The sequence below is a fragment of the Enterobacter sp. V89_11 genome (assembly GCF_029967775.1).
In the GTDB taxonomy this organism is placed as follows: domain Bacteria; phylum Pseudomonadota; class Gammaproteobacteria; order Enterobacterales; family Enterobacteriaceae; genus Enterobacter; species Enterobacter ludwigii.
On sequence record NZ_JASCAN010000015.1, the window covers coordinates 56501 to 114171 of the forward strand.

45 protein-coding genes (2 of these 45 running past the window's edge) are annotated in these 57671 nt (G+C 57.1%); 28 read left to right on the forward strand and 17 right to left on the reverse strand.

Annotated elements, in window-relative coordinates:
* The 4 genes from QLG09_RS13070 to QLG09_RS13085 all read right to left on the reverse strand — a co-directional run.
* A protein-coding gene (locus QLG09_RS13070; RefSeq protein ID WP_014171175.1) for a MurR/RpiR family transcriptional regulator crosses the window boundary here: on the reverse strand, window positions 1-70 show its 5' portion. It extends 701 nt beyond the left edge of the window; the window shows 70 of its 771 coding nt (coding positions 1-70); it begins with the start codon at window positions 68-70; its stop codon lies off the left edge, out of view.
* Complete coding sequence (sseA, locus tag QLG09_RS13075; RefSeq protein WP_282488972.1) at window positions 70-918, reverse strand: 3-mercaptopyruvate sulfurtransferase; 849 nt, start codon at window positions 916-918, stop codon at window positions 70-72. The genes QLG09_RS13070 and sseA overlap by 1 nt, the downstream gene beginning before the upstream one ends.
* Before the next feature lie 90 nt (window positions 919-1008).
* The gene (locus QLG09_RS13080; protein ID WP_014171173.1) at window positions 1009-2376 is read right to left on the reverse strand and encodes a 6-phospho-alpha-glucosidase; all 1368 of its coding nucleotides are present in this window, start codon (window positions 2374-2376) and stop codon (window positions 1009-1011) included.
* 12 nt (window positions 2377-2388) lie between these two features.
* Complete coding sequence (locus QLG09_RS13085; RefSeq protein WP_063924705.1) at window positions 2389-3933, reverse strand: PTS transporter subunit EIIC; 1545 nt, start codon at window positions 3931-3933, stop codon at window positions 2389-2391.
* A 285-nt stretch (window positions 3934-4218) separates the two neighbouring features.
* Here QLG09_RS13085 and QLG09_RS13090 point away from each other — a divergent pair, with 285 nt between their 5' ends.
* The 13 genes from QLG09_RS13090 to QLG09_RS13150 all read left to right on the forward strand — a co-directional run bounded on the left by QLG09_RS13090 (window position 4219) and on the right by QLG09_RS13150 (window position 23856).
* The gene (locus QLG09_RS13090) at window positions 4219-9171 is read left to right on the forward strand and encodes an alpha-2-macroglobulin (protein ID WP_282488973.1); all 4953 of its coding nucleotides are present in this window, start codon (window positions 4219-4221) and stop codon (window positions 9169-9171) included.
* A gap of 1 nt (window position 9172) precedes the next feature.
* Window positions 9173-11497 (forward strand): peptidoglycan glycosyltransferase PbpC, encoded by a 2325-nt coding sequence (gene pbpC, locus QLG09_RS13095; RefSeq protein ID WP_282488975.1) that lies wholly within the window; start codon window positions 9173-9175, stop codon window positions 11495-11497.
* A 156-nt stretch (window positions 11498-11653) separates the two neighbouring features.
* A complete protein-coding gene (gene ndk / locus QLG09_RS13100; RefSeq protein WP_003860625.1) occupies window positions 11654-12085 on the forward strand; it encodes a nucleoside-diphosphate kinase in 432 nt (143 codons plus the stop codon).
* Between the two features lie 169 nt (window positions 12086-12254).
* Window positions 12255-13421 (forward strand): bifunctional tRNA (adenosine(37)-C2)-methyltransferase TrmG/ribosomal RNA large subunit methyltransferase RlmN, encoded by a 1167-nt coding sequence (locus QLG09_RS13105; protein ID WP_014171168.1) that lies wholly within the window; start codon window positions 12255-12257, stop codon window positions 13419-13421.
* Between the two features lie 293 nt (window positions 13422-13714).
* Window positions 13715-14731, forward strand: coding sequence for a cytoskeleton protein RodZ (gene rodZ / locus QLG09_RS13110; protein ID WP_049022480.1), 1017 nt, complete (start codon window positions 13715-13717; stop codon window positions 14729-14731).
* Between the two features lie 26 nt (window positions 14732-14757).
* Entirely contained in the window at window positions 14758-15876 is a 1119-nt protein-coding gene (ispG, locus tag QLG09_RS13115; protein WP_014171166.1) for a flavodoxin-dependent (E)-4-hydroxy-3-methylbut-2-enyl-diphosphate synthase, read from the forward strand.
* An 81-nt stretch (window positions 15877-15957) separates the two neighbouring features.
* Window positions 15958-17232: a histidine--tRNA ligase gene (gene hisS, locus QLG09_RS13120; RefSeq protein WP_020883031.1), complete on the forward strand. Its 1275-nt coding sequence runs from the start codon at window positions 15958-15960 to the stop codon at window positions 17230-17232.
* Between the two features lie 13 nt (window positions 17233-17245).
* The gene (locus QLG09_RS13125; RefSeq protein WP_020883032.1) at window positions 17246-17866 is read left to right on the forward strand and encodes a YfgM family protein; all 621 of its coding nucleotides are present in this window, start codon (window positions 17246-17248) and stop codon (window positions 17864-17866) included.
* A gap of 10 nt (window positions 17867-17876) precedes the next feature.
* Window positions 17877-19055, forward strand: coding sequence for an outer membrane protein assembly factor BamB (gene bamB, locus QLG09_RS13130; protein WP_014171163.1), 1179 nt, complete (start codon window positions 17877-17879; stop codon window positions 19053-19055).
* A gap of 112 nt (window positions 19056-19167) precedes the next feature.
* Entirely contained in the window at window positions 19168-20640 is a 1473-nt protein-coding gene (gene der / locus QLG09_RS13135) for a ribosome biogenesis GTPase Der (protein ID WP_020883033.1), read from the forward strand.
* A gap of 300 nt (window positions 20641-20940) precedes the next feature.
* The gene (locus tag QLG09_RS13140; RefSeq protein WP_025203468.1) at window positions 20941-22482 is read left to right on the forward strand and encodes a peptide MFS transporter; all 1542 of its coding nucleotides are present in this window, start codon (window positions 20941-20943) and stop codon (window positions 22480-22482) included.
* A 65-nt stretch (window positions 22483-22547) separates the two neighbouring features.
* The gene (locus tag QLG09_RS13145) at window positions 22548-23582 is read left to right on the forward strand and encodes a Gfo/Idh/MocA family oxidoreductase (RefSeq protein WP_047743072.1); all 1035 of its coding nucleotides are present in this window, start codon (window positions 22548-22550) and stop codon (window positions 23580-23582) included.
* 52 nt (window positions 23583-23634) lie between these two features.
* Window positions 23635-23856 carry a zinc ribbon domain-containing protein gene (locus QLG09_RS13150; RefSeq protein WP_025203470.1) on the forward strand — a complete coding sequence of 74 codons (222 nt, stop codon included), beginning with the start codon at window positions 23635-23637 and terminating at the stop codon, window positions 23854-23856.
* On the opposite strand, the gene QLG09_RS13155 is transcribed toward QLG09_RS13150, so the two are convergent.
* From QLG09_RS13155 to xseA, 3 genes are all read right to left on the reverse strand, one after another.
* Window positions 23853-24203 carry a protealysin inhibitor emfourin gene (locus QLG09_RS13155; RefSeq protein WP_020883037.1) on the reverse strand — a complete coding sequence of 117 codons (351 nt, stop codon included), beginning with the start codon at window positions 24201-24203 and terminating at the stop codon, window positions 23853-23855. The genes QLG09_RS13150 and QLG09_RS13155 overlap by 4 nt on opposite strands.
* Window positions 24204-25223, reverse strand: a complete 1020-nt coding sequence (locus QLG09_RS13160) for a M4 family metallopeptidase (RefSeq protein WP_014171157.1) — start codon at window positions 25221-25223, stop codon at window positions 24204-24206.
* A gap of 72 nt (window positions 25224-25295) precedes the next feature.
* Window positions 25296-26669: an exodeoxyribonuclease VII large subunit gene (gene xseA, locus QLG09_RS13165; RefSeq protein WP_049022414.1), complete on the reverse strand. Its 1374-nt coding sequence runs from the start codon at window positions 26667-26669 to the stop codon at window positions 25296-25298.
* A gap of 162 nt (window positions 26670-26831) precedes the next feature.
* Here xseA and guaB point away from each other — a divergent pair, with 162 nt between their 5' ends.
* On the forward strand, window positions 26832-28298 hold the full coding sequence (gene guaB, locus QLG09_RS13170; protein ID WP_020883040.1) for an IMP dehydrogenase: 1467 nt from the start codon (window positions 26832-26834) through the stop codon (window positions 28296-28298).
* Between the two features lie 67 nt (window positions 28299-28365).
* On the forward strand, window positions 28366-29943 hold the full coding sequence (gene guaA, locus QLG09_RS13175) for a glutamine-hydrolyzing GMP synthase (protein ID WP_014171154.1): 1578 nt from the start codon (window positions 28366-28368) through the stop codon (window positions 29941-29943).
* 57 nt (window positions 29944-30000) lie between these two features.
* Here the strand turns inward: guaA and QLG09_RS13180 are convergent, their stop codons facing one another.
* Window positions 30001-30831 (reverse strand): MurR/RpiR family transcriptional regulator, encoded by an 831-nt coding sequence (locus QLG09_RS13180; RefSeq protein WP_032680493.1) that lies wholly within the window; start codon window positions 30829-30831, stop codon window positions 30001-30003.
* A gap of 278 nt (window positions 30832-31109) precedes the next feature.
* On the opposite strand from QLG09_RS13180, the gene QLG09_RS13185 reads away from it, so the two are divergent.
* The 10 genes from QLG09_RS13185 to iolB all read left to right on the forward strand — a co-directional run bounded on the left by QLG09_RS13185 (window position 31110) and on the right by iolB (window position 44228).
* The gene (locus QLG09_RS13185; protein ID WP_047955952.1) at window positions 31110-32615 is read left to right on the forward strand and encodes a CoA-acylating methylmalonate-semialdehyde dehydrogenase; all 1506 of its coding nucleotides are present in this window, start codon (window positions 31110-31112) and stop codon (window positions 32613-32615) included.
* 11 nt (window positions 32616-32626) lie between these two features.
* Window positions 32627-34552, forward strand: coding sequence for a 3D-(3,5/4)-trihydroxycyclohexane-1,2-dione acylhydrolase (decyclizing) (gene iolD / locus QLG09_RS13190; RefSeq protein ID WP_049022412.1), 1926 nt, complete (start codon window positions 32627-32629; stop codon window positions 34550-34552).
* Window positions 34553-34852: 300 nt separating this feature from the next.
* Window positions 34853-35839, forward strand: coding sequence for an inositol 2-dehydrogenase (iolG, locus tag QLG09_RS13195; RefSeq protein WP_025203474.1), 987 nt, complete (start codon window positions 34853-34855; stop codon window positions 35837-35839).
* A 31-nt stretch (window positions 35840-35870) separates the two neighbouring features.
* Window positions 35871-36800 carry a sugar ABC transporter substrate-binding protein gene (locus QLG09_RS13200; protein ID WP_020883045.1) on the forward strand — a complete coding sequence of 310 codons (930 nt, stop codon included), beginning with the start codon at window positions 35871-35873 and terminating at the stop codon, window positions 36798-36800.
* A 54-nt stretch (window positions 36801-36854) separates the two neighbouring features.
* Window positions 36855-38402 carry a sugar ABC transporter ATP-binding protein gene (locus tag QLG09_RS13205; RefSeq protein WP_014171148.1) on the forward strand — a complete coding sequence of 516 codons (1548 nt, stop codon included), beginning with the start codon at window positions 36855-36857 and terminating at the stop codon, window positions 38400-38402.
* An 11-nt stretch (window positions 38403-38413) separates the two neighbouring features.
* Complete coding sequence (locus QLG09_RS13210) at window positions 38414-39442, forward strand: ABC transporter permease (protein ID WP_014171147.1); 1029 nt, start codon at window positions 38414-38416, stop codon at window positions 39440-39442.
* Window positions 39443-39450: 8 nt separating this feature from the next.
* On the forward strand, window positions 39451-40584 hold the full coding sequence (locus QLG09_RS13215; RefSeq protein WP_063435367.1) for a Gfo/Idh/MocA family oxidoreductase: 1134 nt from the start codon (window positions 39451-39453) through the stop codon (window positions 40582-40584).
* 12 nt (window positions 40585-40596) lie between these two features.
* Entirely contained in the window at window positions 40597-42501 is a 1905-nt protein-coding gene (gene iolC, locus QLG09_RS13220; protein WP_020883048.1) for a 5-dehydro-2-deoxygluconokinase, read from the forward strand.
* Window positions 42502-42515: 14 nt separating this feature from the next.
* The gene (gene iolE / locus QLG09_RS13225; RefSeq protein WP_032680496.1) at window positions 42516-43406 is read left to right on the forward strand and encodes a myo-inosose-2 dehydratase; all 891 of its coding nucleotides are present in this window, start codon (window positions 42516-42518) and stop codon (window positions 43404-43406) included.
* A gap of 9 nt (window positions 43407-43415) precedes the next feature.
* Window positions 43416-44228 (forward strand): 5-deoxy-glucuronate isomerase, encoded by an 813-nt coding sequence (gene iolB, locus QLG09_RS13230; RefSeq protein ID WP_044867668.1) that lies wholly within the window; start codon window positions 43416-43418, stop codon window positions 44226-44228.
* 41 nt (window positions 44229-44269) lie between these two features.
* On the opposite strand, the gene QLG09_RS13235 is transcribed toward iolB, so the two are convergent.
* The gene (locus QLG09_RS13235; protein ID WP_049022744.1) at window positions 44270-45487 is read right to left on the reverse strand and encodes an MFS transporter; all 1218 of its coding nucleotides are present in this window, start codon (window positions 45485-45487) and stop codon (window positions 44270-44272) included.
* 113 nt (window positions 45488-45600) lie between these two features.
* Between QLG09_RS13235 and QLG09_RS13240 the strand changes: the two genes are divergently transcribed.
* A complete protein-coding gene (locus tag QLG09_RS13240; RefSeq protein WP_049022745.1) occupies window positions 45601-46047 on the forward strand; it encodes a helix-turn-helix domain-containing protein in 447 nt (148 codons plus the stop codon).
* A gap of 44 nt (window positions 46048-46091) precedes the next feature.
* On the opposite strand, the gene QLG09_RS13245 is transcribed toward QLG09_RS13240, so the two are convergent.
* The 3 genes from QLG09_RS13245 to QLG09_RS13255 all read right to left on the reverse strand — a co-directional run bounded on the left by QLG09_RS13245 (window position 46092) and on the right by QLG09_RS13255 (window position 48619).
* On the reverse strand, window positions 46092-46835 hold the full coding sequence (locus QLG09_RS13245) for an alpha/beta hydrolase (protein ID WP_049022746.1): 744 nt from the start codon (window positions 46833-46835) through the stop codon (window positions 46092-46094).
* An 11-nt stretch (window positions 46836-46846) separates the two neighbouring features.
* A complete protein-coding gene (locus QLG09_RS13250; protein WP_020883054.1) occupies window positions 46847-47314 on the reverse strand; it encodes a DUF6130 family protein in 468 nt (155 codons plus the stop codon).
* 111 nt (window positions 47315-47425) lie between these two features.
* Window positions 47426-48619, reverse strand: a complete 1194-nt coding sequence (locus tag QLG09_RS13255) for an MFS transporter (protein WP_049022747.1) — start codon at window positions 48617-48619, stop codon at window positions 47426-47428.
* Between the two features lie 97 nt (window positions 48620-48716).
* On the opposite strand from QLG09_RS13255, the gene QLG09_RS13260 reads away from it, so the two are divergent.
* Complete coding sequence (locus QLG09_RS13260) at window positions 48717-49607, forward strand: LysR family transcriptional regulator (RefSeq protein WP_014171137.1); 891 nt, start codon at window positions 48717-48719, stop codon at window positions 49605-49607.
* Here the strand turns inward: QLG09_RS13260 and QLG09_RS13265 are convergent.
* Window positions 49604-49774 (reverse strand): YfgG family protein, encoded by a 171-nt coding sequence (locus QLG09_RS13265; RefSeq protein ID WP_020883056.1) that lies wholly within the window; start codon window positions 49772-49774, stop codon window positions 49604-49606. The genes QLG09_RS13260 and QLG09_RS13265 overlap by 4 nt on opposite strands.
* A 370-nt stretch (window positions 49775-50144) precedes the next feature.
* Between QLG09_RS13265 and QLG09_RS13270 the strand changes: the two genes are divergently transcribed.
* Window positions 50145-52385 carry an EAL domain-containing protein gene (locus tag QLG09_RS13270; protein ID WP_282488980.1) on the forward strand — a complete coding sequence of 747 codons (2241 nt, stop codon included), beginning with the start codon at window positions 50145-50147 and terminating at the stop codon, window positions 52383-52385.
* Window positions 52386-52389: 4 nt separating this feature from the next.
* On the opposite strand, the gene ppx is transcribed toward QLG09_RS13270, so the two are convergent.
* The 4 genes from ppx to purM all read right to left on the reverse strand — a co-directional run.
* The gene (gene ppx / locus QLG09_RS13275) at window positions 52390-53928 is read right to left on the reverse strand and encodes an exopolyphosphatase (RefSeq protein WP_020883058.1); all 1539 of its coding nucleotides are present in this window, start codon (window positions 53926-53928) and stop codon (window positions 52390-52392) included.
* A gap of 3 nt (window positions 53929-53931) precedes the next feature.
* A complete protein-coding gene (gene ppk1, locus QLG09_RS13280; protein WP_014171133.1) occupies window positions 53932-55992 on the reverse strand; it encodes a polyphosphate kinase 1 in 2061 nt (686 codons plus the stop codon).
* A gap of 229 nt (window positions 55993-56221) precedes the next feature.
* A complete protein-coding gene (gene purN / locus QLG09_RS13285) occupies window positions 56222-56863 on the reverse strand; it encodes a phosphoribosylglycinamide formyltransferase (protein WP_059305764.1) in 642 nt (213 codons plus the stop codon).
* Window positions 56860-57671, reverse strand: partial view of a phosphoribosylformylglycinamidine cyclo-ligase gene (gene purM / locus QLG09_RS13290; RefSeq protein ID WP_020883059.1) — the 3' portion only. 226 nt of this gene lie beyond the right edge of the window; the window shows 812 of its 1038 coding nt (coding positions 227-1038); its start codon lies beyond the right edge, outside the window — the gene reads right to left on this strand; it ends in the stop codon at window positions 56860-56862. The genes purN and purM overlap by 4 nt, the downstream gene beginning before the upstream one ends.

Sequence of the window (57671 nt, forward strand, 5' to 3'; positions counted from 1 at the left end):
CCAGCACGCGATATTCCGCGCGGGTCAGTGACGCCCCGCGCGTTAACAGCGTGGCCAGACGGTTATCCATTATTTGGCAGGTTCAACGGGCAAATCGTCTCGTGCACCCCATTCACTCCAGGCGCCATCATAGAGCGTCACGTCGTTTACACCGAGTGTGGCGAGCGCCAGAATCACCACGCAGGCCGTGACGCCGGACCCGCAACTGGCAATAACGGGACGATGCAAATCCACGCCCTGACGATCAAAAATGGCGCGCAGCTCATCGGTCGTTTTTAATTCACCTTCAAACACCAGATCGCCCCACGGCACATTCAACGCGCCGGGAATATGGCCGCACTTCAGCCCCGGACGCGGTTCATCCGCCTGGGCGTTAAAGCGCGCTGCAGGGCGGGCATCGACAATTTGCGCCGTTTTTTCATGACTGACCACCAGCACGTCGGTCAGACGTTTTACCTGATGCGCATCAAACGTCGCGTCGAACTCGCCTTCCGGCAGCGTCACGTCGCCCTGCTGCAATGGCAGTTCATCACGCTTCCAGCCTGCGAGGCCGCCTGCCAGAATTGAGACTCTCTCCACGCCAAAGTTTTTCAGCATCCACCAGGCGCGCGGTGCGGAGAAGAGGTTACCTTCATCGTAAACCACGAGGTGTTTGTCACGATTAACGCCAAGTTCGCGCATCGCCACGGAGAACGCTTCCGGGCGCGGCAGCATGTGCGGGAGAGGGGAGTTATGGTCGGACAGGGCTTCAATATCAAAAAATACCGCGCCCGGCAAATGCCCTGCGCGGTATTCTGCGACCATATCGCGAAGGTGTTCCTGCCCGGCAGGTGCCATACGCGCGTCAATAATCTGTACTTCCGGATCGTCACCGTGCTCAATCAGCCAGTCGGCGGCGACAAAATATGAGGTGGACATGGGTTGCCTCCATTCTTTTCCGTAAAAAAGGATTGTCGGTGTTTTTTCTGACACCGACAAGCAAACCACGTTCAACTCGCGAGCACGACCCTATTTTTTCACCGCTTCACCGTTCTGCCAGGCTTTTTGCAGCGCAGGCCAGTAGTCACGGTTGGCGTCAATCATGTCATCGAGAATCGCTTTTGCGTGCTCCATGGTGGGCACGGTGCGGTTCAGGGTGAACGCCTGCAGTGCTTTTTCGTAGCTGCCTTCAATGGTCGCTTCCACCAGCAACTGTTCAGAGGCGAGCTGCTGCTGTAGCAGCGTCTGATGGAACAGCGGGACCCGACCCACGCGGATAGGCTCTGGCCCTTCAGAGGTGATGTAGGCCGGGACTTCCACCACCGCGTCGTACGGCAGATTGGTTATCGCCCCGCGGTTTTCCACCATTACCAGATGGCGCTGACGCAGGTTAAATGCCAGCGAGCAGGCGACATCGACAATAAACTCGCCGTGGACGCCCACGTGGAAGGCATCCGGTAAAATCCCGGTACGCTTATACTCTTCTGCGGCGGCAAACAGCTTTTTCTCACGCCCGTTCATCACTTCGTTCGCGCGGGTATAGTCCGGGTTCTGATGCTCCACAATCTGGTTTGGCATCAGGTAGTACTGCAGATAGGGGTTTGGCAGATATTCCGGGAAGTTATCCATGATGGGCTTGATGTTGCGCCAGGTTTTCACCCACGACGGATCCGAGTGCTGCGGATCGGTTTTGGCCGCATCTTCCGTCAGCAGGCCGAACCTCGCGATATGCCGACGCAGTTCCGGCAGCTTGTCCTCGCCGTCCACCCGCACGCGGGTAAACCAGCCGAAGTGGTTCAGACCAAAGTAGTCCACCTCCAGCTTGTGGCGGTCCACACCCAAAATGGCCCCCATGTTACGCATCGCCGCCACTGGCATATCGCAGATATTAAGCACGCGGGCGTCCGGTCGCAGGCGGCGCACCCCTTCCGCAACGATCGCTGCCGGGTTGGAATAGTTCACGATCCAGGCTTTTTCATGCGCGTAGCGATCCACCAGATCGATCAGCTCGACCATCGGCAGGATCGTGCGCAGGCCGTATGCCAGCCCGCCAGGACCGCAGGTTTCCTGGCCCACCACGCCGTGGCGTAGCGGGATCTTCTCATCCTGCTCACGCATTCTGTACTGGCCGACACGCATCTGGGCGAAGACAAAGTGCGCCCCGCTGAACGCGACTTCCGGGTCTGTGGTCACGGTGAAGGTAATGCTCTGGCTATGGTCGCGAATGACCTTCTCCACCACCGGTGCAATGGTGTTCTGGCGTGCTTCGTCGATATCGTAGAGGCGAATCTCGGCCAGCGGGAAGTCCTGCAGGCGTACCATCAGGCTTTTCACGATACCTGGCGTATAGGTGCTGCCGCCACCGGCAATCGACAGAATAAAAGGGGGTGTAAACATCTTTAGCTCCTCTCAGAGAAACGTCTCAACGGCTTCTCGCATTTTTTTGACATGCAGCCCGTAGACCACCTGAACGTTGTTACCTTGTTTGATAATCCCTTTCGCGCCGGTCGCTTTCAGACGCGGCTCGTCGATGATGGAGACATCCTTCACCGTGACGCGTAAGCGGGTGTAGCAGTTATCCACTACCTCAATGTTTTCCCGGCCTCCCAGCCCCACCACGATGGATTCACCCAGCCCGTCATTGTTCCCCTTCGCCTGATACTCCTGTTTGCTGTACAGGCGCGTCTCCTGATCGTCATCCTCGCGTCCTGGCGTCTTCATGTTGAAGCGCAGGATCAGGAAGCGGAACACCACAAAATAGAGCGCGAACATGATGAGCCCGACCACGATGTACATCGGCCAGTTGGACTTCTCCGTGCCGAGCGGCAGGTTATAAAGAATAAAATCGATAATTCCGTTAGCGCCGATGGCATGAACACCGAACAGGGAGAAAAGCATCATGCCGATGCCGGTCAGCACCGCATGTACCACAAACAGCAGCGGAGCGACGAACAGGAATGAAAACTCAATCGGCTCGGTAACGCCCACCAGCAAAGAGGTTAACGCTGCCGGGATCAGGATGGCTTTGGCTGCCGCTTTGCGCTCCGGCCTGGCGGTCATGTACATCGCCAGCGCCGCCGCGGGCAGGCCAAACATTTTGCTGATGCCGCGCGCGTCCCACACTACCGTGCTACTCAACTGCTTCACTTCCGGACAAGCCATTTCGGCGAAATAGATATTGCGTGCGCCCTGATAAACCGTGCCGCATACCTCTTGCGTCCCCCCAAGTTCGGTATACAGGAAGGGGGTATAGACCAGATGATGCAGGCCGGTCGGCACCAGAATGCGTTCCAGGAAGCCGTAAATGGCCACCCCAAAAGGCCCGGAACCTTTGATCGCCAGCGCCAGTGCGCTGATGCCATGCTGGGCAAATGGCCACAGTTCGCTCATCACGACGCCGAGCAGCATTGAAACAGGAAGCATGACGATGGCGACGAAACAGTGGCCGGAATAGATGGCCATCGCGCCGTTAAACTGTACGCCGGAGTACTTGTTGTACAAGTATCCGGACAGCGCCCCGGTCAGGATCCCGGCGAAAACGCCCATCTCCAGCACCTGCACGCCCAGCACCATACTTTGCCCGGCGGCTTTCATCTGGTCAGCGGGGGCCAGTTCGCCCTGGAGCTGCAGCGTAACGTTCATCGCGTTAATGAAAACAACAAAGGTCACCAGGCCAATCAGGGCCGCATAGCCTTTATCACGCGTAGCCAGGCCAATCGGTATCCCGACGGCAAACACCAGCGCCAGGTTAACCAGTACTGACACGGCCGATTTCGCGATAAGCTGACCAATATGCTGAATCAGCGGATGGCCGAGAAACGGCACATACTCTGCGAGGTTACCGTTCCCCAGGACGTTACCGAACGCGATAAACAGACCGACGATCGGTAAGATAAGTACCGGTCCGTACAACGATTTTCCGAAATTTTGTAGGGCGTTCACGGCTCGTTTCATGACTGTCTCTCTTAGTGAACCGCGCACTCGGGGTGCGTCTTGAGCTTAAAGCTAGCAGGCTAAAGGCGAGGTAATCCAGCTATCTTCTTGTTTTAAAAACAAATGACGTAAAAGGTAACATGTGACGTTTGCGACTGTGATCGGCATAGCAGTGCCTGAGTAAAGGCGTCGTCGCTCTGCGAGGTGCTTTCCAGATTCTAAAATTAGACTTTTTGTATTAATGAAACTTGCGGATAATACTTATCCGGAAGACGACCAACAGGCTCCATGGGCCAGGGACAAAGGATGACACCGTTTCGCTTAGCCGCGATTTCTCTCGCGCTGCTTACCACATTTTCGCTTGTCGGCTGTGATAACAGCGACGATAACTCTCAGGCTGCGGCTCCCGCAGCATCCACAGCAACGACACCGAAAGCACCGGAAAAGCCGGACGCTGAAAAGCTGGCAACGCTGGCGGCACAGAGTCAGGGCAAAGCGCTCACCCTGCTGGATACTTCAGAGGTGCAGCTTGATGGCGCGGCCACGCTGGTGCTGACCTTCTCTGTTCCGCTTAATCCCGATCAGGATTTCGCCAAAACAGTGCATGTGGTGGATAAAAAAAGCGGCAAGGTTGACGGGGCGTGGGAACTCGCACCTAACCTGAAAGAGCTACGCCTGCGCCATCTGGAGCCCAACCGCAATCTGGTTGTCACCGTTGAACGTGATTTGCAGGCGCTGAACAAAGCGACATTTGGTATCGATTACGAAAAAGCCCTGACTACCCGGGATGTTGAACCGACGGTCGGTTTTGCCAGCCGTGGCTCGCTGCTGCCGGGCAAGGTGGTGGAAGGTCTGCCGGTAATGGCGCTCAACGTCAACAATGTTGACGTGAATTTCTACCGCGTGAAGCCTGAATCCCTGGCCTCCTTTGTCAGCCAGTGGGAGTACCGTAACTCCCTGACCAATTGGGAGTCCGATAATCTGCTCAAAATGGCGGACCTGGTGTATACCGGCCGGTTTGACCTCAATCCGGCACGCAACACCCGTGAAAAACTGCTGTTGCCGCTGCGGGATATTAAGCCGCTCCAGCAGTCAGGCGTGTACATTGCGGTCATGAATCAGGCCGGGCACTATAACTACAGCAATGCCGCGACGCTCTTTACCTTAAGTGATATTGGGTTGTCCGCTCACCGTTATCATAACCGTCTGGATATTTTCACCCAGAGCCTGGAAGATGGCGCGGCGCAATCCGGCGTTACCGTCACCCTGTTGAATGATAAAGGGCAGACGCTTGCCGAAGCGAACAGCGATGCTGACGGCCACGCAAAACTTGAGACTGACAAAGAAGCCGCGCTGATTCTGGCCAGCAAAGACGGACAGACCACGCTGCTTGACCTCAAGCTTCCGGCCCTCGATCTGGCGGAGTTTGATATCGCAGGTAACCCAGGCTACAGCAAGCAATTCTTTATGTTTGGCCCGCGCGATCTCTATCGCCCTGGCGAAACGGTGATCCTCAATGGTTTGCTGCGCGACAGCGACGGTAAACCGCTTCCTGCCCAGCCGGTTAAACTAGACGTACTGCGCCCGGACGGACAGGTGGCGCGCACGGTTGTCGTCCAGCCTGAGAACGGCCTCTATCGCTTCAATTATTCCCTGGACGGCGGGGCGCAGACCGGTATGTGGCATATCCGCGCCAATACCGGCGATAACCAACAGCGCCTGTGGGATTTCCACGTTGAAGATTTTATGCCGGAGCGTATGGCGCTTAATCTGACGGGACAAAAAGCGCCGGTTTCCACCGAGGATAACGTCGACTTTAACATTGCGGGTTATTACCTGTATGGCGCACCTGCCAACGGAAATTCCCTGCAAGGCCAGCTTTTCCTGCGACCGCTGCGCGAAGCCGTCGCTGCACTGCCGGGCTTCCAGTTCGGTGATATCGCCGAAGAGAACCTGAGCCGCAGCCTGGATGAAGTTCAGCTAACCCTTGATGAACAGGGGCGCGGACAGGTCTCGACCGAAAGCCAGTGGAAAGAGGCGCATTCACCGCTGCAACTGATCCTGCAGGCCAGCCTTCTGGAATCGGGCGGTCGCCCGGTGACGCGCCGTGCTGAGCAGGCCATCTGGCCGGCGGCCGATCTGCCGGGTATCCGTCCTCAGTTTGCCAGTAAGGCCGTTTATGACTACCGCACTGACACCACCGTCAACCAGCCGATCGTGGATGAAAACGGCAATGCCAGCTTTGATATCGTCTATGCCGATGCCAGCGGGGCAAAAAAGGCGGTTTCCGGGTTACAGGTTCGCCTGATCCGTGAGCGCCGTGACTACTACTGGAACTGGTCAGAGAGCGATGGCTGGCAGTCACAGTTTGATCAGAAAGACCTGGTTGAGGGCGAGCAGGAGCTGACCCTCAAGGCCGATGAAACCGGTAAAGTGACCTTCCCGGTGGAGTGGGGCTCGTACCGTCTGGAGGTCAAAGCGCCGGACGACATGATCAGCAGCGTGCGCTTCTGGGCCGGCTATAGCTGGCAGGATAATAGCGACGGCACCGGTGCCGCTCGCCCTGACCGTGTGACCATGAAACTGGACAAGCCTTCCTATCAGCCGGGAGATACCATCCAGCTGCATATCGCTGCCCCGGCGGCGGGTAAAGGCTATGCGATGATCGAGTCCAGCGAAGGGCCGCTGTGGTGGAAAGAGATCGACGTACCGGCCAACGGGCTCGATCTCTCAATCCCGGTGGATAAGGCCTGGAAACGTCACGATCTCTATCTCAGCACGCTGGTGGTACGCCCTGGCGATAAATCCAAATCAGCGACGCCGAAACGTGCCGTCGGGTTACTGCATCTGCCGATGGGCGATGAGAATCGCCGCCTGAATGTCACGCTGGAAAATCCGCAGAAAATGCGGCCAAACCAGACGCTGTCCGTGAAGGTAAAGGCCAGCGTCAAAGAAGGCGCCGTTCCGCAGAAAGTGAATGTGCTGATCTCGGCAGTGGACAGCGGCGTGTTGAACATCACCGATTACGTTACCCCGGATCCGTGGGAAGCGTTCTTCGGTCAGAAGCGCTACGGCGCGGATATCTACGATATTTACGGTCAGGTCATTGAAGGGCAGGGCCGCATGGCTGCACTGCGCTTTGGTGGTGACGGCGATGAGCTTAAGCGCGGTGGTAAACCACCGGTGAACCACGTGACTATCATTGCCCAGCAGGCGCAGCCGGTCGAGCTCGATGCTAACGGTGAAGGGACCGTGACGCTGCCCATTGGAGACTTCAACGGCGAGCTGCGTCTGATGGCGCAGGCCTGGACGGAAGATGATTTCGGCAGCAGCGAAGGTAAAGTGATTGTCGCCGCCCCAATCATTACCGAACTGAACACGCCGCGCTTCCTGGCAAGTGGCGATACCTCACGCCTGACGCTGGATGTGACCAACCTGACGGACCAGCCGCAAACGCTGAACGTTGCTTTTACCGCTACCGGCAAGCTGTCGCTTGAGGGCGCACAGCCGCAGCCCGTGAAGTTACCGCCGGGCGCGCGCAGCACCCTGTTTATCCCGGTACGTGCACTGGATGGTTACGGTGACGGTGAAGTGACCGCTCAGGTGACCGGCCTGCAGCTGCCGGGCGAGACTTTCGCTGCACAACAGAAGAGCTGGAAAATCGGCGTTCGTCCGGCATTCCCGGCGCAGACCGTTAACACCGGTGCCATGCTGAATCCCGGTGAGTCGTGGAGTGCACCGGCGCAGCACCTTAATGGCTTCTCTCCTGCCACGCTACAGGGACAATTGCTGCTAAGCGGGAAACCGCCTCTGAATCTGGCGCGCTATATTCGTGAGCTGCAGGCATACCCGTATGGCTGTCTGGAGCAAACCACCAGTGGTCTGTTCCCGTCGCTCTACACCAACGCGGCGCAGTTGACCGCGCTTGGCATCAAAGGGGATACGGATGACAAGCGCCGTGCGGCCATTGATATCGGGATCTCCCGTCTGCTGCAGATGCAGCGTGATGACGGAGGTTTCGCGCTTTGGGATAAAAACGGTCCGGAGGAGTACTGGCTCACCGCCTATGTCACTGACTTCCTGGTTCGTGCAGGCGAGCAGGGCTACAGCGTGCCTGCTGAGGCGGTTAACAACGCCAACAGCCGCTTGCTGCGTTACCTGCAGGACCCGGGTATGATGTCCATCCGCTACAGCGATGATACCCAGGCCAGTAAATTTGCGGTGCAGGCCTATGCCGCGCTGGTGCTGGCTCGCCAGCAAAAGGCCCCGCTTGGTGCGTTGCGTGAAATCTGGGAACGTCACGGACAGGCCGCTTCCGGGCTGCCGCTGATGCAGCTGGGGATGGCGCTAAAATTGATGGGCGACGCACCGCGCAGCCAGCAGGCACTGGGTCTGGCCATCAAAACGCCGCGTAACGACAGCAAAAACTGGATGGCCGATTATGGCAGTGCGCTTCGTGATAATGCGCTGATGCTCTCTCTGCTTGAGGAGTACAAGCTTCTGCCGGATGCGCAAAATACGCTGCTGAACGCCTTGTCGGAACAAGCTTTCAGCCAGCGCTGGCTCTCGACCCAGGAGAGTAACGCCCTGTTCCTGGCCGGACGCTCGCTGCAAACTTTATCCGGCGCATGGCAGGCGCAAACGTCTCTGGCGGATACTGCATCAGGCGGTGATAAAGCCCTGGTACAGAACGTGAACGGCGACCAGCTTGGCGCGCTGCAGGTGACAAATACCGGTAGCACACCGCTGTGGGTACGCCTTGATAGCACCGGTTATCCGGCATCTGCACCTCAGCCATCGTCTAACGTGCTGCAGATTGAGCGCCATATTCTGGCAACCGACGGCAGCACAAAGTCGCTCACGTCACTGAAGAGCGGCGAGCTGGTGCTGGTATGGCTTGAAGTGAAGGCCAGCCAGAACGTGCCGGATGCGCTGGTTGTCGATCTCCTCCCGGCGGGACTGGAACTGGAAAACCAGAACCTGGCGAGCAGCAGCGCCAGCCTGCAGGACAGCGGCAGCGAAGTGCAGAACCTGCTCAGTCAGATGCAGCAGGCGGATATTCAGCATATGGAATTCCGCGACGATCGCTTTGTGGCGGCGGTGCCGGTTAACGAAGGGCAGCCGGTCACGCTGGTTTATCTGGCGCGCGCCGTGACGCCGGGAACCTATGAGGTGCCGGTCCCGATGGTGGAGTCTATGTATGTTCCGCAGTGGCGGGCAACAGGTGCGGCCAGTGGCCCGCTGATTGTTGTACCGTAATATGCGGCTTGTACGTCTGATACGCTCCCGCTGGCTGTGGCTGGCGGGAGCGCTTCTCGTTTTATGGGGGCTGATCCTGGCCGCTGATCGCCTGTGGCCGTTGCCTCTGAAAGAGGTCAACCCCGCACGGGTGGTGGTGGACGAAAAGGGCACGCCGCTCTGGCGTTTTGCCGACAGCGAAGGGATCTGGCGCTATCCGGTCACTCTCGAAGAGGTTTCTCCCCGCTATCTTGAAGCCTTGATCCAGTATGAAGATCGCTGGTTCTGGGACCATCCAGGCGTGAATCCGTTCTCTGTGCTGCGCGCCGCCTGGCAGGATCTTACCTCCGGGAGGGTTGTCTCAGGCGGCAGCACGCTCACTATGCAGGTGGCGCGCCTGCTGGATCCGCATTCGCGCACTTTTGGTGGCAAAATTCGTCAGCTCTGGCGAGCCATGCAGCTTGAGTGGCACCTCTCTAAGCGCGACATCCTCACGCTTTATCTTAACCGCGCCCCATTTGGCGGTACGCTGCAGGGGATTGGTGCGGCAAGCTGGACCTATCTCGGCAAACCGCCTTCGCAGCTCAGCTATTCCGAAGCGGCGCTGCTCGCCGTATTGCCGCAGGCGCCAAGCCGGTTGCGTCCTGACCGCTGGCCGGAACGTGCAGAAGCGGCACGCAACAAAGTGCTCGACCGGATGGTGACGCAGGGCGTCTGGCCGGCAAGCCAGGTTAAGGAGTCTCGTGAAGAAGCGGTATGGCTGGCGCCCCGGCAAATGCCGCAGCTGGCACCGCTCTTTTCGCGCATGATGCTCAGCAAAAGTCGCGATACTAAAATTGTGACTACCTTAGATGCGTCCCTGCAGCGGCAGCTTGAAGAACTGGCGATGAACTGGAAATCCCGCCTGCCGGCACGCAGTTCGCTGGCAATGATCGTCGTCGATCACACGGATATGAAAGTGCGTGGCTGGGTGGGATCGGTCGACATTAACGATGACACCCGGTTTAGCCATGTGGATATGGTGAATGCGATCCGATCGCCGGGATCGGTGCTCAAACCCTTTATCTACGGTATGGCGCTGGACGACGGTTTGATCCACCCGGCATCGCTGCTCCAGGATGTTCCAAGAAAAACGGGGGATTATCGCCCGGGTAATTTCGACAGTGGGTTTCATGGGCCGGTGAGTATGAGTGAAGCGCTGGTACGCTCTCTTAATCTGCCCGCCGTGCAGGTGCTCGAGGCATACGGACCAAAACGTTTTGCTGCGATGTTGAGTAATGCAGGTTTGCCGCTGATTTTACCTGCTGGCGCACAGCCGAATTTATCGCTGATCCTGGGGGGGGCAGGGGCGCGGCTGGCCGATATCACCGCGGCCTATAGCGCGTTCGCCCGACACGGTAAAGCGGGCCGGCTGCGCTTACAGCCAGGCGATCCCCTGTCAGAGCGGCCGTTGTTATCCCAGGGGGCGGCGTGGATCATTCGCCGTATTCTGGCCAATGAGGCGCAGCCGCTGCCGGACAATGCGCTGCCTCAGGTGGTACCTCTGGCATGGAAAACGGGAACCAGCTATGGCTACCGTGACGCATGGGCGGTAGGGCTGAATGCCCGTTACGTTATTGGGATCTGGACCGGACGACCGGACGGCACGCCTGTGGCGGGTCAGTTTGGGTTTGCGAGCGCGGTACCTCTGCTTAACCAGGTGAATAATGTACTGCAGTCTGGTTCAACGCTCGATCAGGCGCGTCTGCCACGCGACCCGCGTCCTGACGGTGTGGGGCGCGGCGTCATCTGTTGGCCGGGCGGCCAGTCGCTGCCGGAAGGGAGCGAAAATTGCCGTCGTCGCCTGGCGACCTGGCTGCTGGACGGCAGCGAGCCGCCGACATTGCTCCTACCGGAACAGGAAGGTATTCGCGGGATCCGTTTCCCGGTCTGGCTGGATAAAGAGGGCAAACGCGTGGCGGCAGACTGCCCGGATGCGACCGAGAAAGTTCTGGATGTCTGGCCGCTGCCGCTGGAACCTTGGCTGCCTGCAGCCGAGCGGCGCTCAGCACGGATCCCTTCGCCATCGGCTACCTGTCCGCCCTTGTCGCAGGACTCACCTGCACCGCTGATGTTGACTGGCGTGCGTGAAGGCGCGGTTATCAAGCGTCTGCCGGGGGAATCCCGCGTCTCGTTACCGCTACAGGCCACCGGCAATAGCGGTGAACGCTGGTGGTTTTTGAATGGCGAACCGCTGGCGGTGAAGAGCCGGGTTTACACCTTGCAGCTTGATAAATCAGGCGATTATCAGGTGCTGGTGATGGATGAAGCGGGGCAGGTGGCGACGGTGAATTTCACGCTGCAGTAGCGTTAAACGTCTCTTCTGCTGTGAGCTGTTGCTAATCTTCGTCTCATTTTAAAAAAATGTTACCTGAATCCATAGGCAATGGCGCTATTGCTCATTATAATCCGCGCCACACCATACTCAGGTATGAAAAACAACAGAACATTTACAGAGGTTATCATGGCTATTGAACGTACTTTTTCCATCATCAAACCAAACGCGGTGGCAAAAAACGTTATTGGCAGCATCTTTGCTCGCTTTGAATCAGCAGGGTTCAAAATCGTTGGCACCAAAATGCTGCACCTGACCGTTGAGCAGGCTCGCGGTTTCTACGCTGAGCACGAAGGTCGTCCATTCTTCGACGGTCTGGTTGAGTTCATGACTTCTGGCCCGATCGTTGTATCCGTACTGGAAGGCGAAAACGCAGTACAGCGTCACCGTGACCTGCTGGGTGCGACCAACCCGGATAACGCACTGGCTGGTACCCTGCGCGCTGACTATGCAGACAGCTTCACCGAGAACGGTACCCACGGTTCCGATTCTGTTGAATCTGCCGCTCGTGAAATCGCGTTCTTCTTCGCTGAAGGCGAAGTGTGTCCACGTACCCGTTAATTTAACGGTTTCGTTTACACATTATTTTCGTAAATGCCGCGTGCAGACGTGGCATCCCTGCGCCAGACTTTGTACAATGCAACGCCCCGGACGAGCAGACTGCTTTCCGGGGCGTTTCTTTTCAACCCTCCATGGGCCATAACGTGTAACAACGAGGCCGGAAAAAATTATGTCTGAATTAGTGAATACCTCCGAAGTCGCCATTCCTGCGGTTCCAAATAAAAATGGAAAAATTAACCTGCTGGATCTGAACCGTCAGCAGATGCGCGAGTTCTTTAAAGAGATGGGCGAGAAGCCGTTTCGTGCCGATCAGGTCATGAAATGGATGTACCACTATTGCAGCGACAACTTTGATGACATGACTGACATCAACAAAGTGCTGCGCAATAAGCTCAAAGAAGTGGCTGAAATCCGTGCACCAGAAGTGGTGGAGGAGCAGCGCTCTGCCGATGGCACCATCAAATGGGCGATTGCCGTTGGCGATCAGCGCGTTGAAACCGTCTACATCCCGGAAGAAGACCGCGCCACGCTGTGCGTCTCCTCTCAGGTGGGCTGTGCGCTGGAGTGCAAGTTCTGCTCAACCGCTCAACAGGGATTCAACCGTAACCTGCGCGTGTCTGAAATTATCGGCCAGGTGTGGCGTGCGGCGAAAATCGTCGGTGCGGCGAAAGTGACCGGGACCCGTCCAATCACCAACGTAGTGATGATGGGCATGGGCGAGCCACTGCTGAACCTGACCAACGTCGTTCCGGCGATGGAAATCATGCTGGATGACTTCGGCTTTGGTCTGTCCAAGCGTCGCGTAACGCTGTCGACGTCAGGCGTAGTGCCTGCACTGGACAAGCTGGGCGATATGATTGACGTTGCGCTGGCGATCTCCCTGCATGCACCGAACGACGAAATCCGTGACGAAATTGTACCCATCAACAAAAAGTACAATATCGAAACTTTCCTCGCCGCCGTGCGTCGCTACCTGGAGAAATCCAACGCGAACCAGGGCCGCGTGACGATCGAGTATGTCATGCTCGATCATGTAAACGACGGTACCGAGCATGCGCATCAGCTGGCTGAACTGCTGAAAGATACGCCGTGCAAAATCAACCTGATTCCATGGAACCCGTTCCCGGGCGCGCCTTATGGTCGTAGCTCGAACAGCCGTATCGACCGTTTCTCCAAGGTGCTGATGGAGTATGGTTTCACCACTATCGTGCGTAAAACCCGTGGTGATGATATCGATGCTGCATGCGGACAGCTGGCAGGTGATGTGATTGACCGTACCAAACGTACCCTGCGTAAACGTATGCAGGGCGAGACGATTGCGGTCAAAGCTGTTTGATTCTTATGCACTCACGGCGCATTATTTGCGCCGTGAAGCATAATCTTACTGAATAATCAGTCAGATTCGTGATGACTGATCAATAATTACGGTGCGTTTCATCCGACTTTCGGGCAGTATGTAACGACGTAACAACAGTTTATCCTGACGGGCAGGGCTGTGCTGTCATCTCCGGGCTGACAGTCTTATACTGTCTGTTCAAGGTTAACTGATCAGAACTTTCGCGGTGCGGGTGGCATTGTGACTTACCGGCACCTGAACCCTTTTTTTTCACGTACCAGTAGTTGTAGCGAATGAATACTGAAGCCACTCACGACCAACATGAAGCACTCTCCACTGGCGTTCGTCTTCGCAACGCCCGTGAACAACTCGGACTCAGCCAGCAAGCCGTTGCAGAACGCTTATGTCTGAAGGTTTCCACGGTTCGCGATATTGAAGAAGATAAGGCTCCGGCCGATCTGGCTTCAACATTTCTGCGTGGTTACATCCGCTCTTATGCAAAACTGGTGCATATCCCTGAAGAAGAATTACTGCCAATGATGGAGAAGCAGGCACCGGTCCGCGCAGCAAAAGTTGCGCCGATGCAGACCTTCTCCCTGGGAAAACGTCGTAAAAAACGTGATGGCTGGCTGATGAGCTTTACCTGGCTGGTGCTGTTTGTGGTGATCGGCCTGACGGGCGCATGGTGGTGGCAAAACCACAAGGCGCAGCAGGAAGAGATCACCACCATGGCCGATCAATCCTCCGCCGAGCTCAATCAGTCCGGCAATGACAACGCTCAGAGCGTGCCGCTGAATACCGAAGGTGCTGCCACCTCCAGCGAGCCGCAGACTGCCGCGACCGATGCGCCTGCAACCGATGCCGGGCAGGCACCCGCCGCAACGGCTAATACCCCTGCGCCTCAGGCTCAGGATCAAAACGCGGTGGTTGCCCCTTCTCAGGCAAACGTGGATACCGCGACCAACGCGCCAGCGGCCACTCAGCCTGCGGACAACGGTGCTGCGTCACTTCCAACCAACCCGGCCGGAACGGCTGCGCCGGCGGCGGACCCAAATGCGCTGGTGATGAACTTCTCTGCTGACTGCTGGCTGGAAGTGACCGATGCGACAGGTAAAAAACTGTTCAGCGGTCTGCAGCGTAAAGATGGCACGTTAAACCTAACCGGCCAGGCACCGTATAAACTTAAAATCGGCGCTCCGGCAGCAGTACAGATCCAGTATCAAGGAAAACCTGTCGACCTGAGCCGCTTTATCAGAACTAACCAGGTTGCGCGTCTTACCGTTAATGCCGAACAATCAGCAGCACAGTAACAGACGGGCAACGCGGGAGATTTTTCATGCATAACCAGGCTCCGATTCAACGTAGAAAATCGAAACGGATTTACGTTGGTAATGTGCCAATCGGCGATGGGGCTCCTATCGCCGTCCAGTCGATGACCAACACGCGCACCACAGACGTGGAAGCGACGGTCAATCAGATCAAAGCGTTAGAGCGTGTAGGCGCGGACATTGTTCGCGTCTCCGTGCCGACAATGGATGCCGCTGAGGCGTTCAAACTGATCAAACAGCAGGTCAGCGTTCCGCTGGTTGCTGATATCCACTTCGATTACCGCATTGCGCTGAAAGTTGCTGAATATGGCGTCGACTGCCTGCGTATTAACCCGGGCAACATCGGTAACGAAGAGCGTATCCGTATGGTGGTGGATTGCGCCCGCGATAAAAATATTCCTATCCGTATCGGCGTCAACGCCGGTTCCCTGGAAAAAGATCTGCAGGAAAAATACGGTGAGCCAACGCCGCAGGCACTGCTTGAATCCGCGATGCGTCACGTTGATCATCTTGATCGTCTGAACTTTGATCAGTTCAAAGTCAGCGTAAAAGCCTCAGATGTGTTCCTGGCAGTAGAGTCTTATCGCCTGCTGGCAAAACAGATCGATCAGCCTTTGCACCTCGGGATTACGGAAGCCGGTGGCCTTCGTAGCGGTTCCGTTAAATCGGCGATCGGTCTGGGGCTGCTGCTCTCGGAAGGGATCGGTGACACCCTGCGCGTTTCGCTGGCGGCCGATCCGGTAGAAGAGATCAAAGTCGGTTTCGATATCCTCAAATCACTGCGTATCCGCGCACGTGGGATCAACTTCATTGCCTGCCCAACCTGTTCACGTCAGGAATTTGACGTGATTGGCACGGTGAATGCGCTTGAGCAACGTCTGGAAGATATCATCACCCCGATGGACGTCTCCATCATCGGGTGCGTGGTGAACGGTCCGGGTGAAGCCCTGGTGTCAACGCTCGGCGTCACCGGCGGTAACAAGAAAAGTGGTCTCTATGAAGATGGCGTGCGTAAAGATCGTCTGGATAATAGTGATATGATCGACCAGCTTGAAGCCCGCATCCGTGCCAAAGCAACAATGATGGATGAAGCGCAGCGCATCAGCATTCAGCAGGTTGAAAAATAACGTGATGGGAAGCGTGGCGCTTCCCATGTATGATTGAACCCATTCTTTGGGTTCTTTTTTGTATATAGAAAGAGAATAAACGTGGCAAAAAACATTCAAGCCATCCGCGGCATGAACGATTATCTGCCTGGCGAAACCGCCATCTGGCAGCGCATTGAAGGCACACTCAAACAGGTGCTCGGCAGCTACGGTTACAGCGAAATCCGTTTGCCGATTGTAGAGCAGACCCCGTTATTCAAACGCGCGATCGGCGAAGTGACCGACGTGGTTGAAAAAGAGATGTACACCTTTGAGGACCGCAACGGCGACAGCCTGACACTGCGTCCGGAAGGTACGGCGGGCTGCGTACGCGCCGGCATCGAACATGGTCTCCTGTACAATCAGGAGCAGCGCCTGTGGTATATCGGCCCGATGTTCCGCCACGAACGTCCACAGAAAGGTCGTTATCGCCAGTTCAACCAGTTGGGTGTGGAAGTCTTTGGCCTGCAGGGCCCGGACATTGACGCCGAACTGATTATGCTGACTGCCCGCTGGTGGCGTGCGCTCGGCATTGCTGAGCACGTCTCACTGGAACTGAACTCCATCGGTTCTCTGGAAGCACGTGCGAACTACCGTGACGCACTGGTTGCGTTCCTGGAGCAGCACAAAGAGAAGCTGGACGAAGACTGCAAACGTCGTATGTACAGCAACCCACTGCGCGTGCTGGATTCCAAAAACCCTGACGTACAGGCGCTGTTGAACGATGCACCTGCATTGGGCGACTACCTGGACGAAGCGTCACGTGAGCACTTTGCGGGTCTGTGCAAACTGCTGGAAGCCGCGGGCATTGCTTATACCGTGAACCAGCGTCTGGTGCGCGGTCTGGACTACTACAACCGCACCGTGTTCGAGTGGGTGACATCCAGCCTCGGTTCCCAGGGCACCGTGTGTGCCGGCGGTCGTTATGACGGTCTGGTTGAGCAGCTTGGTGGTCGTCCAGCCCCTGGCGTTGGCTTCGCCATGGGTCTTGAGCGACTTGTTTTGCTGGTTCAGGCAGTTAATCCGGAATTTAAAGCAGATTCCGTTGTCGATATATACCTGGTAGCCTCAGGCGCGGAAACGCAGCCTGCGGCAATGCAGCTTGCGGAACGCGTGCGTGATGCACTGCCGGACGTGAAGCTGATGACCAACCATGGCGGCGGCAACTTCAAAAAACAGTTTGCTCGTGCCGATAAATGGGGCGCAAGTATTGCACTGGTGCTGGGCGAGTCCGAAGTGGCTAACGGCGAAGTGGTTGTGAAAGACCTGCGCTCGGGTGAGCAGACAACGGTAACGCAGGACGGCGTTGCGGCGCACTTGCGCACTCTATTGGGCTAAGGAGAAGGACTGCGTGGAAATTTACGAGAACGAACACGATCAGGTCGACGCGATTAAACGCTTCTTTGTCGAAAACGGCAAGGCGCTGGTTGTTGGGGTTATTTTAGGTGTCGGTGCGCTGGTAGGCTGGCGTTACTGGAACAGTCATCAGGCGGACTCCGCGCGTGACGCGTCGCTGTCGTATGAAAATACCGTTAGCGCAATCCGTGCCGATCAGCCGCAAACGCTGACGGCGGCAGAGAAATTTGCCGCTGACAACAAAAACACCTACGGTGCGCTGGCCGCACTGGAAGTGGCGCAGCAGTACGTTGATAAGAACGAACTGGATAAAGCCGCTAGCCTGCTGTCACAAGGGCTAACCGCCGCCAGTGATGAAAATCTGAAAGCGGTAATCAATCTGCGCCTGGCTCGTATTCAGGTTCAGCAGAAAAAAGCTGACGATGCGCTGAAAACGCTCGATACCATCAAAGGCGAAGGTTTTGCTGCCATTGTTGCCGATCTGCGCGGTGAAGCACTGCTGAGCAAAGGTGACAAAGCGGGCGCGCGTAAAGCGTGGCAAGCTGGCGTAGAGAGCAAAGCTTCACCTGCGCTGAGCGAAATGATGCAGATGAAAATAAATAATTTGTCCGTCTGAGAGGGACCCGATGCAATTGCGTAAATTACTTCTGCCAGGACTGCTTTCTGTTACGTTATTGAGTGGCTGTTCACTGTTCAGTGGCGAAGAAGACGTTGTGAAAATGTCCCCACTGCCGACTGTTGAAAACCAGTTTACCCCGTCCACCGCGTGGAGCACCTCCGTGGGCGATGGTATTGGTGATTTTTATTCCAACCTGCACCCGGCTTTTGCCGACAGCGTTATCTATGCGGCTGACCGCAAAGGTACCGTGAAGGCGGTTAACGCCGATGACGGGAAAGAAGTGTGGTCGGTTAACCTGGCGGAAAAAGACGGCTGGTTCTCTCGTAAACCGGCACTGCTTTCTGGCGGTCTGACCGTTGCCGGTGGGCATGTGTACGTGGGTAGCGAAAAAGCCCAGGTCTATGCTCTCAACACCAGCGATGGTTCTGTTGCATGGCAAACCTCCGTGGCCGGTGAGTCTCTGTCTCGTCCGGTCGTGAGCGACGGTATGGTACTGATCCACACCAGCAACGGCCAGCTGCAGGCGTTGAACGAAGCCGATGGTCTGGTGAAATGGACCGTGAACCTGGATATGCCTTCCTTGTCCCTGCGCGGTGAATCTGCGCCGGCTACCGCCTTTGGTGCTGCCATTGTTGGCGGTGACAACGGTCGTGTAAGCGCGGTACTGATGCAGCAAGGTCAGATGATCTGGCAGCAGCGTATTTCTCAGGCGACAGGCTCAACGGAAATCGATCGTCTGAGCGATGTCGACACGACCCCGGTTATCGTAGACGGTGTGGTTTACGCACTGGCCTATAACGGTAACCTGACCGCGCTGGATCTGCGCAGCGGCCAGGTCATGTGGAAACGTGAACTGGGCTCGGTAAATGATTTCGTGGTTGATGGCAACCGTATCTATATGGTCGATCAGAACGACCGTCTGCTGGCGCTCAGCACCGAAGGTGGTGTTACGCTGTGGACGCAAAGCGATCTGCTGCACCGTCTGCTGACCGCACCAGCACTGTATAACGGTAGCCTGGTGGTGGGTGATAGCGAAGGGTATATGCACTGGATTGACCCGGACAACGGTCGTTTTGTTGCTCAGCAAAAAGTCGACAGCTCAGGTTTCCTGACGGAACCGGTCGTGGCTGACGGCAAACTGCTGATTCAGGCAAAAGACGGCACGCTGTACGCGATCACGCGTTAATTACCCAGCGGTTGTAGTATACTAAACGGCTCCTGTTCACTCAGGAGCCGTTTTGACATTTTTAAAAACGCCGCAAATGCGACGTTTATTTGAATTTTATGAGGCTTCAAACATGGTACCTGTGGTCGCGCTTGTCGGGCGCCCTAACGTTGGAAAATCCACTCTTTTTAACCGTTTAACACGCACCCGTGATGCGCTGGTTGCGGATTTCCCGGGGCTGACGCGTGACCGTAAGTACGGTCGTGCAGAAGTAGAAGGACGCGAGTTCATCTGTATTGATACCGGTGGTATTGACGGGACAGAAGATGGTGTTGAAACCCGCATGGCGGAACAGTCGCTGCTGGCGATTGAAGAAGCAGACGTGGTTCTGTTTATGGTGGACGCTCGCGCTGGCCTGATGCCGGCGGACTCCGCTATTGCGAAACATCTGCGCTCGCGTGAAAAACCCACTTTCCTGGTGGCGAACAAAACTGACGGTATTGATGCAGACCAGGCGGTTGCGGATTTCTGGTCTTTAGGTCTGGGCGAAATCTACCCGATCGCGGCATCTCATGGCCGTGGCGTGACCAGCCTGCTGGAAACCGTTCTGCTGCCGTGGGTTGATGAAGTTAACCCGCCGGAAGAGATCGATGAAGACGCCGAATATTGGGCGCAGTTCGAAGACGGCGAAGCGGGCGAGGAAGAGCCTGAAGACGACTTCAACCCACAGGATCTGCCGATCAAACTGGCTATCGTGGGCCGTCCAAACGTAGGTAAGTCTACACTTACTAACCGTATCCTCGGCGAAGAGCGTGTGGTCGTTTACGACATGCCGGGCACCACCCGCGACAGTATTTATATCCCGATGCAGCGCGATGAGCGTGAGTATGTGCTCATTGATACCGCAGGCGTACGTAAGCGCGGGAAAATCACCGATGTGGTGGAAAAATTCTCCGTTATCAAAACCCTGCAGGCGATTGAAGATGCCAACGTGGTCATGCTGGTCATCGATGCGCGTGAAGGTATCTCCGATCAGGACCTTTCTCTGCTCGGCTTCATTCTGAATAGTGGGCGCTCACTCGTTATCGTGGTCAACAAATGGGATGGCCTGAGTAATGAGGTGAGAGAGCAGGTGAAAGAGACGCTCGACTTCCGTCTGGGCTTTATCGACTTTGCCCGCGTGCACTTTATCTCTGCGTTACACGGCAGTGGTGTAGGTAATCTGTTTGAGTCCGTGCGTGAAGCGTACGACAGCTCCACCCGTCGTCAGAGCACCGCCATGCTGACCCGTATCATGAACATGGCAGCAGAAGACCATCAGCCGCCGCTAGTGCGTGGTCGTCGCGTGAAGCTGAAATATGCTCACGCCGGTGGTTATAACCCACCAATCGTGGTGATTCACGGCAACCAGGTTAAAGACCTGCCGGATTCCTACAAGCGCTATCTGATGAACTACTTCCGTAAATCACTGGACGTAATGGGCACGCCAATCCGCATCCAGTTCAAGGAAGGGGAGAACCCGTTCGCCAACAAGCGCAATACTCTGACGCCAAACCAGATGCGTAAGCGTAAGCGTTTGATTAAGCACATTAAGAAAAGCAAATAAGCTTTGCCGTTCTTTCTGAAGCCCGCGTTGATCGCGGGCTTTTTTTCGCCCACTCATACCGCCAGTCCTCTCTGTGTGATGTCAATCACTATTCACTTTTAACCAAGTTTAAATCTAAGAAAGTAGACAATCATCGAATTTTCATCTTAAAGTCCAGGGTCCGGTACTAGACAAAACTAGCGACTGGTTATCAAATGGTTAACTAACTTTTCGCCGCATGTAAAAAATCGGTCAGATACGTAACTGGCCGGCGTACATGCTGGTGTTTACAAGCACGACACATACCTTCCTGGGAGAATTATGCAATCCTCTGTTAATCAAAAAGAAAGCCGAACGTTCTTCGGCCATCCTTATCCGCTCGGTTCGCTGTTCTTTACCGAGATGTGGGAACGTTTCTCGTTTTACGGCATTCGCCCATTACTGATCCTGTTTATGGCCGCCACCGTGTATGACGGCGGGATGGGGCTGGCACGTGAAAACGCGTCGGCAATTGTGGGCATCTTTGCCGGCACCATGTACCTGGCCGCACTGCCGGGTGGCTGGCTGGCGGATAACTGGCTCGGCCAGCAGAAAGCCGTCTGGTACGGATCCATCCTGATTGCGCTCGGCCACCTGTCGATTGCGCTCTCGGCCATCATGGGCGATAACCTGTTCTTTATCGGCCTGATGTTCATCGTGCTCGGTTCTGGTCTGTTTAAGACCTGTATCTCGGTCATGGTGGGGACGCTGTATAAAAAAGGCGATGCGCGTCGTGACGGCGGTTTCTCGCTGTTCTACATGGGCATCAACATGGGCTCGTTTATCGCGCCGCTGATTTCCGGCTGGCTGATTAAATCTCACGGCTGGCACTGGGGCTTCGGCATTGGTGGCATCGGGATGCTGGTTGCCCTGATCATCTTCCGCGTGTTTGCCGTTCCGGCAATGAAACGCTATGACAGCGAAGTGGGGCTGGACTCGACCTGGAATAGCCCGGTGGTGAAAAGAAACGGCGTGGGCGCATGGTTGCTGGCGCTGGCTGTGGGTGTGGCGGTTATCGTTACGCTGATCGCGCAGGGTGTGATTGTGATTAACCCGGTTGCGGTAGCCAGCGTGCTGGTTTACGTGATTGCGGCGTCCGTTGCCCTCTACTTTATCTACCTGTTCCTTTTTGCGGGCCTGAATCGTAAAGAGCGTGCCAGACTTCTGGTCTGTTTTATTCTGCTGGTCTCCGCTGCGTTCTTCTGGTCCGCCTTCGAGCAGAAGCCAACGTCATTCAACCTCTTTGCCAACGACTACACTAACCGCATGATCGGTGATTTCGAAATCCCGGCGGTATGGTTCCAGTCGATTAACGCTCTGTTCATCATCCTGTTGGCACCGGTATTCAGCTGGGCCTGGCCGAAACTTGCCAGCATGAACATTCGTCCGAGCAGTATCACCAAGTTTGTTATTGGTATTTTGTGTGCCGCCGCAGGCTTTGGTCTGATGATGCTGGCTGCGCAGAACGTACTGAATAACGGTGGCGCGGGCGTGTCGCCATTCTGGCTGGTGGGCAGCATCCTGATGCTGACGCTGGGGGAACTGTGCCTGAGCCCGATTGGTCTGGCGACCATGACGCTGCTGGCACCGGAAAGAATGCGTGGGCAGATGATGGGCCTGTGGTTCTGCGCAAGTGCGCTGGGCAACCTGGCGGCAGGTCTGATTGGCGGTCACGTGAAGGCCGACCAGCTGGATATGCTGCCGGATCTCTTCGCACGTTGCTCCATCGCGCTGCTGATTTGTGCCGCGGTGCTGATCGTCCTCATTGTTCCGGTACGTCGCATGCTGGAAAATGCGCAGACTAAACCGGCCGCTAACGCCTGATAACGCCTTGCTCGTCAATACCGGGGCAGGCGTTTGCCCCGGTAATTTACTCGACGAGGTAGAAGATGCTGTTAGGGTTTGTTGGTCTTGGCGCGGTGGTGGAAACCGCGTACTTACCCGCACTACACAATCTGTATGGCGATTCACTGCACTGCCTGGGTTTTGATGTTCAGCCAGGCAGACACCCTGAAGGCGTAACGCGCTGCGCCTCTCTCACCGAACTTCTCTCGCATCCTCTTGATACCCTGTTTATTACCACGGCTTCTCTGCAGCATCTTGAGGTGCTGGAGCACGCCCTGGCGTCTCCTGTGGTGCGGATCGTGGTTGAAAAACCCATCGTCGCCACGCTCGCGCAGCTCGAAAAACTGAACAGACTGCTGGCGTTGCCCGGTGCGGCGTCCCGTGTGCTCGCACTTGACCACTGGATGGCGCGCCTCGCAACGGTTCAGCTTGGGCTGATCGGGACTTTTGCTGATATCGCCAGAATTGACGGTTTTTTGCAGGAACCGAGCGGGTTTAACGCAAAAGGAGAACCTGTCGCGCTTAACTTCGCGACGGGTGAAGTGGACACCCGCACGCTTCGCCATCCTGACGGCGTTATCCTGGACATCGGCACGCATGTGCTGGCGATGCTGCGTGAAACGGTGCGTTATCTGGGGGGCGGGGATGATATGACGCTGCAGGTGGTGGCCGCTACTGACCGGCTTGGGCGTGAGATCAAACAGGGCGATCTCACCACGGCAGAGGGCCGCGCTCATCTTCGCGGGCAGCTTAGTGGCATTCCGGTGGAGATTTGGCTCAACAAATATGCGGGACCGTCAGGCGGGCAAAAAGGGTTACGGCTGTATCTGCATGACGGGCGCGTCATAAGCCACGATCGTCACGGAGCAGAAGATGTGCTCGTGCTGACGGACGGCGATCGGGTTCAGCGCTGGCATATTCCAGGCACGATTTATATGCACTGCCTGGCAGAGCGCATTCTGGGGCAGAAAAGTCTTTTCGAATGTGACCCGGAAGAAGTGAGCCGGACGACACGCCGTCGAATGGCGGAAGTAGAACTGCTGCTGACCTTACAGCAACAGCTGCGTGGCCCGCACTGAGTGCTGCGTGTTAATATCAACGTATTACAGAATGCCCAGCAAAGGAGTCATCATGTCGATTACCTGCCCGGATTGCCACGCAGAGCTTGAAGTGCAAAATGGCGTCGCCCACTGTGAGCACTGCGATAAGGATATCGCGCTCGAAGCCCGCTGCCCGGAGTGTCATCAGCCACTCCAGGTCTTAAAAGCCTGCGGTGCGGTGGATTATTTCTGCCAGAACGGCCACGGCCTGATTTCGAAAAAGCGCGTGGAGTTTGTCCCGGCTGAAGCTTAATCACACACGCAGCCTTCGCCTTTCTGCCATAGCTCGACCAGCGACTCAGGGGCTTCCTGCTCAGGCACCAGCACAATCATATCGGTGTACTGGGCCTGATTGTGCTGAGTCCAGATTATCTGGATGCGAAAATAACGCTGATCGCCACTCCCCGGCGAGGTGGGTTCACCCGGCGGCTGGCCGCGTGGAAATGCCTGCTCCAGGATGCTTACCACGCGCTGACGCTGGGCCTCATTGAGTGAAGAAAGCGTAATGGTGCGTTGGCCGCTTAGCTTAGGGATAAAAGCGACGCCGCCTTCCCGGGCCAGCTCAACGACGGCGTCATCTGTGAGTTCCGGAACCTGCATTTACAGCACTCCCACCTGTTCCCAGGCTTGTTTTATCGCAGCTGCCACGTCACCACCGGACCGTTTCTCGCCGTGGGCAACCGTCAGTTTTGCGAAGGCCTCAAAATCGGCATCTTGCGCCAGGTGACGGTCGCAAACTGTGTCGTACCAGGCATATCCCGCTTTTTCCCAGGCATGACCCCCAATCGCCTTCGCGGCCAGATAAAACGCCCGGTTGGGAATACCTGAATTCAGGTGTACGCCGCCGTTGTCTTCGCGCGTTTTGATAAAGTCTTTCATGTGCCCAGGCTGCGGGTCTTTACCGAGCAGAGGATCGTCATAGGCGGTGCCGGGCGCTGACATGGAGCGCAGCCCTTTGCCGTTAATACCGTCTGCCAGAAGCCCCTCACCAATCAGCCAGTCGGCTTCATCGGCGGTCTGTTTGAGGTGGTACTGTTTGACCAGCGAGCCAAACACATCTGACAATGATTCATTCAGTGCGCCAGACTGCTCAAAATAGATAAGCCCGGCTTCGGTCTCGGTGACACCGTGGCTTAGCTCGTGGGCCACGACGTCAATGGCAATGGTAAAGCGGTTAAATATTTCGCCATCGCCATCGCCAAAGACCATCTGCTGACCATTCCAGAAGGCGTTCTGATATTCCCGGCCATAGTGCACGGTACCGGTCAGGATGAGGCCTTTATTATCAAGCGAATCGCGCTGATACATTTTCCAGAAGAAATCATGGGTGACCCCCAAATAATTGTAGGCTTCATCAACGGCCACATCGCCATTTGACGGCTGGCCCTCATAACGCACCTGAGTACCCGGCAGCTCCTGCGTCTGTCTGGCATCGTAAATATCACGCTCCAGTTGACCGGCTTTATTGACGTGCGGCGCGGCGGGTTTGCCCGGCATATGCGCCATGAGCGTTTGCACATGCGTTAATGTCTGACGGGCGCAGCGCTGCTGCGGCTCAGAGCCACTTTCGATAATGCGACGAAGAATATAGGGGGGAATGACGCTGTGAAGATAAGACATGCTGCTCTCCTTAGTTCGGGCAAGGCCAGATAAAAGGGAATAGCAGCAGTATAGTTTGTAACCGACGAAGAATTATCCGGTTTTTCGCTGGCGCGTTTTTTTCACCGGTTTAATCTCTTTCACTTCGCTCTCCACCCAGCCGTCTGACAGACGGGTGGTGAGAACATCTCCGGCTTTCACCTGCTTCGTTTGCTTCAGCACTTTACCGTCGGTGGCGGTCGTTACGCTATAGCCTCGTGCCAGCGTCGAGAGCGGGCTGACCGCCTCGAGGTGGGTCACGGCGTTGCCAAAGCGTTCACGTGTGGTGCTAAGACGTGCGCGGATAGTGTCTGCCAGTCGATACTCAAGCTGTTGGATACGCGTTTGCGCGCGATAAATCTTTGGCTGTGGGTTCTGCTGGTTCAGGCGCTGAGTAATACGCTGCTGGCGCGAGACCGCGCGCTTGAGCTGAATATCCAGTGCGACGTTCATTCGCTGACGCAGACGCTCCAGCACGGTTTGCTGACGGGCCAGCCGCAATTGCGGATGCTGCTGTTGCAGGCGATGATGAAGCTGGGTAAACCGGCGCGTCCGGTTGGCCAGAAAATAGTCCATCGCCATTTCCAGACGTTGCCGACCATTCTGCAGCTGACGCAGCAGCTCCAGCTGATTGCGGCTCACCACTTCCGCGGCTGCGGAGGGCGTTGGCGCGCGTAAATCCGCCACAAAATCAGCTATCGTCACGTCCGTTTCGTGGCCGACGGCGCTGACGACCGGGATCTGGCTTGCGAAAATGGCCCGTGCCACGCGTTCGTCGTTAAAGCTCCACAGGTCTTCCAGCGAACCGCCGCCACGCCCGACAATCAGCACGTCGCATTCCTGACGTGCGTTTGCAAGTTCAATGGCGCGGACAATCTGACCCGGTGCGTCATCACCCTGAACAGCGGTCGGGTAGATGATAACGGGCAGGGACGGGTCGCGGCGTTTGAGGACATGAAGAATATCGTGCAGTGCCGCCCCGGTTTTTGACGTAATCACCCCAACGCAGTGGGCAGGTGAGGGGAGCGGTTTTTTGAACTGCTGCTCGAACAGACCCTCTTGCGAGAGTTTGTCTTTTAGCTGTTCGTATTTCTGCTGCAACACACCTTCGCCCGCAGGCTGCATACTTTCGACGATGATTTGGTAATCGCCGCGCGGCTCATACAGGGTGATATTGGCACGAACCAGAACCTGCTGACCATGCTGAGGGCGAAACGTCACGCGGCGGTTGCTGTTGCGGAACATTGCACAGCGCACCTGAGCGGCGTCGTCTTTTAATGTGAAGTACCAATGACCAGATGAAGGCTGCGTGAAGTTAGAGATTTCACCGCTGATCCAGACCTGCCCCATTTCCTGCTCAAGCAGCAAACGAACCGTCTGATTAAGGCGGCTGACAGTAAAAATTGAGGGGGATTGAGTGGATAACATGTGAGCGGGATCAAATTCTAAATCAGCAAGTTATTCAGTCGATAGTAACCTGCTGAGAGGGGAGTGCAAGGTTTTTTTATAAAAAAGTGTGGATGCAATCGGTTACGCTCTGTATAATGCCACGGCAATATTTAACCACCCACCAGGTCAGAGATATTGCCCATGCTACGTATCGCTAAAGAAGCACTGACGTTTGACGACGTCCTCCTCGTTCCCGCTCATTCCACCGTTCTGCCGAATACTGCCGATCTCAGCACGCAGTTGACGAAAACGATTCGCCTGAACATTCCTATGCTCTCTGCGGCAATGGACACCGTGACTGAAGCGCGCCTGGCTATCGCCCTGGCACAGGAAGGTGGCATCGGCTTTATTCATAAAAACATGTCTATCGAGCGTCAGGCTGAAGAAGTTCGCCGCGTGAAGAAACATGAATCCGGCATCGTGTCTGACCCACAGACCGTTCTGCCAACCACCACCCTGCACGAAGTGAAAGCCCTGACCGAACGTAACGGTTTCGCCGGTTACCCGGTTGTCACCGAAGATAACGAACTGGTGGGCATCATCACCGGTCGTGACGTGCGTTTCGTGACTGACCTGAACCAGCCTGTCAGCGTATACATGACCCCGAAAGAGCGTCTGGTGACCGTCCGTGAAGGCGAAACCCGTGACGTCGTGCTGGCTAAAATGCACGAGAAGCGCGTTGAGAAAGCACTGGTTGTGGACGCGAACTTCCACCTGCTGGGCATGATCACCGTTAAAGATTTCCAGAAAGCAGAACGTAAGCCTAACGCCTGTAAAGACGAGCATGGCCGTCTGCGCGTAGGTGCTGCCGTTGGCGCGGGTGCAGGTAACGAAGAGCGTGTTGACGCGCTGGTGGCTGCGGGCGTTGACGTACTGCTGATTGACTCCTCTCACGGCCACTCCGAAGGCGTTCTGCAACGTATTCGTGAAACCCGTGCGAAATACCCAGACCTGCAGATCATCGGCGGTAACGTTGCAACGGGCGCAGGCGCTCGCGCACTGGCTGAAGCAGGCTGCAGCGCGGTGAAAGTCGGTATCGGTCCTGGCTCTATTTGTACCACCCGTATCGTGACTGGCGTAGGCGTTCCGCAGATCACCGCGGTATCCGACGCGGTTGAAGCGCTGGAAGGCACCGGTATTCCGGTTATCGCTGACGGCGGTATCCGCTTCTCTGGCGACATCGCGAAAGCGATAGCTGCAGGTGCTGCAGCCGTCATGGTTGGCTCCATGCTGGCCGGTACTGAAGAATCCCCGGGCGAAATCGAACTCTACCAGGGCCGTTCTTACAAATCATACCGTGGTATGGGCTCCCTGGGCGCGATGTCCAAAGGCTCTTCCGACCGTTACTTCCAGAGCGATAACGCCGCTGACAAACTGGTACCGGAAGGTATCGAAGGCCGCGTTGCCTATAAAGGCCGCCTGAAAGAGATCATTCACCAGCAGATGGGCGGCCTGCGCTCCTGTATGGGTCTGACCGGCTGTGGTACCATCGACCTGCTGCGTACTAAAGCGGAATTCGTACGCATCAGCGGTGCGGGTATCCAGGAGAGCCACGTTCACGACGTGACGATCACCAAAGAGTCCCCGAACTACCGTCTGGGCTCCTGATAAATTTCCGCGCCCGGCTCATGCCGGGCGCTCTGTATTTGTTTCACTTGCCTCGGAATTAGCGTCAATGACGGAAAACATTCATAAACATCGCATTCTCATCCTGGACTTTGGTTCTCAGTACACTCAACTGGTGGCGCGTCGCGTGCGTGAACTGGGCGTTTACTGTGAACTGTGGGCATGGGATGTCACGGAAGCACAGATTCGCGAATTCAATCCAAGCGGCATCATCCTGTCCGGCGGCCCGGAAAGCACCACCGAAGAGAACAGCCCACGCGCACCGCAGTACGTGTTTGAAGCGGGCGTGCCGGTATTCGGCGTTTGCTACGGTATGCAGACTATGGCCATGCAGCTGGGCGGCCACGTAGAAGGGTCTAACGAGCGTGAGTTTGGTTACGCGCAGGTTGAAGTCGTCACCGACAGCGCGCTGGTTCGCGGTATCGAAGACTCCCTGACCGCAGACGGCAAACCGCTGCTGGACGTGTGGATGAGCCACGGCGACAAAGTCACCGCCATCCCGTCTGACTTTGTGACCGTTGCCAGCACCGATAACTGCCCGTTTGCGATTATGGCGAACGAAGAAAAACGCTTCTACGGTGTGCAGTTCCACCCGGAAGTGACCCACACCCGTCAGGGTATGCGCATGCTGGAACGCTTCGTGCGTGATATCTGCCAGTGTGAAGCACTGTGGACGCCAGCAAAAATCATCGACGACGCCGTTGAGCGTATCCGCCAGCAGGTTGGCAATGACAAAGTGATCCTCGGCCTGTCCGGCGGTGTTGACTCCTCTGTCACCGCGATGCTGCTGCACCGCGCAATCGGCAAAAACCTGACCTGTGTATTCGTGGACAACGGTCTGCTGCGTCTGAACGAAGCGCAGCAGGTTATGGATATGTTCGGCGACCACTTCGGTCTGAACATCATTCACGTGGAAGGCGAGAAGCGCTTCCTCGACGCGCTGGCCGGCGAGAACGATCCGGAAGCGAAACGTAAAATCATCGGTCGCGTCTTCGTTGAAGTGTTCGATGAAGAAGCGCTGAAGCTGGAAGACGTTAAATGGCTCGCGCAGGGCACCATTTACCCTGACGTGATTGAATCTGCGGCTTCTGCAACCGGTAAAGCACACGTTATCAAATCTCACCACAACGTGGGCGGCCTGCCGAAAGAGATGAAGATGGGCCTGGTTGAACCGCTGCGTGAGCTGTTCAAAGATGAAGTACGTAAGATCGGCCTGGAACTGGGTCTGCCATATGACATGCTCTACCGTCACCCGTTCCCGGGTCCAGGTCTGGGCGTGCGTGTGCTGGGCGAAGTGAAGAAAGAGTACTGCGACCTGCTGCGTCGCGCGGACGCTATCTTCATTGAAGAGCTGCACAAAGCTGACCTGTACAACAAAGTGAGCCAGGCGTTCACCGTGTTCCTGCCGGTGCGCTCTGTCGGCGTGATGGGCGATGGCCGTAAGTACGACTGGGTTGTTTCCCTGCGTGCGGTAGAAACCATCGACTTCATGACCGCGCACTGGGCGCACCTGCCATACGACTTCCTGGGCCGCGTCTCTAACCGCATTATCAACGAAGTGAACGGTATCTCCCGCGTGGTGTATGACATCAGCGGTAAGCCACCGGCTACGATTGAGTGGGAATGATTTTCCCCTGATATCACCCCAAACCCTCTGCTTGCGCAGGGGGTTTTTTATTCTCCGTTACTTCCCACTGCCCAGCCGATATGCCAGCGCTACCACCAGCGACTGCACGAGGCACAGCGTCGCCGACTGCGAGCGAAACGCGTCAACCTGCGCCTCTTTCACCACAAAACAGAGATCGCTGAAGGTGGCCAGCGGGCTTATCTGGCTGTCGGTGATCACAATCTGCCGCGCGCCGACGCTGGCGGCGGTTTCGCTGACCATCACCGTCTCTTCCGCATACGGCGAGAAGCTGATCGATACCACAATATCCTGCGCCTTGATGCGGTTGATCTGCTCACGCAGCATCCCCCCCATACCGTCGAGCAGAATAGGGCGGCACTCCAGGTGGCTCAGGGCGTAGGTCAGATAGGCGGCGACGCTAAACGAGCGGCGTAACCCGGCGATATAGATTGTGTCGGCTTCGGCCAGCAACTGCACGGCGCGTTCCAGCATCTCCGGCTCGGCGCGGGCAGCCAGCTGCTGGAGGGCCTGCGCATTTGAACGGGCGAACTCCTGCAGAATATCGAGCGGGGTTTCCGGGACGGCCTGACTTTCCATTTCGCGAAACAGCCGGGCGCGGTCACTGTAGCTGGCGGTCTCTTCCACCAGGTTCATACGAAACAGCTGTTTCATCTCGTTGAAGCCGGTGAAGTCAAAAGCATTGGCAAAACGGATCAGCGTTGACGGCGGCACATCGGCACGCTCGGCAATGACGGCGACCGTATCAAAGGCCACGCTGTTGGTATTATCCAGCACATAGCGGGAGACCTGCTGCAGCCTCTTGCTCAGGCTATCGTAGCGATCGCGGATTTGCTGCTGCAGCTCATTCAGGCTGGTTGCTGTGGTCATTTTACCCCCTATGCATAGTTTTATGATTCTAAACGCAAAACCGCGTCTTTTAAATGCCGGCCGTCCATCTGGCCTCAAAAATGAAACAGAAGCTTCACGCTTTTCAACGCCTGAAATGCCTTAATAGCGCAGGCTGCACCGGTGATGGTGGCTGTTAACATAAAAATCCATCCTTGATCACAATAATCATCATTTATTTTATTTCAACTTAAAATGGAATATTTGTTTCATATATAGTGTTCAGGTAACAGTCACGTATCAACAGCGAGAGGTTAAGGATGGAGACGGTAGCGAATTTTATTCATGGCGAGTGTGTCACCGGTTCAGGCCAGCGCGTTCAGGCAATCTTCAACCCGGCCACCGGAGAGCAGATCCGCCAGGTGGTGATGAGTACGGCACAGGAAACCGAACAGGCGATTGCCGCAGCACAGCAGGCTTTTCCTGGCTGGGCGCGTCATTCTCCACTTAAACGCTCACGCGTGATGTTCCGCTTCAAAGCGCTGCTGGAAGAGAACATGGAGCGCCTGGCCCGCATCATCAGCGAAGAGCATGGCAAAGTCTTCTCCGACGCGGTGGGCGAGCTGACCCGCGGCCTGGAAGTGGTGGAGTTTGCCTGCGGCATCCCGCATCTGCAAAAAGGTGAGCACTCCGCTAATGTCGGCACCGGTGTCGACAGCCACTCGTTGATGCAGCCGCTCGGCGTATGTGCCGGGATCACGCCGTTTAATTTCCCGGCAATGGTGCCGATGTGGATGTTCCCTATTGCGCTGGCCACCGGCAACACGTTCGTGCTGAAACCGTCGGAAAAAGATCCCTCTCTGGCGCTCGCGCTGGCAAAACTGCTGAAAGACGCCGGCCTGCCTGACGGCGTGTTTAACGTGGTGCAGGGTGATAAAGAGTCGGTTGACGTGCTGCTGACTGACCCACGCGTGCAGGCTGTGAGCTTTGTCGGTTCAACGCCGATCGCCCAATACATTTACGAGACCGCCTCCGCCCACGGTAAACGCTGTCAGGCACTGGGCGGGGCAAAAAACCACTGCATCTTAATGCCGGATGCCGATATGGATATGGCGACGAACGCGATTATGGGCGCTGCCTTCGGCGCGGCGGGAGAACGTTGCATGGCGCTGTCGGTGGTGCTGGCAGTGGGGGATAACACTGCTGATGAACTCTGTTCCCGGCTGGAAAAACAGATTGCCGCGCTGCGCGTCGGACCGGGTCTGGACCAGACGCCAGAGAACGAAATGGGGCCGCTTATCTCCTCGGCACACCGTAACAAAGTGCTGGGCTATATCGACAGCGGGGAAACTCAGGGAGCCCGCCTGCGCGTGGATGGCCGTGGGTTCAGCGTGAAAGGCCACGAGCAGGGCTATTTTGTTGGACCAACGCTGTTCGATAACGTCACGCCGGAGATGACCATTTATAAAGAAGAGATTTTCGGGCCGGTACTTTCTGTGGTGCGTGTTGCAGATTACAGCAGCGCGGTGGACCTGATTAACCGGCATGAATATGGTAATGGCTCGGCAATATTTACCCGTGACGGTGGCTGCGCGCGCCGCTTCTGCGAAGAGGTGCAGGCGGGGATGGTTGGGGTGAACGTGCCGATCCCGGTGCCGATGGCGTTCCACAGTTTTGGTGGCTGGAAGCGTTCGATCTTTGGTGCGCTGAATGTCCACGGCAACGACGGCGTGCGTTTCTACACCCGAATGAAAACCATCACCGCACGCTGGCCGGAAATGCAGCAGGAGACTGGCGCTGCGTTCTCCATGCCGACGCTGGGCTGACAGGAGGTTTTATGCAAACCGAACGTATGACCATGGCTCAGGCCCTGGTCAGATTCCTTAATCAACAATATGTCTCCATTGATGGACACGAAACGCCCTTCGTGGAGGGCGTGGCGACCATTTTTGGTCACGGCAACGTGCTGGGTATCGGCCAGGCACTGGAGCAGGATCCTGGCCACCTGCAGGTGATGCAGGGGTGTAACGAACAGGGCATCGCCCATATGGCGACCGGATTCGCCAAACAGCATCGCCGTCGGCGCATTTTTGCCGTCACCTCATCCGTCGGGCCCGGCGCGGCTAATATGGTGACGGCCGCGGCGACCGCCACCGCGAACCGCATTCCGCTCCTGCTGTTACCAGGGGATATCTATGCCAGCCGCCAGCCCGATCCGGTTTTGCAGCAAATCGAGCAGTACCACGATCTCAGTATCAGCACCAACGACTGCTTCCGTCCCGTTTCACGCTACTGGGACCGCATTAACCGTCCGGAACAGTTAATGAGCGCGATGTTAAATGCGATGCGTACGCTTACTGACCCCGCAGCGACGGGGGCAGTGACCATTTGCCTGCCGCAGGACGTGCAGGGCGAAGCCTGGGATTATCCCCTGAGCTTCTTTGCGCGTCGCGTGCATCACATTGAACGCCGTCCGCCTGACCCCCAGCGTCTGGCCCAGGCACAGGCGTTGATTGCCCGTAAACACCGTCCGCTGGTGGTGTGTGGCGGGGGCGTGCGTTATTCCGGCGCGCATGAGGCATTTCGGGAATTTGTCGAGACGCTGCAACTGCCGTTTGCCGAAACCCAGGCCGGAAAGGGGGCGCTGGTAAGCGATCATCCCCTTAATCTGGGGGGGATCGGTGTGACGGGCGGAATGGCCGCTAACCAGCTTGCACCCAGGGCGGATTTGGTGATTGGCATCGGCACGCGCCTGACGGACTTTACCACCGGCTCCAAAGCGCTCTTTTCCCATCCGGACGTCGAGTTCCTGCTTTTAAACGTCGCCGAGTTTGATGCCGTGAAACTGGATGCCACGGCGCTGATTGCCGATGCGCAAACCGGGCTGCACGCGTTAACGCAGGCGCTCCCGGCGTACCGAAGCCACTGGGGAGAGGAGATCGCTCAGGCGAAATCTGCCTGGCATGCGGAGTGCCAGCGCTTATGGGGCCGTCAGTGGCATCCCGACGATGCGCCTGAAGTGGCAGGGCACCTTGATGCGCAGCTGGCGGAATACGGTGAGGCGCTCAACACCCGCCTGACCCAGACGCGGGTGCTGGGGCTTATCAATCAACATATCGAAGATAACGCCATCGTTGTGGGCGCGGCCGGATCGCTGCCCGGAGATTTACAGCGCCTCTGGCAGGTGAAGACGCCGGACAGTTATCACCTGGAGTACGGCTACTCCTGCATGGGGTATGAGATTGCGGCGGCGATAGGCGCGAAGCTTGCCAGCCCGCATCAGCCGGTTTACGCCATGGTGGGGGATGGCTCCTACATGATGCTGCACTCCGAGCTACAAACCGCGGTGCAGGAGGGGATCAACGTCACCGTTTTGCTGTTTGATAATGCCAGCTTCGGCTGCATTAATAACCTGCAGATGGGGCACGGGATGGGGAGCTTCGGTACGGAAAACCGTCATCGAAATCCAGATTCAGGCCGGCTTGACGGGCCGCTGGTGAAAGTCGATTTCGCCCAGAACGCGGAAAGCTACGGCTGTCGCGCGTGGCGGGTCCACGACGAGCAGAGTCTGCTGGTGGCGCTGGAGGCGTCGCGGGCGCATCCTGGCCCAACGCTGCTGGATATCAAAGTGCTGCCGAAAACCATGACCCATGATTACGCGTCATGGTGGCGAACCGGTGATGCGCAGGTCGCGGGATCGCCTGCGGTGCGCAAAGCCGCCGAGCAAACCCAGGCGCAGGTGAAAAAAGCACGCCAGTATTAAGTATTTCCCGCCATAACGAAATTTTCATTTCATTTTCCCCTCACCCTAACCCTCTCCCCAAAGGGGAGAGGGATGGTGTGGTGCACTCTTTTCTCCCTCGCCCCTTTGGGGAGAGGGCAGGGGTGAGGGGTTAGTAGCACCTTCTTCCATGTTGTGAGATTGATAACAAAATTTATCTCAATCATCTCAAAAGTGTTAACCCGCACTCAAAAATATAATTTTCACTATTTATAAAAATGAAATAAATGTTTTATTTAAGGGGTCGTTAGTTCACAGCATTCACCAACACCGGGAGCCGTTATGTTTAACATTGCTTTACTGGGCGCTGGCCGAATTGGCCAGGTACATGCAGCTAACATCGCCAGCCACAGTGAGACCACGCTCTGGTCTGTGGTCGACCCGAATCAGGAATTTGCCACCCGCCTCGCCACGCAATATCAGGCTCGTCTGCAGAGTCTGGAGGACGCGATGAGCGACCCAAACGTTCATGCCGTGCTGATCGCGTCTGCGACGGATACCCACGCGGATCTGATTGAGATGGCCGCCCGCCACGGCAAAGCGATCTTCTGTGAAAAGCCGGTACACCTGGATCTTGCCCGCGTGCGCGACTGCCTGAAAGTGGTTAACGAGTACAACGTACCGCTGTTTATCGGTTTTAACCGCCGCTTTGACCCGCAGTTTCGCCGGGTCAAAACCGAGGTGCAGGCCGGGCGGATCGGTAAGCCCGAATCGCTGCTGATTATCTCCCGCGACCCGTCCCCGCCACCGGCGCAGTATGTGCGCGTTTCCGGCGGTATGTTCCGCGACATGACCATTCACGATTTTGATATGGCGCGCTTCATCATGGGCGAAGAGCCTGTGTCGGTGTATGCCCAGGGCAGCAATCTGGTGGATCCGGCGATTGGCGAGGCGGGGGATATCGATACCGCGTTTATCGTACTGAAGTATGCCTCCGGCGCGATGGCGACCATCGTCAACAGCCGCCGCTCTTCTTACGGCTACGACCAGCGCCTGGAACTGCACGGCTCAGAAGGCCTGCTGTGCGCGGGCAATATTCTTGAAAATCAGGTGCAGCACTACGGCAAACAGGGCTGCACCGGCGCGCTGCCGGAACACTTCTTCCTGCAGCGCTACAAATCCGCTTACGCCGCGGAATGGGAACACTTTGTTGCGGTGCTGCGCGGCGAAGCGACGCCTGACTGTAGCGGCGATGATGGTGAACGTGCGCTGTACCTGGCGGATAAAGCGCTGGAATCCCTGCGTAGCCAGCGTGAGATCGTCCTCTAAACACAACAACCCTACACAGAGAGACATAATAATGAAAAAACTGATCTTAGCCGCCCTCATCGCCATGACCGCCGGGGCAGCAATGGCCGAAAACGAGCAAATAGTTTTCAGTACACCAAACCTGGCGATGCCGTTTGAAGTTCACATGCAGCGTACTGCGGTAAAAGCCGCAAAAGAGATGGGCGTAAAGCTTCAGGTACTGGACGGGCAAGGCAGCTCGCCGAAACAGGTCGCTGACCTGGAAAACGCCATCACCCGTGGTGCGCAGGGGTTCATCGTCTCCCCGAATGACGTCAATGCCGTCTCCAGCGCGGTGGATGAAATTCAGGATGCGAATCTGCCCGTTGTGACGCTTGACCGCTCCGTCGACAGCCAGAAGAAGGTGCCGCATTTTGGTGCCAACAACTACAAAGGCGGCCAGGCGATTGGCGACTTCGTTAAAAGCAAATTCCCCAACGGGGCAGACATTATTCTGCTCACCGGCCAGCCAGGTTCTTCCTCCAACATTGAACGTACCAAAGGGATCCGCGACAGCCTGAAGGCGGGCGGGGACAAGTACAAGATCGTTGCCGATCAGACCGGCAACTGGATGCGTTCTGAAGGGATGCGCATTGTGGAAAGCGTTCTGCCGTCACTGCCGAAACGCCCACAGGTGATCCTCTCCGCCAATGACGACATGGCACTGGGCGCAATTGAAGCGCTGCAGGGCCAGGGCGTGAAGCCAGGCGAAATTCTGGTGACCGGATTTGACGCGGTCCCTGAGGCGCTGGCGCGCGTGCGCGACGGCTGGCTGGCGGTCACGGCGGATCAGCGCCCGGGCTTCGCGGTACAAACGGCGATGAGCCAACTGGTGGCCAACGTGCGTGAGAAGAAAGCCATCACCGGCGCGGACTACCCGCCAACGCTTATCACCAAAGAAAATCTGCAGCAGGCTGAGCGCATCAGTGAGGCCGGTAACTGATTTATCCGGAGCCGCCGCGCAGGTGGCGGCTCACTATTAAGGAGGAGCAGACCGATGTCGCAACCCTTACTGAAAGTGACCGACCTGGCAAAAAGCTTTTCTGGCGTCTGGGCGCTGAGTAGCGCACAGCTCACCGTCGGTGCCGGGGAGATCCACGCGCTGCTGGGAGAGAACGGAGCGGGGAAATCCACGCTGTTGAAAGCCCTGGCGGGCGCACAACCGCAAACGCGCGGGGATATCTGGTTCAACGGCGACACGCTGCCGGTGGACGATTCACCGGTTGAGCGGCAAAACAAGGGCATTATCACTATCTATCAGGAATTTAACCTGCTGCCCAATATGACCGTCGCGGAAAACATGTTTCTCGGGCGTGAGCCGCGTAAACGTAACCTGATTGTCGACGAAAAAGCGGTGAACCAGGAGGCGCAGGTGATACTCGATTATCTGCAGCTGAACGTTGCGCCAACCACGCCTGTCGCCCGTCTGAGCGTAGCCCAGCAGCAGATGGTCGAGATTGCCCGGGCGCTAACGCTGAACGCCAGGCTGATCATCATGGATGAACCCTCCGCGGCGCTGAGCGACAGCGAGGTGGAAAGCCTCCACCGCGTGGTGCGCGAGCTGAAAAACCGGGGGGTGAGCATTATTTATGTTACCCACCGACTGCACGAAGTTTTCCAGCTTTGCGATCGCTTTACCGTTTTCCAGGACGGCCGTTTCACCGGCAGTGGCGCCGTGGCGCAAACCAATGTCGAGCAGCTGATCCGTCTGATGGTGGGGCGTGACGTGGCCTTTAATCGTCGTCCCGCCAGCGAAACCCATCATGAAAACAAGCCGGTTCGTCTGGCAGTAAAAGGGCTGAGCCGCGAAAAACCGCCGCTGGATCCGCACGGCATTGCCCTGCATGACATCAGCTTCCATGTCCACGCCGGAGAAGTACTGGGCATTGCCGGTCTGGTGGGTGCAGGGCGCACCGAAGTGGCGCGCTGCCTGTTCGGGGCGGATGCCTTTACCTCGGGCAGCTTTGAACTGGACGGCGTCCCGTATCAACCGCGCGACCCAATGTACGCCCTTGAGCAGGGCATCGCGCTGGTCCCGGAAGATCGCAAGAAAGAGGGGGCGGTGCTGGGGTTATCGATTCGCGACAACCTGTCGCTCTCCAGTCTCTCTTCTCTCATGCAGTGGCGCTGGTTTGTGAATACCCGCAAAGAGGACGATCTGATTGAGTCCTACCGCAAGGCGCTGCAGATCAAAATGGTCAACAGCGCGCAGGAGGTGCGCAAGCTCTCCGGCGGTAACCAGCAGAAAGTTATCCTTGCGCGCTGCATGGCGCTGAACCCTCGGGTGCTGATTGTCGATGAGCCGACGCGCGGTATCGACGTGGGCACCAAGTCGGAAGTGCACCAGGTGCTGTTTGATATGGCCAAACAGGGCGTGGCGGTGATCGTGATCTCCTCCGATCTGCCTGAAGTGATGGCGGTATCCGATCGGATCATCACGCTCAGTGAAGGCCGGGTGACCGGTGAGATCCACGGCGACGACGCTAACGAAGAGCGGCTGATGACGATGATGGCCATCAACCACAACGCCCTCAACGCGGCATAACGGAGTTTTCCATGACGCAGATGATTTCTAAAACGCAGGTTCCGGTGAAACGCAGCGGACGCCTCGATCCCATCGCCTTCTTCGAGCGCTTCGGGGTACTGATTTTCATGATCCTGCTGCTGATTTTCTTTCAGTCGCAGAACAGCAATTTTTTCTCTGAACGCAATATTTTCAACATCCTGACCGAGGTGTCCATCTACGGGATCATGGCCGTGGGGATGACCTTCGTCATTCTGACTGCCGGTATCGATCTTTCTGTCGGCTCCATCCTGGCGGTCTGCGCCATGACCGCCGCATACGTGATTAAGGGCGACAACTTCACCACCGTTGATCCGAACGCCTGGGGCGGCATGAGCTGGCTGATTGGGCTGGGCATTTGTCTGGCGATGGGCACGGCGATTGGCTTCCTGCACGGCCTGGGCGTAACCCGCCTGCGCCTGCCGCCGTTTATCGTCACCCTCGGCGGGATGACCATCTGGCGTGGCCTGACGCTGGTGATCAACGACGGCGCGCCCATTGCAGGTTTCGACCCGGGTTACCGCTGGTGGGGACGCGGGGAGCTGCTTGGCATCTCCATTCCAATCTGGATTTTCGCCATCGTGGCGCTTGGCGGGTACCTGGCGCTGCATAAAACCCGCTGGGGACGCTTCGTCTATGCCATCGGCGGTAACCCGGAGGCAGCGCGCCTGGCGGGGGTCAACGTGAAGCGCGTGCTGGTGAGTGTCTATGTGCTGATTGGCTGTCTGGCGGGACTGGCGGGCTTCATTCTCAGCGCTCGTCTTGGCAGTGCGGAAGCGGTCGCCGGGATCTCCTTTGAACTGCGCGTTATCGCCTCGGTGGTCATCGGCGGCACCTCGCTGATGGGCGGCTACGGGCGCATTGGCGGCACCATTATCGGCTCCATCATCATGGGCATTCTGATAAACGGCCTGGTGCTGATGAACGTCTCGGCCTATTACCAGCAAATAATCACCGGATTAATTATCGTTCTGGCGGTGGCATTCGACACCTATGCCAAGAGCCGTCGCGGCGCATTGTGAGGATCAGGATGAAAGAGGTTCGTATTGGATTGATTGGCACCGGGTATATCGGCAAGGCGCATGCCATCGCCTATGCCCAGGCGCCGACGGTATTTACCCTGCGCGGCAAACTGGTGCGCGAGATGGTGGCGGAAGTGACACCCGCGCTGGCGGCAGAGCGGGCGCAGGCCTTTGGCTTCAACCGCTCAACCGGCGACTGGCGGGCACTGGTGGCTGACCCGGCGATTGATGTCGTGGATATATGCTCGCCCAACCATCTGCATAAAGAGATGGCGCTGGAGGCCATTCGCCACGGTAAGCATGTCTACTCGGAAAAGCCGCTGGCGCTGAATGCCCATGACGCACGTGAAATGGTGGACGCCGCGAAGCGGGCAGGGGTGAAAACGCTGGTGGGTTTTAACTACATGAAAAACCCGACGGCACAGCTGGCGAAAGAGATCATCGCCCGCGGCGAGATTGGCGAGGTGATCCACTTCTACGGTACCCACAACGAAGATTATATGGCCGACCCGCTTTCTCCCATTCACTGGCACTGTTTTAAAGAGACCGCCGGGCTGGGTGCACTGGGGGACCTGGCGGCGCATATCGTCAACATGGCGCAGTATCTGGTCGGGGACATTCAGCAGGTCTGCGGTGATTTAAAAATTGTTGTGCCTGAGCGCCCGGCGCAGGCCGGTTCGTCGCAAAACGTTGCGGTTGAAAACGAAGATCAGGCGCACGCGATGGTCCGTTTCTCCGGCGGAGCACAAGGGGTGATTGAAACGTCCCGCGTCGCCTGCGGGCGCAAGATGGGACTGTCGTACGTGATAACCGGCACCAAAGGGGCCATCAGTTTTACCCAGGAGCGGATGGCGGAACTGAAGCTCTATCTGCATGACGACCCGGTAAACCGCCAGGGATTCCGCACGCTGCTCGTGGGTCCGTCACATCCGGACTATGGTGCGTTTTGCATGGGGGCGGGCCATGGTATCGGCTTTAACGATCAAAAAACGGTGGAAGTACGCGACCTGGTCGACGGTATTGCCGCTGATGTGCCGATGTGGCCGGACTTTGAAGAGGGCTGGAAGGTTTCGCGGGTGCTGGACGCCATCGCACTCTCGCACCAGGAAGGCCGCTGGCTGAACGTGAACGACATTGTCTGATGAGGTATCAACGTGGAAAAGCAGTTTGATGTGATATGCATGGGCCGCGTGGCGGTAGACCTCTACAGTCAGCAAATTGGTGCCCGTCTTGAAGATGTGTCGAGCTTCGCGAAATATCTCGGCGGCTCGTCCGGCAACGTAGCCTACGGGACGGCGCGTCAGGGGCTGCGCTCATCGATGCTGGCACGCGTCGGTGATGAACATATGGGACGCTTCCTGCGAGAAGAATTACACCAGGTGGGCTGCGATACCAGCCATCTGATCACCGACAAAGAACGCCTGACGGCGCTGGTGCTCCTCGGCATTAAAGACCGGGACACCTTTCCACTGATTTTTTATCGCGATAACTGCGCGGATATGGCCATCACGGCCAGCGATGTGGACGAACGCTACATTGCCTCCGCACGGTGCCTTGCCATCACCGGGACCCATCTCTCGCACCCTCAGACCCGTGACGCGGTGCTGACGGCGCTTAACTATGCCCGCCGTCACGGTGTTCGCACGGTGCTGGATATCGACTACCGGCCGGTGCTGTGGGGGCTGACCTCGTTAGGGGACGGGGAGACGCGCTTTATTGCCGCGGAAAACGTGACCCGTGAACTGCAGGAGGTGCTGCACCTTTTCGACGTCATTGTCGGCACCGAAGAAGAGTTTCACATTGCAGGTGGCAGTACCGATACCCTGCAGGCGCTGGGTCGCGTGCGCGCCGTGAGTAACGCCACGCTGGTTTGCAAGCGTGGAGCGCTTGGCTGTTCGGTGTACACCGACGCTATACCGCCCCGGCTGGATGAGGGTCTGACGGTGACCGGCGTGCGCGTTGAGGTGCTGAACGTGCTCGGTGCGGGCGACGCGTTTATGTCCGGCCTGCTGCGCGGCTACCTTAACGACGAAGGCTGGGAGCAGGCCTGCCGCTATGCCAACGCCTGTGGTGCGCTGGTGGTTTCCCGCCACGGCTGTGCCCCGGCGATGCCGAGCAAGGCTGAGCTGGACGACTACCTGTCGCGTGCGGCGTCGGTGCCGCGTCCCGATCTTGACGCGCGCCTGAACCATCTGCACCGCGTCACTACCCGCCGCCGCGAGTGGCCGGAGCTGTGCGTGATGGCCTTCGATCATCGCAGCCAGCTGGAAGATATGGCGTTGCAGTGCGGGGCATCCCTGAAGCGCATCCCGGCGCTGAAGCAGCTTATTCTGCAGGCCAGCCGTGAGGCGGCCAGCAGCGCAGGGCTTGAGGGCAAAGCCGGCCTGCTGTGTGACGGCACTTTTGGTCAGGACGCCCTGAACGCGATTACCGGCGAAGGGTGGTGGATAGGCCGCCCTATTGAGCTGCCGGGCTCCCGGCCGCTGGAGATGGAGCACGGTAACATCGGCACGCAGCTCATCAGCTGGCCGCAGGAACATGTGGTGAAATGCCTGGTCTTTTTCCATCCGGAAGATGCGCACGGCCTGCGTCTGGAGCAGGAGCAGAAAATCGCTGAGGTCTACCACGCCTGCTGCCAGTCCGGTCATGAACTGCTGCTGGAGGTGATCCTGCCTGCGAGCATGCCGCGCAGCGATGAGCTTTACCTGCGCGCCATCTCGCGTTTTTACAACCTGGGGATCTCTCCCGACTGGTGGAAACTGCCGCCGCTCTCTGCCGATGGCTGGACGGCGCTGAGCGAGATTATTGAACGTCGGGATCCGCACTGCCGTGGCGTGGTGATCCTCGGGCTGGACGCCCCGGCTGAGCAGCTTCGTGCTGATTTTAAAGCCGCCTCGGGACACGCGCTGGTGAAGGGCTTTGCCGTAGGACGCACGCTGTTTGGCGATGCGTCCCGTGCATGGCTGAAACACGATATTGACGATGCGCAGCTGGTGGCACGCATCCGGGACAATTACCTGCAGCTTATCGCCTGGTGGCGCGAGCGCGGACACGCATAATTCAGGAGACGACAATGAGTGTGCAATTAGGCATTAACCCGCTGACATGGACGAACGACGATCTGCCTTCACTCGGCGCGGAGACGCCGCTGGATACCTGTCTGAGCGAAGGGAAAGAGGCCGGTTTTGCCGGTTTCGAACTGGGCAATAAATTCCCGCGTGAGGCGCGCCTGCTTGGCCCCATTTTGCAGCGCCACGATCTGCAGCTGGTCTCCGGCTGGTATTCAGGGCGTCTGCTGGAGCGTAGCGTGGAGGAGGAGATTGCCGCCGTGCAGTCCCACCTGACGCTGCTGCGCGAACTGGGGGCAAAGGTGCTGGTATTCGCCGAAGTGAGCGGCTGTATTCACGGCGAGCAACAGACGCCGGTTCATCTTCGCCCGCGCTTCCCGCACGCGCGCTGGCAAGAGTACGGTGAGAAGCTGACCGCTTTTGCCCGCTACACGCAGCAGCAGGGGGTGCAGATTGCCTACCATCACCATATGGGAACGGTCATTGAGTCCGCTGAAGATGTCGATAACCTGATGACCCATACCGGTGAAGAGGTGGGCCTGCTGCTGGACACGGGCCATCTGACCTTTGCCGGGGCTGATCCGCTGGCGGTGGCCCAGCGCTGGGCATCGCGCATTAACCATGTTCACTGCAAAGACGTGCGCGCCGACGTGCTGGCGGACGTCAAAAACCGCAAAACCAGCTTCCTTGATGCGGTGCTGAGTGGGGTCTTCACCGTACCGGGTGACGGCTGCGTGGACTATCCGCCCATCATGCGGCTGCTGAAGGCGCAGGATTATCACGGCTGGCTGGTGGTGGAGGCGGAGCAGGATCCTGCTATCGCTCACCCGCTGACCTACGCCCGTCTGGGGTATAACAACCTGAGCCGTCTGGCGCGCGACGCCGGGCTTATCTGAGGAGGTGACATGTCACGTCTGTTATCACGCTGGCAACCGCCGAGTGCGGAGGGCCGTACCCAGTCCGTCACGCCGGAACGCGCGGGCTGGGGATACGTTGGCTTTGAAGCGTATGAACTGCAGGAAGGGCAGACGCTGACGCTGCCCGCCGTCAGCGAAGAGCGCTGTCTGGTGCTGGTGGCCGGACGGGCCTCTATCAGCACACCTACCGCGCAGTTTACTGACATCGGCGAGCGGATGAGCCCGTTTGAGCGCATAAAGCCCTGGGCGGTCTACGTCACGCCGCAGGAGACGGTGCAGATTAAGGCGCTGACGACGCTGGAGCTGGCGGTCTGTGCCGCACCCGGCAAAGGGACCTTCCCGACACGGCTTATCGCTCCGCAGGATATCGACGCGCAGGCGCGTGGCAAAGGCCATAACCAGCGCTACGTGCACAACATTCTGCCGGAAGATCAACCCGCCGACAGCCTGCTGGTGGTTGAGGTCTGGACCCACGAAGGCTGCACCAGTTCATACCCGAGCCATAAGCACGATACGGATAATCCACCGCAGGAAACCTACCTGGAGGAGACCTACTATCATCGCCTCAATCCCGGGCAGGGGTTCTGCATGCAGCGGGTCTATACCGACGACAGGTCGCTGGATGAGTGTATGGCCGTTTATAACCGCGACGTGGTGATGGTGCCGAAGGGGTACCATCCGGTGGCGACGCTGGCTGGTTATGACAGCTACTATCTCAACGTGATGGCCGGTCCGGTGCGAAAATGGATGTTCACCTGGGAAGACGATCACGCGTGGATCAACCGCGACTATCCACGTTGACGTTGCAGAAGCCCGCACCCCGCGGGCTTTTTTTATCAACATTATCCTGTCTTGCGCGTTACCCACCAGAACACCAGCGCCACCAGGCTCACCGCTGCGCCAGTCAGGCAGACGCCCTGCCAGCCCGCGATGGCATACGTCATCGTGGTGCTCAGCGCGCCCAGACCGCTGCCGACGGCATAAAACAGCATGTAAAGCCCGACCAGCCGGCTATGCGCCTCGGGGCGGGCGCGAAAGATCAGGCTCTGGTTGGTGACATGCAGCGCCTGCCCGCCCAAATCGAGCAGCACGATGCCAATGAGCAAAATACCGAGCGAACGATCCATCAGTGAAATCGGCCACCACGCCAGGAGTAACATGACCAGCGCAGCCGCGCTGGTGCGCCGGGCATATCCTCGATCGGCCCACTCGCCGGCCCGGGTTGCCGCTAACGCGCCTGCCATTCCGGCCAGGCCAAAAGCACCAATGGCGGTATGCGATAAGTTATAGGGTGGGGCACTTAACGGTAGCACCAGAGCGCTCCAGAAAATATTGAACGCAGCGAACATCAGTAAAGCCAGTACGCCGCGCACCTGCAGGACTTTTTCTTCCCGCAGCAGGGTCAGCATTGAGTGAATCAGGCCCGGGTAACTCATCGTTTCAGGCACCGCAGGCAAGCGGGGCAGCCTCCACCACAGCGGAAACGCAATAATGATCATCAGCCCGGCGGCAGAGAGATACACGCCACGCCAGCCCGCGATATCACTGATGCCTCCGGAGACGACGCGGGCCACTAACAGGCCCATAAATACCCCGCCTTGTGCCGCACCAATAACGCGGCCTTGCTCATGCGGCGACGCGGCGTTGGCGGCATAGGCGATAAGCCCTTGCGTCATGGCCGTTCCTGCCATGCCGGTGGCGAGCATACCCGCCAGCAGCATCGTTGACGTCTGCGCCATGCCGACCGCGACCAGAGCGGCCACCAGTACGACAAGCTGTAGCGCCATCAGGCGCCGGCGATCCACTTTATCCCCCAGAGGAACCACGAACAGCAGAGCCAGAGCACAGCCAATCTGCGTGGCGGTGACCACGCCGCCAATGGCACCATGGCTGATGCCAAAGTCTCTGGACAACGCGTCAAGCAACGGCTGTGCGTAATAGACGTTGGCCACGCTTAAGCCGCTGGCGAGGGCGAACAGCCACACCAGGCTACGCGGCATGTCGCCTGAGCGGACGTGCCCGGTTTTTCGATCTGACGGTAGTGGTGACGCGTGTGACATGTTCAAATCCTCGCCCTGGGTAATGTGGTTTTAAAAAGAAACCAGTTGAAGGCTAGGCTATGCAGTTTTAAAATGCAACCAGTTATTATTGACTGACCTGCCGAGGTAACGCTGTGCCGTCTCGTAAACCGATTGAACAGGAATTCTGTCCCGTTGCCCGCAGCGTCGATCTGATTGGCGATCGCTGGTCGCTTCTGATTGTGCGCAATGCTTTTGACGGCATGCGCCGTTTCGGGGATTTTCAGCGGGATCTCGGGGTTGCGCGTAACATTCTGGCTGACCGGCTGCGCAAGCTGGTCGACGCGGGCATTCTCGCGATGCAGGGGGCGTCGGACGGTACGTCGTATCAGGAATATGTCCTGACGGACAAAGGCGAAAGCCTGTTTCCCATCGTCGTTGCGCTTCGCCAGTGGGGAGAGCAGCATCTGTTTGAACGCGGGGAGCGCCACTCGCTGTTGATCGACAGGCGTACCGGCAAGCCGGTTCCCCTGATGGCGCCAGCAGCGCAGGATGGAACGGCGCTGAAGGCGCAAGATACTGAAGTGCAGAAAGCGAAGTAACTCACCCTTCGCAAGCCCGCTCATCGCGGGCTGTTGTGTCATTCTTAATGGTTTGTGATTGCCTGCTCAATCGTGCGGGCAATATCATCCGGCTGACTCACCATCGACACGTGGCTTGCTGCCACTTCCGTGGTTTTCGCGTGGATCGTTTTCGCCATCGCACGTTCAAGCTCCGGGTTAATCATCCGGTCATTTTTGCTGACCACAAACCAGCTTGGCTTTTCATGCCAGGCCGCATGGCCCACTTTTTCCGCAAACGCGTCGGCCTTGATCGGCCCCTGAGTGGCTGCAATCGTCTGCTGTTCAACGGCGCCTGCATCCGGTGCGAAGTCTTTCATCACGGCTTCTGGCGGGAGATACAAATACCCGTCTGCCGTTTTTGCGATATCCGCGCTCCCCGCTGGCGGTGGGTAACTTCCCGCCAGGTCCGCCGTCGACTGGCCGGAATCAGGCGCAAAGGCCGCTACGTACACCAGGGATTTTACCCGTGCATCGTTGCCCGCTTCGCTGATCACCGTTCCGCCCCAGGAATGACCTACCAGCACCACATCGCCCTGCGCCCGTGCAATGGCGCGCCGGGTGGCGGCAACGTCATCTTTAAGCGACGTGAGCGGCAGTTGGACGGCGATCACCTCGGTATGCTGTTTTTGCAGCCGGGTAATGACCTTGTTCCAGCTGCTGCCATCGGCAAACGCGCCATGGACCAGCACCACGCTGGTTTTGCTCTCAGCAAAGGCGCTGGCGGAAAGCGCCAGCAGACCCGCCGTCAGTACAGAGCGTGCTTTCATTGTCTGGCTCCTTAAAAATGATGGACCGTTGCGTGAGGCGGTACGGTGAATTCAATGGTTTTATGGTCGATGGGTTTATGCGTGGGGTCGGCCAGAATTATGGTCACTTTATGCTTCCCGGCGGGTAACCCAACCAGAATGATTGGCTCTCCGCTGGTATCTGCCCAGTGCCAGGGGGCGTCATCGACCACGACATGGATATGGCCGATACGTGGCGTGACCTTCAGCGCATCGGGCCCGAATACCGGCTCGATGCGCAGGTTTTCAGCCCGGTATTGAATAAAGACCGCCCCTTTGCTCAGCGGGCCGGCAAGCGGTGGATCGACAATCAGCTTAGCGGCCGGCTGTGGACGTTCCAGCGGGGCAACAGCGGCAGGGCCGTTGACGTCGGCAGCGCTGAGGTTATCCAGTGGTGCGGCCCAGGAGCAGGTTGCTGACGCCAGAACAAGTGCAGGGAGCAGTAAATAACGACGGATCATCTGAGTCTCTCCTCAATCGGTTTCAAATTCGGTTTTAAACAATGACAGACACAGAAAACCATTTTTATGTATCCGGGATGTTTGCGGGGAACGGCGTTTTGTACCGGCTTGTCAGCGTGGCGCTCCGGATACAGTGGGATACATTTCATCATTTCGCGCGGGGTCGGCACTGCGCACAATCGCTATCGCCAGCCCGGCAATCACCAGCGTCAGCGCGGTGGAAACCCACATTGCGCCGGCGATCCCCAGCGTTTTATTTAGCCATGCATAGGCAAACGGCGATGCCGCGGCCATAAGCTGTGCGGGAATGAGCAGCATGCCGGTACGGCGGGCATAGCTTTCGGCGCTGAAAAGCGTCAGCGGCAGGGTGGCTTTTACTATCGTCATCAGCCCGTTGATGGCGCCGTAGCCCAGCACAAAACCGGCGGCACACCCGACAAACAGTGAGCTGCTTAACCCGATAACAAAGCAGAGCGGCATGGCGAGGGCGGTCAGGCGCGTGAGGTTGAGCGGGGTTAAGCGTGCACCCGCCAGCACCTCCGTGGCGCGTGCGCCCGTCTGGCCAACTCCCCACAGCATGCCGATGGCGACCGGCAGGCCAAAACTGGCAATGAACTCTGGCAGATGGGTGGACGTGCCGTTAGAGACAAAGGTCATGAGGGCAATAAACGTGGCATACCGCCAGCCGTTACGCCGTTCCTGGCGCACGGGCGGCGCGGTAACGTGCGGGGGGGCCGCCAGCCGCTGGTGGGGAAGCGTGCGAATCAGCACCGCACTCAGAAGGCCAAAGAGGGCGTAGATCTGCAATGCGTGTTGCCAGCTCATCACTTTCAGCAGCCCCTCACCCAGCGGCCAAAAAACCGCTGAGGCCAGCCCGCCTGCGAGCGTGATGCGCGAGATCGTTCTGCGTGCCTGCTGGCCGTACAGGTTCACCAGCGCGGCGAACAGCGCATCATACAGCGACAGCCGCATCCCGATACCGGCAACCAGCCAGGCACCGTACCAGCCGAACAGCGTCTGCGTATATGCCATGCCCGCGCAGCTTGCGGCAATCAGTAACGTTCCGCTCATCACCACGTTCTGCCCGCCAGCGTACGCCAGCAGTCGGGCGACAAAAGGGGAGACCATCGCCATTACCAGCATCGCCAGCGTCAGGCCGAGGTAGAGCTGCGGTGATGACCACCCCCGGTCGGCCACAATCGCCTGGGCAAAGGTCCCGGGCATATAAAACGAGATCCCCCAGTTGATAAGCTGATGACAACCTGCCCGGAGGGCGAGGTGACGGGGAAGGGCAGGTGTTTTCATTGTTTTTCATTCCGTTATGCAGTTGTCCTGAGCATAGCGAGCGCGCTATTGTGCTGGCAGGTCAGTCACCTTATGCGCTGTATAAGAGAAACTTTGAATGACAACGCTCAACCTGGGCTATCTCGCGACGTTCCGTCTGGTTATCCAGCGCGGCAGTTTTTCCGCGGCGGCGGACCTGCTGGGCATTTCCCAGCCGGCCGTCAGCCTGCAAATCCGCCAGCTGGAGCAGTTTCTGCAAACCCGGCTGGTAGAGCGTACCGGGCGGGGTATCAAACCCACGGCTGCCGGGCAGGCGTTGCTGGTGCACGGGGAGCGTATTCAGCAGGCGGTGGATGAAGCCATTCGGTCCGTGAGTGAGTTCAGCCACGACGTGAGTGGCACCATTACGCTTGGCACGGGCGCAACGGCCTGCATTCATCTTCTGCCGCCGCTGTTGCAGCAGCTCGGGCGTGACTATCCGCTTCTCAGAGTGGGCGTGACGACCGGCAATACGCTCGACATCGTCCGGGCAATTGAAGAAAACCGACTTGATATGGGGCTGGTGACGTTACCGGTGAGCGGAAGAGCGCTCGACGTTACGCCGGTGATGGACGAAGAGTTTGTTTTTATCGCGTCGCTGGACCAGCAGGACGGTTTTCAGTCGTTGACGCCGGCTGCGTTGCACGCGCAGCCATTCATTGCTTTTGAATCAGGCAGCGGCACCCGGGCGCTGATCGACGGCTGGTTTGCTGCCGAGGGGCGAATCCTCACGCCGGTGATGCAACTGGGCAGCATCGAGGCGATCAAGCGGATGGTACGTGCGGGGCTTGGCTACAGTATCGTGCCGCGTATGGCCGTAGACCTGGCGGCTGACCGCGAAGGGCTATGCGTGATGTCGCTCACGCCCGTGCTGCAGCGACAGCTGGCTGTGGTGATGCGCCAGGATAAAATCCTGAGCAAAGGAATAGCAGGGATAATTCGGATATTACAAAATCCTTCGACGCGTTAGCGATCGGCTGAATCAACGGTCAGGCTGGATTGCTGTGACTGGGCCTTGTCCTGATGGTGATACCAGGCGCCAATAGAGGAGTAAACGAAGCGGCCGAAGAAAAACAGGAAGCTGATAAGCAGTATGATGCGGGTCATCCGGGTGTTGAACTGATGTCGTTTTCGCATACGCGTGGCCTGACTCACTGTGTTTTTCCTGGGCATGCCCTTTTGGGCGACAGGGATATTAAGGCACAGCGGGAAGAGAGGGTCAATTCGCAAATGTGTAAATAACCGTCAACAGTTACATTAATTAATGTTATTGAAATTAATAATTGCATTTACCATATTGATAATATGAAGAAAACTATTTCAAAAAAAATGTAAGAAAGGATCGTTTGAGTAAATTAGTTTGATTTAAGTCAACGGTTTCCCTGGCCTGGTATTTAAAATCCCACCTCCATGCTGTTCGCCCCGCACGTTGTCGGGCGGCAGGTACGTCAGGTTGGATGCCTGTCTTCATTTCCCTCCGGAGCGAAAGGGGTTTAAACGGGCATCTATGAACATTATTTCTTTCCTGAAAAACAATAAAGACCGCTGGTGGGCTTTACCGCTTATTTTACCGGTGGGTTTACTGCCTGTATTAAGCGTTGCCAATACCTTTACCCGATTGGGCGATGGTCTGGTGGCACTCTATTATTTACCTCTCTCCTTTCTGCTTTCGGTGATGATGTTTTTTGGTCTGGAAGCGCTTCCCGGCATCGTATTGTCATTGTTCATCCGCTACTACCCGTCGGTTGGGTTGTTCGAAACCATCGCCGGCATTTTTCATTTTATTGTCCCCGTTGTGCTCAGCTGGGGAGGGTATCGGGTGTTTGCGCCCAGACGCAGCATGACGGCTTACGGGGATGTCAGACTGATGGCGCAGCGTATCTTCTGGCAGGCCTTTTGCCCCGCGACGCTGTTTCTGCTGCTGTTTCAGTTTGCCCTCTATCTGGGGGTGTATGAGAGCCGTCAGAGCCTGGAGGGGTTGACCCCGCTTAATATTCGCACGCTGATTAACTATCAGGCGCTGCTGGTCAGTGGGCTGACGGGCGTGCCGTTAAGCTATTTATTGATCCGTCTGATTCGCCATCCGCGGTATATCAGAAGTCTTGTCTCGCAGGTGCGAATGCAGATAGACAAAAAGGTGACGGTCATTGAATTTCTGCTGTGGGCCATTGCGCTTGGCGGGCTGCTTACCCTGCTGCTGCTCCCGATGAACGAAAACAGCTCGATTTTCACCACCAACTACACCCTGTCGTTGCTGATGCCGGTGATGCTCTGGGGAGCGATGCGGTTTGGCTATAAGCTGATGTCGCTTATCTGGACCCCGGTGCTGCTGGTGTCTATTCACTATTTTTATCGTTATATCCCTCAACAGTCCGGGTATGACATTCAGCTGGCAATTACCTCTTCCAGCTATCTGGTCTTTTCGTTTGTGGTGATTTACATGTCGATGCTGGCCACCTGCCAGCGCGCCGCGAATAAACGTTCCCGCAGGCTGGCGCTACTCGACCCGGTTGTCCATATGCCGAACCTGCGGGCCTTGTCGCGCGATCTTGCCAAAAACCCGTGGTCGGCGCTCTGTTTGCTGCGCATTCCGGAGCTGGAGGTGCTGGGCCGAAATTACGGGGTATTGTTGCGGATCCTGTATAAACAGCAGCTGGCGCAATGGGTCAATGGCACCTTGCAGCCCAGCGAGCGGGTCTATCACCTCACCGGCTGTGACCTGGCGGTTCGCCTTAACGCGGAATCGCACCAGCAACGCATCGAGGCGCTGGACGAGCATATTAAACAGTTCCGCTTTGTCTGGGATGGGATGCCGCTGCAGCCTCAGGTGGGCGTGAGCTACTGCTATGTACGCTCACCGGTGACCCACCTCTATCTGGTCCTCGGTGAACTGGGGGTGATTGCCGATCTGTCGATTTCGACCAACCATCCGGAAAATCTGCAGCAGCGCGGTGCTGTCCATCTCCAGCGTAGCCTGAAGGACAAGGTTGCGATGATGAGCCGTCTGCAAAGTGCGCTCGACAGTAACGCGTTTACTCTGCTGGTCCAGCCGGTTTGCGGCGTGCGGGGCGATTGCTACCACGAGGTGTTGCTGCGGATGTCGGATGCAAACGGGGCGTTGCTCTCTCCCTTGCAATTCCTGCCCGTCGCCCAGGAGTTTGGTCTGTCGTCGCGGGTTGATTTGTGGGTACTGGAGAACACGCTACGCTTCCTGGCAGAGCATCGGGTACATCTGCCCGGCCAGCGTTTTGCCATTAATCTGGGCCCTTCCACCGTGTGCCGTGCGCAGTTCCCGGCTGAGGTGAGTCGTCTGCTGGCGAAATACGCCGTGGAACCCTGGCAGCTGATATTTGAAGTGACCGAGTGCAGCACCTTCGGCAGTGGAGAGCAGGCGCTCCATACCCTCAGGCAGTTGCAAAAAATGGGGGTACGCATTGCGATTGATGATTTCGGTACCGGCTATGCGAGCTATGCGCGGCTGAAAAGCGTGGACGCCGATATCCTTAAGATAGACGGAAGCTTTATCCGCAATATCGTCAACAACAGCCTGGACTATCAGATAGTGGCCTCGATTTGCCATCTGGCGCGAATGAAGAAAATGCTGGTGGTCGCCGAGTATGTCGAAACAGAAGAGATACGTAGCGCGGTTCACGCGCTAGGTATCGATTATGTACAGGGTTATCTGATTGGCAGACCGGTGGCGCTTGAGTCACTGCTGGAAGCAGAGGCGTCGCCGGTCGAGGCCTGAGGGGTTACGCCGCGACGTCTGAGCTCTCTTCTTCGATTTTGAGTAGCCAGCCGGTGACCGCTTCCCAGTACTGCTGCTCTTTTTCCAGATCCAGCAGCACCAGCGCATTCTGGCTAAACCAGTCTGGCGGGAAGCTCAGGGTCCAGTGGTTGTCATCCGTTTTGAGCTTCAGCGTGGGCGGGGTGGTCGTGGCCTGACGCTGGTTATTGAGCAGCACGCCGAGACGCAGCAACTGGATAAGCGGCAGGAATTGCTTCTTCTTAAACAGCGTGAAGCGCGGCAGATCGTCAAGCTTGATGGCTTTACGATGGTAGCGCACCAGGGTCGCCATCATGGTTTGCTGCTCCTGGTTGAAGCCAGGCAGATCGCTGTTTTGCAGGATATAGGCTGAGTGGCGGTGCATTCCGCTGTGGTTAATATTCAGTCCTACTTCGTGCAGCATCGCTGCCCATTTCAGCAGGGCGGCAAGCTGCGGATGCGCCAGCTTAGGGTTCTGCTCCTGCCACTGGTCGTATATCTGAACGGTTGTTTCCAGCACGCGCTTCGCCTGTTCACGGTCGATATTGTACTGGTTTGCCAGGCTTTGCGCGGTGCGGCTACGAATATCCTGATGGCGGAAACGGCCTTCCATTTCATACAGCACACCTTCACGCAGCGCGCCGTCGGAAAGACGCAGCTCTTTAATTGCCAGCGCATCAAATACGCCGCACAGGATAGCCAGCCCCGGTACGAATACCGCTTTGCGCTCGTCGGAAAGACCCGGCAGGCTTAAGGCGTCAAAGCTTTTATGTTTCAGCACCTCTTCGGTCAGCAAGGTCAGGCGCTCAGGGGTGATAAACCCATCTTTTTCACCCATCGCCAACAGCACTTCATGTGCCGCTTTGATGGTGCCCGATGCGCCCAGCGCTACGTTCCAGCCCTGAATACGGTACTGCCAGGCCAGGTTCTCCAGTTTCTGGATAGCGGCCATGCGCGCGCGCTGGAAGTTTTCGCGGCTGATTGCGCCACCCGGGAAATACATCTGCGCAAAGCTGACGCAGCCCATACGACGGCTTTCGACCAGACGCGGCTCAAAATCTTCGCCGATCACCAGTTCCGTAGAGCCGCCGCCGATGTCGATGACCAGCTTGCGCCCTTTTTCCGGCTGAGTGTGTTCAACACCCATGAAAATCAGACGGGCTTCCTCGTTACCGGAGATGATCTCAATGGGGTAGGGGATCACTTTTTCGGCCCGCTTGAGGAATTCTGGCGCATTCAGCGCCTGGCGCAACGTGTGGGTGCCCACAATGCATACGCTGGAGGGCGAGAAGCCCTGCAGGCGTTCAGCAAACAGCGACAGGCAGTTTAAGCCTCGCTCCATTGCCTCTTCGCTGAGCATGCTGCGCTCATCAAGACCATCCGCCAGGTGTACACGCTGTTTCAGACGACCGATGATCTGCAACGCGCCATCCACCTCACGGGCGATGACCATGTGGAAACTGTTAGAACCAAGATCGACCGCGGCGAATTCCTGCGGGCGTGGGGTCTTATCATTTATCGGCATAGGTTAATCGGGTTGCTCGAGTGATTTGATATAGTCGTAAATCGCCAGTTGCGACCGCACTTTACGGCGATTGCCGCGCGGTACATAGCGGTTACTGAGTTCTTTGTCGATATAGCGTGCTTTCACCGTATCGCTGAACAGAATCTCGATGATATCGAGGATCTGCTGCTTCAGCCGCGGATCCAGGAGCGGTGTCGCGACTTCAATTCGGTAGTCAATATTGCGCGTCATCCAGTCTGCAGAAGAGAGATAGACCTGTTTATCACCCGCATTATCGAAAATATAGACCCGATCGTGTTCCAGGTAGCGGTCAACAATGCTGATCACGCGAATATTGTCGCTAATGCCTTCGAGTTCAGGGATCAGTGAGCACATACCGCGTATCAGCAGATTGACCGGAACGCCGGAGCTGGACGCCGCATACAGACGATCCACCAGTCCTTTGTCGACCAGGTTGTTGAGTTTCAGCGTAATGCCCGACGACAGCCCTTTCTGGGCATTGGCGATCTCTTTATCGATCATGTCGTACAGCAAGCGGCGTGAGTTCTGCGGCGAGACCAGCAGATAATCGAAGCTGACCGGGCGGTACGGGTTCTCAATAAAGTTGAACACCCGGCGAACCTCGTTAGTGATGCGTGCATCGGCAGTCAGCAGCGAGTAGTCGGTATAAATTCGCGCGGTTTTTTCGTTAAAGTTCCCGGTCCCGATGTGGGCATAACGCACCACGTCCTCCCCCTCTTTACGGGAGATAAGGAACAGCTTGGCGTGAATTTTCAGCCCAGGTGCTGAGAAGATAACGTGGACACCGGCTTCCGTCAGACGGCGCGCCCAGTGAATGTTTGCCTCTTCATCGAAGCGCGCCTGCAGCTCAACCACCACGGTCACTTTTTTGCCGTTGTGCGCCGCATGGATCATCGCGTCGATGATGCGGGAATCTTTTGCCACACGGTAGATGTTGATTTTGATCGCCAGTACGTTCGGGTCGAACGAAGCCTGACGCAGCAGTTCCAGCACGTGTTCAAACGTATGATACGGATAGTAGAGCAGGACATCGCGCTCGCGAATGGCGTCGAAACCGTTGCGGAATTTATCGAACCAGAGATGGCGCAGACGCGGCAGCGGTTTGTTCACCAGATTGGCCTTGCCGACGTTCGGGAAGCCAATAAAGTCTTTAAAGTTATGGTAACGACCGCCCGGCACGATGGAGTCATAGCGAGAAATGGTCAGCTTGTCGCGCAGCATTTCCACCATGGCATCTGGCATATCGCGCTGATAAACAAAGCGCACCGGCTCCGCCGTCAGGCGCTGTTTCAGGCTGGATGACATCAGCTCCATCAGGCTGGCTTCCATCTCGTGCACCAGATCGTATTCGGCGTCACGGGTCATCTTCATGGAGTAGGCGTTTAACGCGTCGTAATCGAAGAAGCCCTTGAAGATGTCGTCCAGGCAGTAACGCAGGATGTTATCGAGCAGGATCATTGGCTTGCGTCTGCGCGGGGTTTCCGGCGGCAGGTTCACAAAGCGCGGCACCTTATCGGACGGGATCTCAAGCAATGCGTAACGAATCGTGTCGCCACGAATAATTTCCACCGCGAGGTAGGTGTAGTCATCTTTCAGGAACTGCACCAGATCGGTTTCGCGGTTGATCAGAATAGGGGTAATGTGCTGGCGCAGGTAATGTTTGAAATAGTGGCGCAGCCAGGTTTGTTGGTTAACAGAAAGCTGACGTTCGTTAATCAGGAAGATTTGATTGCGTGCCATTTCCAGCAGCAGTTCGTTATACAGGCCGTCAAACTCCTGATCGGCTTTCAATACGCGCGACTGAATTTTGCCCAGCAGATGGCGCGAGTGAGAGTTTAAGCCCTGTTCTTCGCTGATGATGATTCGCCGTTTCAGTTCGGCAAAGCGAACCTTGTAGAACTCATCCAGGTTGTTGGAATAAATCCCCAGAAAACGCATACGCTCAATAAGCGGGTTACTTTTGTCTGCCGCTTCCTGGAGTACACGTTCGTTGAATGCTAACCAGCTTAGCTCTTTCTCGATATATAACTTTTCCTGACCCATTACAGCTCACACTCCAGTTCAATCACAGGACGTGGTAAATCCGTCTCGTCCTTATTATGGCGAGCATTTCCACGATATGTCCAACAGTGCCAGAAAAGTATGACAGTTATTTTTTTTCTGGGAGATTTTAGAGGGTTGGGGGAAGGGCATGTCGGGAAGCGCGGTGCTCACCCGACAGTGAAGACCACAGGCCCGTGCAGGCGTCGCGCCGCCGGGCACATCAAACAAACTACTCGTCAGCGGCATAACCCTGTGCAGGGAGCCTGATGCCGTCCAGCCAGGCGGCACCGTCGCGCATCTGAAGACGCCCGTCAACAAACCAGCTTACCACCAGAGGATAAATGGCGTGTTCCTGCGTCTGCACGCGTTCGGTAACGTCGTCTTCGCTGTCACCTTCAAAGACCGGCACCTTTGCCTGCAGGATCACCGGCCCGCCGTCCAGCTCGTCGGTAACGAAATGCACGGAGGTACCGTGCTCTTCATCGCCGTTTTCCAGAACCTGACGATGGGTGTGCAGGCCGGGATACTTCGGCAGGAGGGAAGGGTGGATATTCAGCAGACGACCAGCGTAGTGCCCGACAAAGGCCGGGCTCAGGATACGCATATACCCCGCCAGCACGACAACGTCAGGCGCGTAGGCATCAATCTCCTGAACCAGTTCCCGGTCAAACGCTTCACGTCCGGAGAACTGGCTGGCTTCCAGCGCGTGCGCGGGAATGTTCTCTTCCCGGGCACGTTCAAGGCCGAACGCGTCGGCCTTATTGCTGAATACTGCCCGAATGGTGCCGTTGATTTTCTTCTGTTTGCAGGCGTCAATTATCGCCTGCAAATTGCTTCCGTTACCGGAAATGAGCACCACAATGTTTTTCATTCAATGACCACACGCTGTTCGGAATCGGATGCTTTGATAATACCGATTTTCCACGCGTTTTCACCTTTGTCGGTCAGCAGTTTAATCGCCTTATCCGCTTCGCTTGCTGGCAGCGCGATAACCATGCCCACGCCACAGTTAAAGGTGCGGTACATCTCGTGTGAACTCACGTTGCCCGCAGTCTGCAGCCAGTTAAAGACGGACGGCCACTGCCAGGACGATTCGTCAATCACCGCCTGGGTGTTGTCCGGCAGTACGCGCGGAATGTTTTCCCAGAAGCCGCCACCGGTCAGGTGGGCAATGGCGTGAACGTCAACCTTCTCGATCAGCTCCAGCACGTTTTTCACGTAGATGCGAGTCGGCGCCAGCAGATGGTCAGCCAGTGGCTTGCCATCAAGCTCGGTGGTCAGTGGATCGCTGCCGCTCACGTCGAGGATTTTACGCACCAGAGAGTAGCCGTTCGAGTGCGGGCCGCTGGAGGCCAACGCGATCAGCACATCACCATCAGCCACTTTACTGCCGTCGATAATTTCTGATTTTTCTACTACGCCAACGCAGAAGCCCGCGACGTCATAATCTTCGCCGTGATACATACCGGGCATTTCGGCGGTTTCACCACCGACCAGCGCACAGCCAGACTGCAGACACCCTTCGGCAATGCCGTTAATGACGCTTGCTGCGGTATCCACGTCCAGTTTTCCGGTCGCGTAGTAATCCAGGAAGAACAGCGGCTCTGCGCCCTGAACCACCAGGTCGTTAACACACATCGCGACCAGATCGATACCGATCGTGTCGTGACGTTTTAAAT

What these genes read in the sequence shown, in the direction of transcription:
- QLG09_RS13245 (WP_049022746.1), bottom strand. Translation starts at nt 46,835, where the DNA reads ATGAAAGCACGCTCTGTACTGACGGCGGGTCTGCTGGCGCTTTCCGCC.
- QLG09_RS13155 (WP_020883037.1), bottom strand. Translation starts at nt 24,203, where the DNA reads ATGCAGGTTCCGGAACTCACAGATGACGCCGTCGTTGAGCTGGCCCGG.
- QLG09_RS13145 (WP_047743072.1), top strand. Translation starts at nt 22,548, where the DNA reads ATGCTGTTAGGGTTTGTTGGTCTTGGCGCGGTGGTGGAAACCGCGTAC.
- iolB (WP_044867668.1), top strand. Translation starts at nt 43,416, where the DNA reads ATGTCACGTCTGTTATCACGCTGGCAACCGCCGAGTGCGGAGGGCCGT.
- QLG09_RS13150 (WP_025203470.1), top strand. Translation starts at nt 23,635, where the DNA reads ATGTCGATTACCTGCCCGGATTGCCACGCAGAGCTTGAAGTGCAAAAT.
- QLG09_RS13085 (WP_063924705.1), bottom strand. Translation starts at nt 3,933, where the DNA reads ATGAAACGAGCCGTGAACGCCCTACAAAATTTCGGAAAATCGTTGTAC.
- ndk (WP_003860625.1), top strand. Translation starts at nt 11,654, where the DNA reads ATGGCTATTGAACGTACTTTTTCCATCATCAAACCAAACGCGGTGGCA.
- QLG09_RS13265 (WP_020883056.1), bottom strand. Translation starts at nt 49,774, where the DNA reads ATGCGAAAACGACATCAGTTCAACACCCGGATGACCCGCATCATACTG.
- QLG09_RS13200 (WP_020883045.1), top strand. Translation starts at nt 35,871, where the DNA reads ATGAAAAAACTGATCTTAGCCGCCCTCATCGCCATGACCGCCGGGGCA.
- QLG09_RS13205 (WP_014171148.1), top strand. Translation starts at nt 36,855, where the DNA reads ATGTCGCAACCCTTACTGAAAGTGACCGACCTGGCAAAAAGCTTTTCT.
- QLG09_RS13160 (WP_014171157.1), bottom strand. Translation starts at nt 25,223, where the DNA reads ATGTCTTATCTTCACAGCGTCATTCCCCCCTATATTCTTCGTCGCATT.
- QLG09_RS13255 (WP_049022747.1), bottom strand. Translation starts at nt 48,619, where the DNA reads ATGAAAACACCTGCCCTTCCCCGTCACCTCGCCCTCCGGGCAGGTTGT.
- sseA (WP_282488972.1), bottom strand. Translation starts at nt 918, where the DNA reads ATGTCCACCTCATATTTTGTCGCCGCCGACTGGCTGATTGAGCACGGT.
- QLG09_RS13185 (WP_047955952.1), top strand. Translation starts at nt 31,110, where the DNA reads ATGGAGACGGTAGCGAATTTTATTCATGGCGAGTGTGTCACCGGTTCA.
- QLG09_RS13270 (WP_282488980.1), top strand. Translation starts at nt 50,145, where the DNA reads ATGAACATTATTTCTTTCCTGAAAAACAATAAAGACCGCTGGTGGGCT.
- guaB (WP_020883040.1), top strand. Translation starts at nt 26,832, where the DNA reads ATGCTACGTATCGCTAAAGAAGCACTGACGTTTGACGACGTCCTCCTC.
- QLG09_RS13260 (WP_014171137.1), top strand. Translation starts at nt 48,717, where the DNA reads ATGACAACGCTCAACCTGGGCTATCTCGCGACGTTCCGTCTGGTTATC.
- iolE (WP_032680496.1), top strand. Translation starts at nt 42,516, where the DNA reads ATGAGTGTGCAATTAGGCATTAACCCGCTGACATGGACGAACGACGAT.
- purN (WP_059305764.1), bottom strand. Translation starts at nt 56,863, where the DNA reads ATGAAAAACATTGTGGTGCTCATTTCCGGTAACGGAAGCAATTTGCAG.
- QLG09_RS13215 (WP_063435367.1), top strand. Translation starts at nt 39,451, where the DNA reads ATGAAAGAGGTTCGTATTGGATTGATTGGCACCGGGTATATCGGCAAG.
- ispG (WP_014171166.1), top strand. Translation starts at nt 14,758, where the DNA reads ATGCATAACCAGGCTCCGATTCAACGTAGAAAATCGAAACGGATTTAC.
- ppk1 (WP_014171133.1), bottom strand. Translation starts at nt 55,992, where the DNA reads ATGGGTCAGGAAAAGTTATATATCGAGAAAGAGCTAAGCTGGTTAGCA.
- iolG (WP_025203474.1), top strand. Translation starts at nt 34,853, where the DNA reads ATGTTTAACATTGCTTTACTGGGCGCTGGCCGAATTGGCCAGGTACAT.
- xseA (WP_049022414.1), bottom strand. Translation starts at nt 26,669, where the DNA reads ATGTTATCCACTCAATCCCCCTCAATTTTTACTGTCAGCCGCCTTAAT.
- QLG09_RS13140 (WP_025203468.1), top strand. Translation starts at nt 20,941, where the DNA reads ATGCAATCCTCTGTTAATCAAAAAGAAAGCCGAACGTTCTTCGGCCAT.
- QLG09_RS13090 (WP_282488973.1), top strand. Translation starts at nt 4,219, where the DNA reads ATGACACCGTTTCGCTTAGCCGCGATTTCTCTCGCGCTGCTTACCACA.
- QLG09_RS13250 (WP_020883054.1), bottom strand. Translation starts at nt 47,314, where the DNA reads ATGATCCGTCGTTATTTACTGCTCCCTGCACTTGTTCTGGCGTCAGCA.
- pbpC (WP_282488975.1), top strand. Translation starts at nt 9,173, where the DNA reads ATGCGGCTTGTACGTCTGATACGCTCCCGCTGGCTGTGGCTGGCGGGA.
- QLG09_RS13105 (WP_014171168.1), top strand. Translation starts at nt 12,255, where the DNA reads ATGTCTGAATTAGTGAATACCTCCGAAGTCGCCATTCCTGCGGTTCCA.
- rodZ (WP_049022480.1), top strand. Translation starts at nt 13,715, where the DNA reads ATGAATACTGAAGCCACTCACGACCAACATGAAGCACTCTCCACTGGC.
- iolD (WP_049022412.1), top strand. Translation starts at nt 32,627, where the DNA reads ATGCAAACCGAACGTATGACCATGGCTCAGGCCCTGGTCAGATTCCTT.
- QLG09_RS13235 (WP_049022744.1), bottom strand. Translation starts at nt 45,487, where the DNA reads ATGTCACACGCGTCACCACTACCGTCAGATCGAAAAACCGGGCACGTC.
- QLG09_RS13080 (WP_014171173.1), bottom strand. Translation starts at nt 2,376, where the DNA reads ATGTTTACACCCCCTTTTATTCTGTCGATTGCCGGTGGCGGCAGCACC.
- bamB (WP_014171163.1), top strand. Translation starts at nt 17,877, where the DNA reads ATGCAATTGCGTAAATTACTTCTGCCAGGACTGCTTTCTGTTACGTTA.
- QLG09_RS13210 (WP_014171147.1), top strand. Translation starts at nt 38,414, where the DNA reads ATGACGCAGATGATTTCTAAAACGCAGGTTCCGGTGAAACGCAGCGGA.
- QLG09_RS13180 (WP_032680493.1), bottom strand. Translation starts at nt 30,831, where the DNA reads ATGACCACAGCAACCAGCCTGAATGAGCTGCAGCAGCAAATCCGCGAT.
- guaA (WP_014171154.1), top strand. Translation starts at nt 28,366, where the DNA reads ATGACGGAAAACATTCATAAACATCGCATTCTCATCCTGGACTTTGGT.
- ppx (WP_020883058.1), bottom strand. Translation starts at nt 53,928, where the DNA reads ATGCCGATAAATGATAAGACCCCACGCCCGCAGGAATTCGCCGCGGTC.
- der (WP_020883033.1), top strand. Translation starts at nt 19,168, where the DNA reads ATGGTACCTGTGGTCGCGCTTGTCGGGCGCCCTAACGTTGGAAAATCC.